The 57,671-nt window shown below is 66.9% G+C and carries 44 protein-coding genes and 8 pseudogenes; 29 read left to right on the top strand and 23 right to left on the bottom strand.

Annotation, left to right across the window (positions count from 1 at the left end; genetic code table 11):
• Positions 1-527: 527 nt before the first annotated feature.
• Positions 528-1,109, bottom strand: coding sequence for a P-loop nucleotide/nucleoside kinase family protein (locus ON29_RS28275; RefSeq protein ID WP_245549189.1), 582 nt, complete (start codon positions 1,107-1,109; stop codon positions 528-530).
• 133 nt (positions 1,110-1,242) lie between these two features.
• On the opposite strand from ON29_RS28275, the gene ON29_RS28270 reads away from it, so the two are divergent.
• Together ON29_RS28270 and ON29_RS28265 are read left to right on the top strand one after the other, a co-directional pair.
• On the top strand, positions 1,243-2,127 hold the full coding sequence (locus ON29_RS28270) for a hypothetical protein (RefSeq protein ID WP_040870992.1): 885 nt from the start codon (positions 1,243-1,245) through the stop codon (positions 2,125-2,127).
• Positions 2,128-2,600: 473 nt separating this feature from the next.
• Positions 2,601-3,215, top strand: coding sequence for a class I SAM-dependent methyltransferase (locus ON29_RS28265; protein ID WP_040871030.1), 615 nt, complete (start codon positions 2,601-2,603; stop codon positions 3,213-3,215).
• Between the two features lie 284 nt (positions 3,216-3,499).
• On the opposite strand, the gene ON29_RS28260 is transcribed toward ON29_RS28265, so the two are convergent.
• Together ON29_RS28260 and ON29_RS28255 are read right to left on the bottom strand one after the other, a co-directional pair.
• Positions 3,500-4,876 carry a DEAD/DEAH box helicase gene (locus tag ON29_RS28260; protein WP_040870991.1) on the bottom strand — a complete coding sequence of 459 codons (1,377 nt, stop codon included), beginning with the start codon at positions 4,874-4,876 and terminating at the stop codon, positions 3,500-3,502.
• Positions 4,877-5,431: 555 nt separating this feature from the next.
• Positions 5,432-5,992 carry a TetR family transcriptional regulator gene (locus tag ON29_RS28255; protein ID WP_217999316.1) on the bottom strand — a complete coding sequence of 187 codons (561 nt, stop codon included), beginning with the start codon at positions 5,990-5,992 and terminating at the stop codon, positions 5,432-5,434.
• A 181-nt stretch (positions 5,993-6,173) separates the two neighbouring features.
• On the opposite strand from ON29_RS28255, the gene ON29_RS28250 reads away from it, so the two are divergent.
• Positions 6,174-7,403 (top strand): alpha/beta fold hydrolase, encoded by a 1,230-nt coding sequence (locus ON29_RS28250; protein WP_040870989.1) that lies wholly within the window; start codon positions 6,174-6,176, stop codon positions 7,401-7,403.
• Positions 7,404-7,432: 29 nt separating this feature from the next.
• Here ON29_RS28250 and ON29_RS28245 read toward each other — a convergent pair whose 3' ends face one another.
• The 4 genes and pseudogenes from ON29_RS28245 to ON29_RS28235 all read right to left on the bottom strand — a co-directional run bounded on the left by ON29_RS28245 (position 7,433) and on the right by ON29_RS28235 (position 11,503).
• Positions 7,433-8,737, bottom strand: a complete 1,305-nt coding sequence (locus tag ON29_RS28245) for a cytochrome P450 (protein ID WP_040870987.1) — start codon at positions 8,735-8,737, stop codon at positions 7,433-7,435.
• A gap of 614 nt (positions 8,738-9,351) precedes the next feature.
• Positions 9,352-9,807 (bottom strand): annotated as a pseudogene (locus ON29_RS37870) (IPT/TIG domain-containing protein); the annotation flags it as partial.
• The gene (locus ON29_RS37865) at positions 9,762-10,004 is read right to left on the bottom strand and encodes an IPT/TIG domain-containing protein (RefSeq protein WP_217999321.1); all 243 of its coding nucleotides are present in this window, start codon (positions 10,002-10,004) and stop codon (positions 9,762-9,764) included. The pseudogene ON29_RS37870 and the gene ON29_RS37865, both read right to left, overlap by 46 nt.
• Positions 10,005-10,477: 473 nt before the next feature.
• Positions 10,478-11,503, bottom strand: coding sequence for a hypothetical protein (locus ON29_RS28235; protein WP_157172926.1), 1,026 nt, complete (start codon positions 11,501-11,503; stop codon positions 10,478-10,480).
• Positions 11,504-12,055: 552 nt separating this feature from the next.
• Here ON29_RS28235 and ON29_RS28230 point away from each other — a divergent pair.
• The gene (locus tag ON29_RS28230; protein ID WP_040870985.1) at positions 12,056-12,625 is read left to right on the top strand and encodes a hemerythrin domain-containing protein; all 570 of its coding nucleotides are present in this window, start codon (positions 12,056-12,058) and stop codon (positions 12,623-12,625) included.
• A gap of 112 nt (positions 12,626-12,737) precedes the next feature.
• Here the strand turns inward: ON29_RS28230 and ON29_RS28225 are convergent, their stop codons facing one another.
• The 5 genes from ON29_RS28225 to ON29_RS28200 all read right to left on the bottom strand — a co-directional run bounded on the left by ON29_RS28225 (position 12,738) and on the right by ON29_RS28200 (position 18,393).
• Complete coding sequence (locus tag ON29_RS28225; RefSeq protein ID WP_157172925.1) at positions 12,738-13,763, bottom strand: FAD-dependent oxidoreductase; 1,026 nt, start codon at positions 13,761-13,763, stop codon at positions 12,738-12,740.
• Positions 13,764-13,964: 201 nt separating this feature from the next.
• Positions 13,965-14,909 (bottom strand): alpha/beta fold hydrolase, encoded by a 945-nt coding sequence (locus ON29_RS34060; protein ID WP_051175652.1) that lies wholly within the window; start codon positions 14,907-14,909, stop codon positions 13,965-13,967.
• 489 nt (positions 14,910-15,398) lie between these two features.
• Positions 15,399-16,025 (bottom strand): HD domain-containing protein, encoded by a 627-nt coding sequence (locus ON29_RS28210; protein ID WP_040870981.1) that lies wholly within the window; start codon positions 16,023-16,025, stop codon positions 15,399-15,401.
• A 29-nt stretch (positions 16,026-16,054) separates the two neighbouring features.
• Positions 16,055-17,269, bottom strand: a complete 1,215-nt coding sequence (locus ON29_RS28205; protein ID WP_174371872.1) for an MFS transporter — start codon at positions 17,267-17,269, stop codon at positions 16,055-16,057.
• Positions 17,270-17,607: 338 nt separating this feature from the next.
• A complete protein-coding gene (locus tag ON29_RS28200) occupies positions 17,608-18,393 on the bottom strand; it encodes an SDR family oxidoreductase (RefSeq protein WP_245549181.1) in 786 nt (261 codons plus the stop codon).
• A gap of 63 nt (positions 18,394-18,456) precedes the next feature.
• On the opposite strand from ON29_RS28200, the gene ON29_RS28195 reads away from it, so the two are divergent.
• Positions 18,457-19,422, top strand: coding sequence for a helix-turn-helix transcriptional regulator (locus tag ON29_RS28195; RefSeq protein ID WP_040870978.1), 966 nt, complete (start codon positions 18,457-18,459; stop codon positions 19,420-19,422).
• Positions 19,423-19,496: 74 nt separating this feature from the next.
• Here the strand turns inward: ON29_RS28195 and ON29_RS28190 are convergent, their stop codons facing one another.
• Together ON29_RS28190 and ON29_RS37860 are read right to left on the bottom strand one after the other, a co-directional pair.
• Positions 19,497-21,140, bottom strand: a complete 1,644-nt coding sequence (locus ON29_RS28190) for a phosphatase PAP2 family protein (protein WP_051175651.1) — start codon at positions 21,138-21,140, stop codon at positions 19,497-19,499.
• A gap of 150 nt (positions 21,141-21,290) precedes the next feature.
• Positions 21,291-21,505 (bottom strand): annotated as a pseudogene (locus ON29_RS37860) (HNH endonuclease); the annotation flags it as partial.
• Between the two features lie 101 nt (positions 21,506-21,606).
• On the opposite strand from ON29_RS37860, the gene ON29_RS37855 reads away from it, so the two are divergent.
• Positions 21,607-22,008 (top strand): WD40 repeat domain-containing protein, encoded by a 402-nt coding sequence (locus tag ON29_RS37855; RefSeq protein WP_083864119.1) that lies wholly within the window; start codon positions 21,607-21,609, stop codon positions 22,006-22,008.
• Between the two features lie 52 nt (positions 22,009-22,060).
• On the opposite strand, the gene ON29_RS37540 is transcribed toward ON29_RS37855, so the two are convergent.
• Complete coding sequence (locus ON29_RS37540) at positions 22,061-22,249, bottom strand: globin domain-containing protein (protein ID WP_373283933.1); 189 nt, start codon at positions 22,247-22,249, stop codon at positions 22,061-22,063.
• 730 nt (positions 22,250-22,979) lie between these two features.
• On the opposite strand from ON29_RS37540, the gene ON29_RS28180 reads away from it, so the two are divergent.
• The 16 genes and pseudogenes from ON29_RS28180 to ON29_RS28110 all read left to right on the top strand — a co-directional run bounded on the left by ON29_RS28180 (position 22,980) and on the right by ON29_RS28110 (position 37,855).
• Positions 22,980-23,249 (top strand): acyl carrier protein, encoded by a 270-nt coding sequence (locus tag ON29_RS28180; RefSeq protein WP_040870976.1) that lies wholly within the window; start codon positions 22,980-22,982, stop codon positions 23,247-23,249.
• Positions 23,246-24,139 (top strand): aminotransferase class III-fold pyridoxal phosphate-dependent enzyme, encoded by an 894-nt coding sequence (locus ON29_RS28175; RefSeq protein WP_040870974.1) that lies wholly within the window; start codon positions 23,246-23,248, stop codon positions 24,137-24,139. The genes ON29_RS28180 and ON29_RS28175 overlap by 4 nt, the downstream gene beginning before the upstream one ends.
• Complete coding sequence (locus tag ON29_RS28170; RefSeq protein ID WP_040870972.1) at positions 24,124-25,065, top strand: diacylglycerol/lipid kinase family protein; 942 nt, start codon at positions 24,124-24,126, stop codon at positions 25,063-25,065. Before ON29_RS28175 ends, ON29_RS28170 begins: the two co-directional genes overlap by 16 nt.
• Positions 25,062-25,859: an SDR family NAD(P)-dependent oxidoreductase gene (locus tag ON29_RS34055; protein ID WP_157172923.1), complete on the top strand. Its 798-nt coding sequence runs from the start codon at positions 25,062-25,064 to the stop codon at positions 25,857-25,859. Before ON29_RS28170 ends, ON29_RS34055 begins: the two co-directional genes overlap by 4 nt.
• A gap of 80 nt (positions 25,860-25,939) precedes the next feature.
• Positions 25,940-26,152 (top strand): hypothetical protein, encoded by a 213-nt coding sequence (locus tag ON29_RS28160; protein WP_040870971.1) that lies wholly within the window; start codon positions 25,940-25,942, stop codon positions 26,150-26,152.
• Positions 26,153-26,308: 156 nt separating this feature from the next.
• On the top strand, positions 26,309-27,514 hold the full coding sequence (locus tag ON29_RS28155) for a hypothetical protein (RefSeq protein ID WP_157172922.1): 1,206 nt from the start codon (positions 26,309-26,311) through the stop codon (positions 27,512-27,514).
• 753 nt (positions 27,515-28,267) lie between these two features.
• Positions 28,268-28,691, top strand: a pseudogene (locus tag ON29_RS28150) (general stress protein).
• Between the two features lie 3 nt (positions 28,692-28,694).
• Positions 28,695-30,593 (top strand): molecular chaperone DnaK, encoded by a 1,899-nt coding sequence (dnaK, locus tag ON29_RS28145; RefSeq protein WP_040870967.1) that lies wholly within the window; start codon positions 28,695-28,697, stop codon positions 30,591-30,593.
• Positions 30,594-30,601: 8 nt separating this feature from the next.
• Positions 30,602-31,117 (top strand): nucleotide exchange factor GrpE, encoded by a 516-nt coding sequence (locus ON29_RS28140; RefSeq protein WP_040870965.1) that lies wholly within the window; start codon positions 30,602-30,604, stop codon positions 31,115-31,117.
• Between the two features lie 6 nt (positions 31,118-31,123).
• The gene (locus ON29_RS28135; protein WP_040870964.1) at positions 31,124-32,029 is read left to right on the top strand and encodes a DnaJ C-terminal domain-containing protein; all 906 of its coding nucleotides are present in this window, start codon (positions 31,124-31,126) and stop codon (positions 32,027-32,029) included.
• Positions 32,026-32,354 (top strand): annotated as a pseudogene (locus ON29_RS28130) (chaperone modulator CbpM). Before ON29_RS28135 ends, ON29_RS28130 begins: the two are co-directional and overlap by 4 nt.
• Positions 32,336-34,969: an ATP-dependent chaperone ClpB gene (clpB, locus tag ON29_RS28125; RefSeq protein WP_040870961.1), complete on the top strand. Its 2,634-nt coding sequence runs from the start codon at positions 32,336-32,338 to the stop codon at positions 34,967-34,969. Before ON29_RS28130 ends, clpB begins: the two are co-directional and overlap by 19 nt.
• 14 nt (positions 34,970-34,983) lie before the next feature.
• Entirely contained in the window at positions 34,984-35,436 is a 453-nt protein-coding gene (gene trxA, locus ON29_RS28120; RefSeq protein ID WP_040870960.1) for a thioredoxin, read from the top strand.
• On the top strand, positions 35,433-35,699 hold the full coding sequence (locus ON29_RS35100) for a UBP-type zinc finger domain-containing protein (RefSeq protein WP_083864115.1): 267 nt from the start codon (positions 35,433-35,435) through the stop codon (positions 35,697-35,699). The genes trxA and ON29_RS35100 overlap by 4 nt, the downstream gene beginning before the upstream one ends.
• Complete coding sequence (locus tag ON29_RS28115; RefSeq protein ID WP_040870958.1) at positions 35,677-37,401, top strand: FAD-dependent oxidoreductase; 1,725 nt, start codon at positions 35,677-35,679, stop codon at positions 37,399-37,401. Before ON29_RS35100 ends, ON29_RS28115 begins: the two co-directional genes overlap by 23 nt.
• Positions 37,402-37,414: 13 nt before the next feature.
• Entirely contained in the window at positions 37,415-37,855 is a 441-nt protein-coding gene (locus tag ON29_RS28110; RefSeq protein ID WP_174371871.1) for a DUF1931 family protein, read from the top strand.
• A 594-nt stretch (positions 37,856-38,449) separates the two neighbouring features.
• Here the strand turns inward: ON29_RS28110 and ON29_RS28100 are convergent.
• Positions 38,450-39,283, bottom strand: a complete 834-nt coding sequence (locus tag ON29_RS28100; protein ID WP_040870954.1) for a hypothetical protein — start codon at positions 39,281-39,283, stop codon at positions 38,450-38,452.
• Positions 39,280-39,756 (bottom strand): hypothetical protein, encoded by a 477-nt coding sequence (locus ON29_RS28095; protein ID WP_157172921.1) that lies wholly within the window; start codon positions 39,754-39,756, stop codon positions 39,280-39,282. The genes ON29_RS28100 and ON29_RS28095 overlap by 4 nt, the downstream gene beginning before the upstream one ends.
• A gap of 1,816 nt (positions 39,757-41,572) precedes the next feature.
• Between ON29_RS28095 and ON29_RS28090 the strand changes: the two are divergent.
• Positions 41,573-45,205, top strand: a pseudogene (locus ON29_RS28090) (type I polyketide synthase); the annotation flags it as partial.
• Between the two features lie 48 nt (positions 45,206-45,253).
• Here ON29_RS28090 and ON29_RS35465 read toward each other — a convergent pair.
• The 3 genes and pseudogenes from ON29_RS35465 to ON29_RS28080 form a co-directional block, all read right to left on the bottom strand.
• Positions 45,254-45,643: pseudogene (locus tag ON29_RS35465) on the bottom strand (oxidoreductase); the annotation flags it as partial.
• Positions 45,644-45,867: 224 nt separating this feature from the next.
• Complete coding sequence (locus tag ON29_RS28085) at positions 45,868-46,767, bottom strand: serine hydrolase (RefSeq protein ID WP_040870950.1); 900 nt, start codon at positions 46,765-46,767, stop codon at positions 45,868-45,870.
• Positions 46,764-47,639 carry a LysR family transcriptional regulator gene (locus tag ON29_RS28080; protein WP_040870948.1) on the bottom strand — a complete coding sequence of 292 codons (876 nt, stop codon included), beginning with the start codon at positions 47,637-47,639 and terminating at the stop codon, positions 46,764-46,766. Before ON29_RS28080 ends, ON29_RS28085 begins: the two co-directional genes overlap by 4 nt.
• Positions 47,640-47,806: 167 nt before the next feature.
• Here ON29_RS28080 and bla point away from each other — a divergent pair, with 167 nt between their 5' ends.
• Positions 47,807-48,733, top strand: coding sequence for a class A beta-lactamase (gene bla / locus ON29_RS28075; protein ID WP_040871020.1), 927 nt, complete (start codon positions 47,807-47,809; stop codon positions 48,731-48,733).
• 150 nt (positions 48,734-48,883) lie between these two features.
• Here the strand turns inward: bla and ON29_RS35090 are convergent.
• Positions 48,884-49,168 (bottom strand): annotated as a pseudogene (locus tag ON29_RS35090) (CGNR zinc finger domain-containing protein); the annotation flags it as partial.
• Between the two features lie 372 nt (positions 49,169-49,540).
• Between ON29_RS35090 and ON29_RS28070 the strand changes: the two are divergent.
• The 4 genes from ON29_RS28070 (at position 49,541) to ON29_RS28055 (ending at position 55,622) form a co-directional block, all read left to right on the top strand.
• The gene (locus ON29_RS28070) at positions 49,541-50,773 is read left to right on the top strand and encodes a PucR family transcriptional regulator (RefSeq protein WP_040870947.1); all 1,233 of its coding nucleotides are present in this window, start codon (positions 49,541-49,543) and stop codon (positions 50,771-50,773) included.
• Between the two features lie 128 nt (positions 50,774-50,901).
• On the top strand, positions 50,902-52,380 hold the full coding sequence (locus ON29_RS28065; RefSeq protein WP_040870946.1) for a class I adenylate-forming enzyme family protein: 1,479 nt from the start codon (positions 50,902-50,904) through the stop codon (positions 52,378-52,380).
• A gap of 33 nt (positions 52,381-52,413) precedes the next feature.
• Entirely contained in the window at positions 52,414-54,174 is a 1,761-nt protein-coding gene (locus ON29_RS28060) for a DUF3556 domain-containing protein (protein WP_040870944.1), read from the top strand.
• Positions 54,171-55,622: a phytoene desaturase family protein gene (locus ON29_RS28055; RefSeq protein WP_051175648.1), complete on the top strand. Its 1,452-nt coding sequence runs from the start codon at positions 54,171-54,173 to the stop codon at positions 55,620-55,622. The genes ON29_RS28060 and ON29_RS28055 overlap by 4 nt, the downstream gene beginning before the upstream one ends.
• Positions 55,623-55,661: 39 nt before the next feature.
• Here ON29_RS28055 and ON29_RS28050 read toward each other — a convergent pair whose 3' ends face one another.
• Positions 55,662-56,048 (bottom strand): hypothetical protein, encoded by a 387-nt coding sequence (locus tag ON29_RS28050; protein WP_040870942.1) that lies wholly within the window; start codon positions 56,046-56,048, stop codon positions 55,662-55,664.
• Positions 56,049-56,118: 70 nt separating this feature from the next.
• Positions 56,119-56,206, bottom strand: a pseudogene (locus ON29_RS37850) (phosphate transport system regulatory protein PhoU); the annotation flags it as partial.
• Between the two features lie 292 nt (positions 56,207-56,498).
• Between ON29_RS37850 and ON29_RS28045 the strand changes: the two are divergent.
• Positions 56,499-57,671 (top strand): IPT/TIG domain-containing protein (locus ON29_RS28045; protein WP_040870940.1); only part of this gene is annotated, 1,173 nt, incomplete at its 3' end.

The raw sequence follows: 57,671 nt of genomic DNA, 5'->3' as shown, positions 1-57,671 counted from the left end.
CGCAGTCCGTTGCACCTCAGGTTGGTGCGGATGATTGCTGGTCGCTGATCATGTCTGACATGAATGCGTGCAGTACAGATCATTCGACTGCCGGCAGAGCAGTCTCGGAATCTCCCACCCTGCCATCGTTCAGGCGCGCGCGAAGTGTGATTTGCGGTTCGATAGCGGAACGAGGATCGATGTGCCTGCCTGGCACGCGAGAGCGTGAACGTACGTTCGAGAAAGGGGTTCGATGATCGCGTGGCGGGTCGAGGGTGAGCCGGCCGGTCGCGCGCGCCGGTCGCAGGCATGATGCGGCCGAGAACCTCGCGGAGTTCCTCGGCACGCTGCACGCCCCGGTCGACCCGGCTATCTCGCCTATCGGGGACTGCGACGATTTCCACCGGCGGATCCGCGCCATCGAAGTCGGGTCCCGAACTCCGACGAGCCTCGCTGACACACGAAACCACCGGAGGGGTAGCGAACCCACTACTGGGCCGGTTGTGCCCTCCAAGGACTTGGTGGACTTGCTCAGGCCGCTGATTTCTCTACATCGCGGCGCGGGGTGAGGTGGCGAATTGTGTGATCGCGTCGAGGCCGGGCTGGTAGCCGTCGCTGGTGTCGACGGTCAGTGCCGGTACGTCGAGCCGGACCGAATCGAAGGCTTCGATGGGTGATTGGCCTGCGGCGGTGATCGAGGCGAGGAGGTCGCTGTCGTTGTGGGCGTGCCGGTGCGGGTCGGCGGCGGCGCGGTCGGTGATGCGCTGGTGGATCAGTGCTGTGGGGGCGGTGCAGTGGATGATGCGGATGTCGGCGATCTCGGCCAGTGGCAGCAGGTTCGGCCGCCAGAGTTTGTCCTGGAACGCGGCCTCGGCGACCACGGTGACCCCGGCGCGGGCGAGGGCGGACAGGACGGCGAAGAACACCTCCAGGGCGGGGAAGTTGAGATCGTCGTACCCATCGGCGGGGTCGCGGTGTCCGGAAAGCACCATGCCTTGTTTGATCTCGTCACGGATTATGGCTGGGACACCGATGCGGGTGGCCAGGGCGTGGGCGAGGGTCGACTTTCCGCTGCCCGGGGGACCGCTGACGATGACGACGGTGGATTGCGCCATGCCGCATTCTGGCATCTCGTTCACCGGTGATGTCCGCTGCTGTCGTCTGAGGTGGTTTTGCCTGCCAATGCCCGCAGGCGGCTCGACGCTTGCGAGAACGCGTTGGCGGGCGGGGCACTCGACAGGTGTGGCTCATTAGGCTGGCTGGGTGGAGTTCACAACGGATTTGGAGCGTGGTGGGTGGCTGTTGGCGCGTGTCGGCGAACACGGGGTCGGCGGCGTCGCTGGTACCGGCTTCGAGGCTTATGCGCGGATCCTGCACCCGGTCGATGCGACCCGCCGCGACGTCACGGTCACCGACGAGTGGGGCAGTCCCGAGATCGTAGAGGAGGCGATGTGGCCGTGGGCAGAGGTCGCCAAGCGCAACGGCAGAGTGATGCATCCGCTGGTGCAGTGGCGCAACCTCACCGATGGTGAGGACGAAGCGGCGATGTCGTTCGATGACGGCTGGCGAGTCGGCCAGACTGTCGAGGGGTGGTTCGACCCGAGCCTGCTGGCCGCGCTCACTGTCCACCTTCGCGCGGCCACCGAGGCGCCGGAAGAGGTGACGGCTGGAGTTTGGAATGGATTCGGCGAGCTGAACACATCCTCGGGTGCGGTGTTCGTCGCGTCCACCGACGGCGATCCGCAGTACGTCGAGCGCGCGCGAGCTCGAATCGACGCCGAGCTGACCGCCTCTGTCGCCCCGCAGGTCAGACAGGCAGTCGAGGCGGGGCCTTTCCTGCGGTGGCCGGGACGCGACTTCATGCTGTTCGACACCGGTCTCTCCGAACTCGCCGACCCCGGCTGGGTGCATGCCGCGGGCCTGGGATGGACGACCGACTTCCCCGGAGTGATGCCCCAGCTGCTGTGGCCCGCCGACCACGTATGGGTCGTGGCCAGCGAGATCGACTTCGACTCCACGATCGTCGCCGGCTCGCGGGCTTTGATCGACGCGGTGGTGGCCGACGATCGTTTCGAGGCCTTCGAGATCACCGAGAAATCGGATCTGAGCTGGGACGGCGACACAATCAACCCCGCGCCGAAGAACTGAGGTGGCGCCGAGAACTCGACCGGGGCGTGCAACCGAGGTCCACGACGATCTCACGAACAGGGCGGCAGTACTCATGGAGTCGGCGGCCGCACGCCCCGAGACGGCTCAGTAGTCCGCACGAGGAGCAGTGACCGGACGGAGACCGCTGAGTACACCTACGCCGACGCCCGCGGTCCACTTGCCGAGCACACGATCTCCGCGCGCCCGGCGGCGGATCGGAAGGTGTCCGTGGGCCGGAATATTCTGTTGCGCACGCGAACCAACCCGGTAAGCCCGGCGATCCGACGTGGATCGAATCGCCGAGCGCGGCACCGGAATCCAACTCGATTCCGCGAGCGGCGGATGTCATGTGGTCGAGGCTGTGTAGGGCCGGCTGAGGGCTGCGGCGGCGGGCGCGTCGGGGCGCGCGCCGAGGATCGGCGCGGCGGTGGCACAGTGGAGCGGAGGTGGGCCCCGGTGAGGAGGAACAGAGCATGAGCGGACGTACGCCCAGCCAGTGGGAGGAGATCACTGCCGCTGACCCTGCGCATTCGACGTGGTACGTGGAGCGGTTCCGGGCAATGGCGGCTGAGGGCAGGGATATCGCCGGGGAGGCGCGTATGGTCGACGCGATGCTCGACCGTGGGGGGCGAGTCCTGGATGCGGGGTGTGGGCCGGGACGTGTGGGTGGCTACTTGCATCGAGCTGGTCACGCGGTGGTCGGGGTCGACGTCGATCCGGTGTTGATCGCCGCGGCGGAGCAGGACCATCCCGGTCCGACCTGGGTAGTCGGTGATCTCGCCGAGTTGGACTTGCCGGGCCGTGGGATCGCCGCCGACTTCGATGTGATCGTGTGCGCGGGGAACGTGATGACATTTCTGGCGCCGTCCACCCGGGAGGCGGTGCTGGCCGGGTTCGCCCGCCATCTCGCCCCGGCCGGTCGGGTGGTTGTGGGCTTCGGTGCCGATCGCGGTTACGAGTTCGCGCAGTTCCTGGCCGACACCGAGAATGCCGGACTCACAATGGATTTGCGGCTTTCGACGTGGGATCTACGCCCATTCACCGACGAGTCCGACTTTCTGGTGGCGGTGTTCTCGCGCGCAAGCTGAAAGCCTGCGCACCTCTACCTCCACCCAGGTCAGGCCAGGCCGAGACCGATGCCCGGGACGCGTTCATCATCGCCGACGCCGCCCCGCACTGCGCCAGGTCGGCATCGGCCACCAACGAAACGATAGAGGCAGCGCAGGGCGTCGCTCAGACCGCCCGCGCCACCGCCCCCGTTGCGTCTGATCTCGGAGCAGCACCGTTCTGGTGTGTTTCACCAGTTCGGTGCTTCGGCCGTTGTGGACCTCGTTGAGGCGTCAGTTGCCCCTTGCTTGTTCGACTGCGGGCACTATCCGGCCGTCCGGCGCGCGGAGTGGGCGCGCGGCTTGGCGCGCGACTGACCTTGCGCCGCACTGCCGTTGCGACGGCCGCTGCCCTGGCGCGGCCCGCCGCTGCCCCTGCGTGGTCCGCCACTGCTGCGGTACGGTCCGCTGCTGCGGCGGTCGTCTTCACGTGCCGCCCGCTCGCTGTAGGAAGGCGCGACGAATGGGGCAACCGTGCCCACGAGCTCGGCCACCACGGGCGAATCGGCGGTGACCCGTTGCGGGGTCACAGTGATCTTCGCCTTGCGCATGAGGTCGGCCAGGTCGCGTCGTTCGCCGGGCAGCACCAGGGTGATCACTTCACCGGCGTTGCCGGCCCGCGCGGTACGGCCCGAGCGGTGCAGGTACGCCTTGTGTTCGGCGGGCGGATCGACGTGCACGACCAGCTCGACACCGTCGACGTGCACGCCGCGCGCGGCCACATCGGTCGCCACCAGCACCAGGGCCTCACCGGCGGCGAAGACCGCGAGGTTGCGGTCGCGGGCGCCCTGCGAGAGGTTGCCGTGCAGATCGACGGCCGGAATCCCGGCGAGGGTCAGCTGCTTGGCCAGTTTGCGAGCCTGATGTTTGGTGCGCATGAACAGGATCCGCCGCCCCGAGCCCGAGGCGAGCCGGTGTATGACCTCGCGCTTGGCTTCGACGCTCGCGGTTTCGAAAACGTGATGGGTCATGGCGGCGACCGGGGAGTTCGCCTCATCGACGGAATGCAGCTCGGCATCCGGCAGGAACCGGCTGACCAGCTTGTTGACACCGTTATCCAGGGTGGCCGAGAACAGCAGGCGCTGACCGTCATTCGGGGTGGCCGCGAGAATGCGGGTCACGCCGGGCAGGAACCCGAGGTCGGCCATGTGGTCGGCCTCGTCGATCACGGTGACCTCGACGGCATCCAGGGAGATCAGACGTTGGTTCATCAGATCCTCGAGCCGACCGGGGCAGGCGACTACAATGTCGACACCGGCGCGCAGCGCCCGGACCTGCCGGTTCTGCGGGACTCCACCGAAAATCGTGGTGACCGTCATGCGATAGGCCGCGGCGAGGGGTTCCAGTGCGGCCGTGATCTGGGTGGCCAACTCCCGAGTCGGCGCGAGCACCAGGCCGGTCGGGCGGCTCGGTGCGCGCCTACCGGCGAGACCGCCGCCGAGACGGTTGACCATCGGGATGGCGAAGGCGAGCGTCTTGCCGCTGCCGGTCCGTCCACGGCCCAGCACGTCGCGTCCGGCCAGCGAATGGGGCAAGGTCTCGGTCTGGATCGGAAAAGGTTCGGTGATCCCGGCGCGAGTCAACGCCTTCACCAGCGGTGCGCTCACGCCGAGCGCGGCGAAAGAGATGTCAGCAGAACTCATGGATGTTGCGGTGCCTTTCGGACATCAGGTGGTGCCCGAGCCGTCTGTGGACCTTTCCGGGTCCGCGCCGGGGGCACGAATGGCGAGATTGCCAATGGGCAAAATCGATCGCCGTAAGAAGAGCGGATGCTGCAAGCGCTAGTTGCGAAGCGAATGCGATCTACGACGCTTGGCGTGACTTGTCACGCGCTTGATCAACAATAGCCTGTGATGGGCGGTTCGTACTCATCGGGTGAGCTTTCTCGCTTCTGGCCAGGGCTGGGCCGCCGGGCGAGACATCGAGTTGTCGGCTACTCGGGACATTCTCAGGTGGTCTCACCATCCGCGTCGAACACCCTCCGACCGGCGAGAACCTGCCAAGTCCTTGACGCAAGACGCGATGCTCGACCTCGGAGGACGGCCGCTTCGTGATGTTCGATCCCATCGGCAAGATGAAGATTGCGGTGTGTGCTCGTCGCGAATGTACGTGGATGGCTTCCCGTCGCAGGTCATCACTCGGAAACGCCGGATTCGGAGTGCACTGCTGATACCGAGGGGTGCTGAGCGCCGCTCGGGTCAATGGCGCGCCGGTTCGATGTCGAGCGCGCGTTGGAGCTGGCTTGCCCACCAGCGCAGCTGAGCGGTGGAGTCTTGTGCCGCGGCGTCGGTGAGGCCGGCGCTCCGACGGAAGTCGCTGCCGTAGAGGGGCTCGGTTGCCATCGCCTGGTGAAGGGCCGCGACCGCGAGTCGTGTCTCGTCGAGGGAGCTTCCGGGAGGCCGACTCCGATGCAGGGCGTCGACGACCGGGTCGAGCATGCCGCCACCACGGTCGCGCCAACCCGCCGCGTGCAGCGCCACCGCGAGTTCGCCATAGCCGCCCCGATACACGGACCCGAGCGACTCGACGAGTTCGAGGACATCGGTGCCGTGCTCCAGCCATGCGGCGATGACGTCGTGGAGCGCGGTTCGAAGCCGGCGTCCGCCATGGCGAAGGAGTTCGGCGAGCAGCTTCTCGCGATTGCCGAAGTGATGCGTGACGCCGGCGTCGGTCATGCCGACCCGCGCTGCCACCGCGCGCACCTGTACAGCGGCGACGCCTCCCTCGGCCAGCAGCGAAGCCGCGGCATCGAGGATCAACCGGCGGGCTTCGTCCGGTGGTCTGCGCGTTCTCGAATTGGTCACCTCGGAATCTTACCTTGACTAGCCAAGGTTCCCCTGCGTACCGTTACCTCGACAGCTCAAGGTAAATCGGAGAGGGTATGTCGATGGTCGAAATCATGGGACTGAGAAGCAGATTCGGCACGGAGGTGAATCAGCGATGACAGACATGACCCTCACGCTGCGCGACGTCACACTTCGAGCCACGGTGACCGGCGCGGGGCCAACGGTCCTGTTGCTTCACGCGGGCGAAGAGCGGCGCGACGTCTGGGCACCGGTCACGGAGGGGATGACCGAGTGCGGACTGCGGACGGTGGCCTTCGATCTGCGCGGGCACGGCGAGAGTTCCGGGCGGGCGACCACTTTGCGGGCGATCGCCGACGACGTGATCGAGATGGTGGCTCGCGAACCGGCGCCGGTCGTCGTGGTGGGCGCCTCCCTCGGCGGGTTCGCCGCCCTCGCCGCCCTCGCGGAGCGGCCCGTCGCGCAGCGCGTCGCCGGCCTCGTACTCGTGGACGTCGTTCCTGATATCGATGCGGATCGCGCCCGGCGCTGGCTCGACGACCACGGACTCCTCGCCCGCAACGCCCGGCTCGCCGACGACATTCTCGCGTCCCGCTCCGAACTCCACGCGATCATCGCGGCATCGGACCTGCCCATCCTGCTCGTGCGGGGAGGACCACGGTCTCCGCTCGGCGACGCCGACGTGGACCGGCTACGCATGGCCAACCGGCGCGTCACCGTTACCCGCGTACCGGACGCCGGGCATCTCGTCGCTCGCGACGCCCCGGCGGAACTCGCGCGCATCGTTTCGGCGCACGCCACCAAGTGGCTCGGGACCGACGACGTCGTCCGCCGCGCGTTCGAGCTGCAGCGCACGCTCGGCGCCGAACGGATCGATCACCCAGGCGGGACCTTGTTCCAGCACCTTCGCCGGGTGCACGCCCTCGCGGTCGAATGGAACGCCGCGCCACGAACCCGGCTGGCGTCGATCTGTCACGCGTCATACGGCACCGACGGGTTCCCGCACGCCCTGCTGTCGGCCACGGATGACCGGCAGCTGCGCCACGTCATCGGCCCTGAGGCGGCGGCGCTGGTGTACCTCTACGGCGCGTGCGATCGCTCGCGCACCTACCGCGAGCTCGGCCGACGGCCCTTGCCCGTGATCGATAGATTCACCGGCGGATCGAAGACGATCGAAGGAACCGAACTCCGTGATTTCGCCGTCCTGACCATCGCCAACGAGCTCGATATCGCCCGCCACGCCCAGCTGCCACCGTCGATTCGCTGCGATATCCGTGACCTCGTCGCCGCGCTGGCCGCCTACGCGCCGGACGAGGCGGCGGTAGCGCTCGCCGACGAAGCGCTCGCTCGAGCGGATGCCGAGTGAACCCGACCGACACATGCCGCAGGTTCCGGTCAGCCGATGGTCTGGTGGCTGCGGGCGCGAGGACCGGTGTGTGCGGGAAGGTGCTCGTAACCGTGCAGGGTGAACAACGGCCGCCGGGTGGGCGAATCGGTCGATCGCAGGTTCGGAAACGCCTCGAACAGTGCGCGCAGGGCGTGCGCCGCTTCCATACGAGCCAGAGCGGCGCCCAGGCATACATGGGTACCGGTGCTGAAGGACAGATGATTCTTGGCGTTGTCCCGGGTGATGTCGAAACGGGCCGGGTCGGTGAACATGGCGGGGTCGCGGTTCGCACCGGCCAGCGACAGCACCACGGTCGACCCCGCGCGCAACCGGACACCGCCGATCTCCAATGCGGTCCGGGTGGTGCGAGCGGTGGCTTGCACCGGCGGATCGATCCGCAGGATCTCTTCGACTGCATTGGGCCACAGTTGCGGCTCGGCGCGCAACCGGTCCAGCTGATCGGGGTGGCGCAGCAGCCAGATGATGCCCTTGCCGATCAGGTTGACCGTGGTCTCGAAGCCCGCGGCCATCAGCAGGGTCGCCGACGCGCACAGTTCGTAGGTGGAAAGATCGCCCGCGATCACCAGGCTGCTGAGAATATCGTCACCGGGTTCGGCGCGGAGGCGCTCCACGTGCTCGAGGAGATACCGGTACACCCGCTCCGAGGCTTCCATCGCCCGCTGGTGCGTTCGCCAGGAGATCCCGAGGTCGAGCAACGGACTGATGTCATCGCCCCAGCGCAGGAACATCTCGCGATCGGAGTCCGGGAAGCCGAGCATTTCGGAGATGATGGCGATGGGCACCTGTGCCGCGTACCGCGCCACCAGATCGGTGGGGCCGTCGTCGGGCAGCGCCGCGAGCAGTTCCTCGGTGACCGACTCGATCCTGTCGCGCAGCCGGGCGACGGCACGCGGGGTGAAGGCCGCGGTGACCGGTTTGCGCATCCGGGCGTGCTCGGCCTGGTCGAGCACCAGCATCGACGGCGGATCCACCGGATTCGGTGGGAGGGGCCGACGCTCCAGCGCGCGCAGCACGGGCTGCGGTATACCGAATACCGTCGGTATACCGACACCGAAACGGTTGTCGCGCAGAATCTCCCGAACCATATCGTGATCGAAGGTGATCCACACCGGCAGGGCGCGGTGCAATCCACCCTCTCCGCGCATTTCCTCGATCAGAGCGTACGGATTCTCGATCCCCTCCGCGGTACCGATCAACCGAGCGAACAGATCCTCACGACGGAGCAGTAACGTTGTGAACAGGCGGATCAGCCCGTGATTGTTGACCCATCGATACGCATAATGCGGATTCATCGAGCCCCTCCATCGTCGAGCCGTCGCATCCTTTGGGCGTAACGAATATCACAGGTATCGCGGCATTCGATGGAGTGACATCTCGAGACATGCCGCGGTAAGCGACGTGGCCGTCGCAACGTGCGGCTCATCCGTTCGGCCTCCACGCGTCAAAAGTGTCGCGCACGCGGGGCGCTGCGCCCGATACAGGCGCCGCCCGTACCAGCATGAGACAGGTGCTTGCGTCGGGTCGACCGATTCAAGTGATTGCTGAGCGCCGTCGCGACAGCAACGGTTCGGCGCGGCCACCGCGCGATTCGGTCAGAAGACGATCTTTCTGAATACCTGTCAGACCTCGGACTACCAGCACAAGATCGCCCGCTGGCTCGAGAAGAGCGAAATCTCAGCACGCTTCCGCCGCGACCTGCTGTTCGCCACGATGGCGATACCGGTTTTCGTCTGCGCTGGGCGGGATGGAGCCGCTGTAAATGGTTCGAAGGCTGCGTAGAGAAGAGCTCTCGCAACAACTTCGACGCCGCGTCCGTCAAGGGAACCTTCAACGGACAAGGCGGGAAGACCTTCGTACGAGACCGGGCCGCCGGCACAACGTACCGGCGGCCCAGCCGAATCAGCTGTCAGATGAAGGTGTAGGCGACGCCGTTGCTGGTCCCACCTCCTGTCGTGGCGGTGACCTGTACGGTGCCGGTTCCGGCGGGCGAGACTGCCGTGATCTGAGTCGCGGAGTCGACCGTGAACGAAGCCGCCGGTGTCGCATCGAAATCGACTGCGGTGGTTCCGGTCAGATCGGTTCCGGTGAGAACGACCGTCGTGCCGCCCGCTGCCGCCCCCGAATTCGGTGCGACCGTACTCAGGGTGGGAACCGGGATATAGGTGTAGGACACGCCGTTGCTGGTGCCATTCGGGCCGGTGGCGGTGACCTGCACGGCGCCCGTCCCCGCAGGGGCGAATGCCGTGATCAGCGTGTCGGAGTCGACCGTGAACGACGTTGCCGGTGTCGCGCCGAAGGTGACCGCGGTGACGCCGGTCAGGCCGTTCCCGGTGAGGAAGACCTGATTTCCGCCTGATTCCGGCCCTTGGAAGGGAACGCCGAACTCAGGGCCGGGACATAGGCATAGGAGACGCCGCTACTGGTACCACCCGCGGTGGTGACGGTGACCTGCGCCGTTCCCGTTCCGGTGGGAGTGACGGCCGTGATCTGTGTGGGGGAGTCCACGGTGAATGAGGTTGCCGGTGTCGCACCGAAGCTGACCGCGGTCGCTCCGGTCAGATCGGTTCCGGTGAGGACAACCGTCGTTCCACCCGCTGGTCAGGCCCGCGCTCGGCAGCGGCACCACCTCGGCGCGAGCGAGCAGGGCGTCGAGCGCCGCGCTGGTCGTGGCATCGATAGCCGCGGTGCTGTAAAGGATCTGGAGGTTGTCCACACCGAGAGCGCCAACCTCGGACAGGAACCCACCGATCAGTGGCAGCCTGCCGAGATCGATACCGGCCGACAGATCGAAACCTACCGCGAACACCGCAGGCCCGGCGGCCGGTTTCACCCGCACGAACTTGGCATCGGTCAACCCGACCCGCAAGCTCTCGGGAATATCCGCCGCCAGATCGGTGGATACGGCGGCCACCCACTCCCGCAACGCGACTGCGCCGCCCTCGGCATTGCGATAGGTGGCGACGAAGGCGTCCATGCCGCGCTCGGCATCGAAAACGAGGTCCAACTCCAGCTCGCCCACCGACAGCGTTCCCTCATACCGCGTACCGGTCTCGTCGCGAGTGATGGCGATGCCGACCGATGCCGTGATGCCGTCGGCGATCTCCAGTTCGGCCCGGCAACTGGCGGCGAATCGGCCGCTGCCGGTGGTGTAGGAAAACCGAAGACTGCTCAGCGCGAGCGATCGAAGCCGACACATCCTTCAGAGTGAAGTGGCCGATGGACCAATCGCCGGTGAGCGTCGTCGTGATCCGATAGGTGTCGCCGAGGCCGACGGCGATGTCCAACTCGGCCACGGTCAGGTCGGTCGGCACGTGGGTGACCGGGAGGCCGAAGGAGCCCAGCAACTGCGCGACGCCGATCGGTTCGTGCTCGTGCAGGCCGCCGGTGAGATACAGGTCGGGCAACCACAATTCGACGTCCAAGACGAAATCGCCCAACGTGAATGCGGTGGCCACCGCCACGGACGTCACCACATAGCCGACCGGGTCGGCCGACGGGTCCTTCCCGAGGCGATAGTCGAAACCTGTGACCTGTCCGAGTGCGCGCTCCAGCCCGAGGTCCGTCAGTCCGCTCTCGACCGCGCGCCGCGCGTCGTTCCCCGCCAGCGTCCCCACGAGCGTGTCCACCGTGAATGCGCCGGCATGCTGCGACCGCACCGCTGCGGTCAGCCCGCCGGACCTGTCCGTGCTCAGCGTCACCACCACGGCGACTCCCTCGAACCGACCGTCGAGTGTGACCGTCACTTCGCCCCGGCGAGAAACAGTCACAGTCGCGGCCTGCACAGTGGTGGCCACCGTGACGTCGGCAGGCCAGGCCCGCGCGGCGCAGGTGAGGGTCAGCGTCAACTCGGCACGGCCCTGGTGGATCTGCGGTCGCCCCGAGCCCGCGATGCCTTCCAGCTTGCGCCCGGGAAAAGTGGCGAGCGTATTCCGCAACCGGTCGGGCAACGCAGCGTCTGCCCAATCGAGAACCGGTGGGTCGCCGAGCCCGGCCAGATGGGCCGCGAGCACGTCCAGATCGGTCGAGCCCTGGTCGTCCGGCTCCGCCTCACTACTCACCACTTCTTCGCCCGACACTCGAGCCCGCGAGCCTGTCTTTCCCGAACCCGCGCGATCACGTTTTGACAGAGCATCGGGCCGCCGGAATCCGTCTCTCTAGGCCGAGGAAAGCGGACGCCCGGGTCGCGAGTGCCGGTGAGAGTCTGTTTGTCGCCGCTGCCCACAGGTAAGTCCTCCCCCCACGTGTGGTGTCGCCTGTCTTTCCGAGGCCTGGAGGCGACAGGGCTCGCGTCGATGTGGTGCACTCGGTTACCGTCGGCGCCGCGCTGACGGGGCAGGAGCCGCTACGAAATGAAAAACCTTGCCGGAGAGAGCATTACACCTCCGATGCCGATGTACTAACCAGTCTGCGTGGTCGTAGGCAGTCCGTCAAGCTGCCTGGAAGGCCGAGGTGTCCTACGCAGGTCGCTGGCGGCGCTCGGCGGTGCGTCAGCGGCGTCACGGCTCCCCGATGAATTATTCTCAGGCTCCCTGAGGAACGTGCCAGCCGCCTCGAGCGTCGGCCTGCCCAGGCGTTCAGTACTGACCTGAAGTACGTATCAGGGAGGAATTGTGGACATTACCGAGCTGATCCTCGATGACCACCATGAGCAACGGCGGCTGTTCGCGATCCTGGAGCAGATCGACCCCGCGGAGACCGGCGCGCTCTCCGCGGTCTGGAGCAGGCTGGCGGCCTTCCTCGAACTGCACGCGCAGGCGGAGGAGGAAATCTTCTACCCCGCACTGCTGCAGGCGGGCATCGCGGCCCGGCGCGCGGGCGGGGTGGAAGACGAGACACTCGACGCTATCGGCGACCACAACGAGATCAGGGACGCGATCGCCGAAGTGGCGCGTCATCAGGCCGGCACCGAGGACTGGTACGCGGCCGTCGCGGCAGCGAACTCGGCCAACAGTGATCACATGGCCGAGGAAGAACGCGAGGGACTCACCGACTTCCGCAGGCTGGCCGGATTGTCGCGCCGCCATCAATTGGCCGTCGCCTTCGCCGCTTACGAGGCGCGGAACTACGCAGGCGTCGAGCCCGTCGACAAAGATCCCGTCAGCTATGTCCGGGCGGCGGAGAGGAAGCTGCCGACTGCTGCGAGCGGGTCGCTGAATGTCGGCACCCTGAAGCGGAACTGACCCCGGCTGACCGGCCGCGGCAGTCGGTGGAGGCCGCGCCTCCAGCGCCGTGCCCCACGCCGAAGGGTGGTGTGAATCCGCCGTAGAACGCGTACTCGAGCGGCGAGGACGTCTAGTTCTCGGTGCGGCGATAGGGCGGAACGACCCGGTTCCGATCAGCGGCGATCTGCCGCCGCCGGGCCGCCATCGCATCCGCGGGGGAGGAGCCGGTGGACAGCGCGCGAAAGAGGGCTGCCGCGTCCTCGATCGCGTCCCGCGCCCCGACTCCTTCAGCGGGTGTGATGGCGTGATCCGCGTCGCCGCACAGAATCACCGGAAGCCGTGGAGCAGCGGCGGCGGCGAAGGGGACGTTGCGCGCATTGGAGACATGCACGGTCTCCGTCTCGGCCAACAGAAGATCTACCACGTCGGAGACGCCCGGGGCGACCGTTCGAATGAGTTCCGCCCACTCCGCTACCGGATGGAAGCCGATGTTCTCGACGGGAAGAGGCGGGCGGGTGACTCTGGCGAACCAGACGGAAAGTCCTTCGTCCCAGAAGTGGCCGAACGCCCCCGCCGGGCGGCCATCCGCATCGATCCGGCCGTCGAAATGCAGCACCGTGCTCTTGGTACGCAACGCTTGGGCACGCTCGGTACGGCCGTAGAACACAATTTGCCCGGCGTACTCGGGTGTTCGCTCCGGTTCGATCCGGCGGCGGGCGAGGGAGTCTATGCCGTCGGCAGCGATGACGACGTCGTCGGTGGGCAGCCGGGTAGCGCCGCTGTAGAGCACACCCTGGTCGACATCGGTGACCGCAGTGCCGTAATGGAATTCCGACGCTGTAGCGGCGGCGAATTCGGTCAGCACCGACATGAGTTCGGCGCGCAGGTACAGCCGATGACCGCGGCTCGGCCCGAAACGCGCTTCGTGCGGCTGGTATTCGACCCGGAGGGCGTCCACTGGATGAGCGACCTCGTCCAGCCGGTCGGCGGGCACGCCGAGGCCGGTCAGCGCGGCGTGCGCACGGTCGTCCAGCACCAGGAACGCACCGGCGCCGACCGATGGCTGAGATTCGTAAACCCGGGCCGGAATACCCTCGCCCCCAAGAGCTCCGGCGAGAGCCGTCCCTGCGATTCCTCCGCCGATGATGGTGACCATGCACTCAGCGTAGAGCGACATCTCCTGAGCCACGGCCGATCCCCGCATCGACAGCGCAGAGTCTCGGCAGGGACTGTGACTCTGCCGTCACTGAAGGGGTGGACATGGCGGTACCTTCGCGGAGCCCGGCTACATCCGCAGGGCGGGGTCGTGCGGCGCCGCGCCGTGAGCACGGTGCTCATGCCGCCCCTGTTCGGGCTGCTACCGAGCGAACCGGGCGATGTCATCCGCGACGCGCTCTGGTGCTTCGAAGGGGAACGCGTGACTGAGCCCGGGGTAGATCAGCAATTCCGAACCGTTGATGTAGCTATGTAGCACGCTGGAGTTGGCAGCGGGTTCTTGCTCGTCGTTTTCAGCGCCCAAGATGAGGGTGGGCAGCCGCAGGGCGGGCAGGCTGCTGACGACGTTGGTGGCGGGGTCGACGAGCCAGCCGGTCATCGCGGCGCGTTGACGGTTGAGGCCGGTCAGGTTCACCCCGACCCGATTGGGGCGCAGAGCTGTTCGTCGATTCCACGCAGCCAGAGCATCGGGGTGGCCGCTGAAGTACAGCGGGATGACTTGGTCGGCAGGCGCAAGCGGGTCGAATGCGGGCATGCCCCGGACCAGACCGGGCAGGTCGGGCAGCACCTGCTGTGATCCACCGGGGCCGGTACCCATCAGGATCAGCGCGCCGACGTCATCGGGATGGTCCACGGCCATGCGTTGCGCAACGAATCCTCCGAGGGAGTAGCCGACAACGGTGGGGCGGTTCAGATGGAGAGCCCGGATCAGGCCAGTGGCCTGGTCAGAGAGTTGCGGGACGGTCGAAACGGCCGAGGGCCCGGCTGGGGTCCGTCCCACGCCGTCGGAGTCGAAGATGACGACATGATTGGTCGCGGCCAATCGGTCGAGCAGCGCCGGGTCCCAGTCGTCCATGCTGAATCCGAGACATGGGGTCAGCAGGAGACTCGGTCCGTGTCCGAAGCTGCGGTAGGCGATCGGCAACCCGGCGACGGTGACGACCTGGGTGGGGGCGGTCGACGACGGTGACCGGTCGAGGTGATCAGCCGTTGTCGAGTCGATGTCGGTGTGGGCGGGCCGACCGGCCGTGGGGGCGGCGCCGGCGGCGGGAGCGATCAGGAGCATGCCGGTGGCCAGGGCCGTCACGACGGCCAGGGTCGGTGTCGGGTGTCGCCAGGCGAGCCGGCCTCGGCGGGGCGTCGGCCCGCGGTCGGCTGTTGCCGTTGTCGGCTGCGGCGGGTGAAAAGCGGACATGTCGGCTCCCTTATGGTTCCGGACGGGCGGGGTCGAGGCTGTGGTGGGACCAGCCGGATGCCCTGAACTGCGTTCTGCGTGCTGCTCACCCGGCTGAGTGGTCGTGCCGGCCATAAGAGATGCCAACGACCCGAAAGGATTCACTGCGCCTTTCCGCTGTCTGCTGCCATGAGGAAGCAATCCGACGCAGACAGTGATCATTTCGCCAGGACATATTGAGCGGCCGCCGTCGAGTTCCAGGAGACCGCCGGGCAGTACATCATCATCAAGCCCTGAACCCACCGAGTCTCTGAGTTCTCGAACCGCGCCGCGCGCAACCCGGCGATACGGCTGATCGAGACGTTTGCGCCACCAGTAGAAATGCGGGCGCGGCCCGGCACGCTAGCTTTGGTCGGGCGTGTGCTCGTAATCGGTGCCGAGGGGGTTCGCGGCCATCCTGGTGGCGAGGCCGGACCGCATCGCGCGTGCGGCGGAGCTGCCGGTCTTCCGGTCGGCCTGCGCCTGGAAGCAGGTAAGGAACTCGTCGGCGAACTCGCCCCGGGGGTACTGCCGGAGTACTTCGGTACGGAAGGCGTGGCTGAAATCGTCGATGTTCTGTCCCACGACGTCCAACGCCGCCGCTCGCGACAGCAAGTGGCTTTCAGGATCGTCGCGCACATCCACCTCAGGCCCCATATGCCGGGCGATGACTTCGCCGAGGGTTTCGCGGCGCTCGCTCGGCCAACCGGCGCCGGCGGCGAACACGCGGGCGACATGGCCGCCTGCCTCCTCGAAGGAGACGGTGTGGCTGTCGAACTCCGGCACCAGACCGATGTCGTGGAACATCGCAGCCGTGAACAGCAGCTCAGCGTCGTACCGGATGCCCTGCTGTCTGCCGTAGGCAGTCGCCCAGACGTAGACGCGGCGCGAGTGGTTCAGCAAGGCGGCGGACAGGTAAGCGGAGGCCACCTCCGAGGCAGCCGACGACGCGGCCGTGTCAGGACTCCAGAGGTGGTCCGAATCGCTCATCCTTCGACAGTACGGCGGGGCATGAATAGTCACTTCGGCCCGGATGTCGGGATACTCGCGGTCGACAGAACGGCGCCCGCGGCGGCGAGGGCGGCCAGGAGCAGGAAGGTGGTGGCGTAGCCGAAGAGGGATGCCAGGGCGGTGGCGGCGAACGGCGCCGAGGCCATGGTGATCATCAGCGGTGCGGCAAGCAGGCCGGTGAGGCGCCCGTAATGCCCGGTTCCCCAGCGGTCGCTGACGGCGGTGGCTTGCAACAAGGTGAACACCCCGCGCGACATGCCGGCGGCGACCGCAGCTGGGATCAACGTCCACGCGGTGGTGAAGACCCCCAGCAGGGCGGTGGTCGCGGCGATGGCGAGCAGTATCACCACGGTGCGGGTGCGGATGCTGGTGCGCGCGGCGAACGTGGAGTAACCGATACGGCTGGCGACCTGCCCGGCGCCGCCGAGCCCGAGCGCGACCGCCGCCAGGCCGTTGTCCAGACCGCGTTCGGTCAGCAGCGGAACCAGGGTGACCACCACCGCGAACGACGCGAACCCCGCCGCGCTCAACGCGACCGCCAGCGCCAGGAAGGAGCGGCTGCGCGCGATCGGCCCGGGGTCGGTGAGATGGGCGTGCCCGGGTTCCGCGACCGGGCGGGGCGGCCACGGCAGCCGCAGCCCGAACCAGTGCCCCGGCACGGTCACCACGGCCAGAATCACCGCGAGCACCAAATACGTTGCCCGCCAATCCAAGTGCGTGGAGATCGCGGCGGTCAACGGGGCGAATACCGTCGAAGCCATGCCCGCGGCCAACGTGAGCACCGTGAGAGCGCGGACCCGGTTGGGGCCGTGCCAGCGGGTCAGCGCGGCGAAGGCGGGGGGATACAGCATCGCTGCCATGGCGATCCCGGTCAACAACCATCCGGCGAAGAACCAGACCGGGTGCGATGCGGTCGCGACCAGGATCAGCGCCGGGATCGTCAGTATCGACCCCGCGCTCATCACTCCACGGGGGCCGTGGCGGTCGATCCAGCGCCCGATCGGGATCCCAGCGAGGGCGGCCACGAGTTGTCCGGCGGAGAAGGCGGCGGTGAGCGTGGTGGCCGACCAGCCGGTGTCGGTGGTGATGTGCCCGAGCAGCACGGGGAAGGCGTAGAACAGGATTCCCCAGCTGGTGATCTCGGTGACGCACAGCACCACCAACACCCGGCGCAGCGCGGCCGAGGTGACCACTGGCTGTGGTGGGGCGGAAACAGCCTCCATCACGACGGCCGCTCAGCGCGCGGGCACGATCAACAGCAACCGCTTCATCGCGGTCGGCGCCCTCAGCGGCACCTCCGGCGCCGCTGCCACACAGCAGCTACCACCACCATCGGCGGTCTGCTGAGCTTCGAGCCGAAGCGGAAGACCGATTGAACGAGACTTTTCCCCGGCTCGCGCGCAGCCGAGAGCGATGCGGTGTTCGGGTATTCCATGTGGGTGCGTCACGGCACGCCTCTCGATCCGAGAACTCCAGTGATTGCGCCCCGCCGGTCGCACGGCACGAGTCGCTTGCCGTCGCCTCTCAGCGGATCGTGGGATCGCGACTTTCGGATGGTCTGTCAAGTCAGTCCGCCATCCGCACGGATGTTCTGACCGGTGACCCATCGGTTGTCCGGATGGACCAGCAGGGCCACGAGGTCTGCGACGTCGGCGGGTCGGCCGATGCGTCCGAGTGCTGTCATGGCCGCGGCTCCCTCGGCAGCGCCCGGTTGAGCGCTGGAACGGAGTAGGTCGGTGTCGGTCGGACCGAGAGAGATGGTGTTGGCCGTAATGCCTCGGGGTCCGAATTCGCGTGAGGCGACGCGGGTGAGCTGTTCGACTGCCGCCTTGCTCGCCGCGTAGATCGCTTCCCCGGGGCTGGGCCAATGGGTGCCGACCGTGGAGAGGGTGACGACCCGTGCACCGTCGCGCAGTCGCGGCGCTGCCTGCTGCAGGGTGAGGAACGTACCGCGGGCGTTCACGGCCATCACTCGATCCCACTCCTCGATGCGTGCCTCGGCCAAGGGCGCACTGGCGAACACACCGGCGTTCGCCACCAGGATGTCGAGCCCGACACCGGCCTGCTGGAACACGGTGTCCGCGGCGGCGAACGCTGCGGTGACCTGGTCGGGATCACCGAGATCCAGCCGCACCGCCGACGCGTGTCCGTCGCGTTCGGCGATCTCGGCGACCAACGTCTCGGCAGCTTCCGACCGCGTGTGATAGGTGAACACCACAGTGGCACCCGAGGCCGCCAACCTGGCGGTGATGGCGCGACCGATACCGCGCGAACCCCCGGTGATCAGGGCGCCGCGACCGGCCAGCGACCGGGAGGGTGGGGCAGCGGGACTCATCGAAATGGTCATGCCGGTAACAGTGGCAGCTATCGCGGCACGAACCGCTCCTCGATAGATGAGAGGCTGATCGGCATGGTCGATACCAGTGTCCGGCTTTTGCGGCTGCTCGGTTTGCTGCAGACCCAGCGTTGCTGGACCGGGGCCGAGTTGGCTACTCGTCTGGGCGTGAACACCCGCACGATCCGTGTCGATATCGCCCGGCTGCGTCGGCTGGACTACGAGATCGACGCTGCGCCCGGTGTGGCCGGCGGGTACCGACTCCGTGCCGGCGCCACGCTGCCGCCCCTTCGATTCGACGACGACGAGGCCGTCGCAGTCGCGGTGGCGCTACGCACCGCGGCGCGGGCAGGCGTGGCCGGTATCGGTGACGCCGCCGCCCGGGCGGCCGCCAAACTGGAACAACTGCTCCCACCTCGGCTGCGTCACCGTCTGCATACGGTGCATTCGGCAACCGAACCAGTTCCTGATGGCGGGAACTCGGTGGACGCCAGCGTTTTTCGTGCTGTCGCCACCGCGATCGAGCGCAACGAGATACTCCGATTCGACTACTGCGATCGCCACGCGACGACCAGTTGTCGTCGCGTCGAACCACACCGGATGGTGCACAGCAGCGGACGCTGGTACCTCGTCGGCTTCGACCTCGATCGCCACGACTGGCGTAGCTATCGCGTCGATCGCATCGACCCGAAGACACCGACCGGGCCCGGCTTCACGATCAGAGAACTTCCCGGACCGGATCTGGCGACCTTCGTGACCCGCGGGCGGATGGCAGCCCTGTGGAACTACACCGCACGAGTGACAGTTCACGCGCCCGCCGACACCGTCGCGGCCCGCATTCCCACCGGCATCTGGACCGTCGAACCGATCGATGCACACACCAGCACGCTGGACGCTGGAGCGCAAAGCCCCCAGCTGCTCGCGGCATACCTCGCCGCAATGGACCTCGACTTCCACCTCGACACCGAACGAGCACCGGAACTCGCAGCCGCCGTCACCAGGATCGCCGCCCGTTACGCAACAGCGACGCGCGAGACCTGAGCGACCTTCCGTCGGCTCGGTCCGAAATCACGAAATCCGGCGCGAAGAAGAGTTACCGCATGAACGAGCTGCGGTCAGGTCGTCTCAGGTTGCGACTGCTCGGCATGCTCGTTCTTCTTCGCTGCGCCTGTGGTGGTGAGCGCGTGTTCGCAGCCGGAACTCGATGTCGCAGAGCAGTTCCGGTCGGTGGATCCGTGCGGATTCCTCGATCGAGCCCGGGCATGGCGAACGTGCGCCTGCGTCGACCGACCAGCGGTCTCGACGGGTTGGACGACCCACCAGGCGATCGCTGTCCATATCGATGCCAGTAGGGCCGCGCCGATGATGTCGGTGGGGTAGTGCGCACCGGCGTAGATTCGCTGCACGCCCACCAGTGCGGGGATCAGGATGATGGCGGCGGACAGAAGCCGATGCCGTCGTCGGCGGGTGGCGGCCCACAGGAGTGCGGCGGTGGCCGAGTAAAGCGTCAGCGAGGCGGCGACGTGGCCGGAAGGGAAGCTGGCGGTGGGTGGCAGGTCGGGATTGAGGTGCGGAACCCGGGGGCGGTCGCGGTCGACGATCGCGGCGGTGGTGAGAAACAGCGTGATCTCACCCAGCAGCGCGCTGCCGAGGAACAACACCGGGCGCCAGCTGCGCAGGACGCCCACCGCCAGCGCGGCGACGATCAGGGCGACCGTGATGACCGCGGTGGTATTGCCGAGTTCGCCGAACACGCCGAGGACGGAGGTGAGCGTCGGGTTACGGTGCTCGGCAAACGTTGCCGCGACGCTGTGATCCCAGCGCAGGACGGGGTTTTCGGCCTCCGGGGCGCGCACCAGCATGCCGATTCCGACGAGCGCTCCGACGAGCAGCACCCACGCGACCGCGAGTTCGCCGATTCCTCGCCATGGGTGGGGAAGGGTGGGCGCATGCCGGAGCGGGACCGGCCGCAAGTCGTCTTCGTCGGCCGGTGGTACGTCACCGGGCAGCGGGCCCGCGTTGCCGACTCGGGCGTCGCCCCGCCATCGGTGGAAGGCGACGGTGACCAGCACGAGCCACAGCGACCCGAGCAGCCAGCCCGCGAGGACGTCGGTGAGGTAATGCGCGCCCAACGCTATCCGGCTGAGGCCGACGGCCGCCACGATCAGGACCGCGAACACGGCCACCGCGCGGCGTGGGCCCGCCGGTAGGATCGGTGCGAAAACCAGCAGGACACCGCCGTAGCACACCAGTGAACCCATCGCGTGTCCGCTGGGGAAGCTCCACCCGTCGGCGCTGTAGACGGGAGTCTCCACCACCGGACGTAGCCGGGCGACAAGCTCTTTGACGATCGGGTTGAGGATCAATCCACCGGTGCCTGTGATCACCACGTAGACAGCAAGGCGTGGTAGACGACGAATGAGCAGCCAGAGCGCGCAGACGGCGAGCACCAGGACCAGCGTGCCGGTCCCGCCGAGATCGGTGATGCCGGTGAGGATGTTCCGCAGAATCCTGTGCTCCGCCACCACGGAGACCAGGTTGTCGGTGACCGCCTGATCCGCTGTCTGCATCGGTTCCCACCGCGCCCGGACCAGCGCTGTGAGCACACCGAACCCGATACCGACGGCCACAGCGCCCACCAACGCCGCGGCGCTGCGGACAGCGAATCGTTCGGCGGCCGCGGCCTCACTCCGAGGGACCGGGCCGCCAGGGCGGTCGGCACCCGTCGCGGCATCCTCGTCGTGGCGGTCGGCAGACAACGCAACACCTCCTGCGATCGTGCGAGACCCCGCCGTGCGGCGAAGACCCGCGACAGGTCACCAAAGAACGTCCGGGTCCGGATCGTTCGTTGTCCACGGTTTCCCGAAACGAGCGGCCGCAATCAATCCGGACCTCGGCTGACATCCTCGGAGTTTCATCCTCCGCATCCAGCCAGTCACCTCGGCATTGCGTTTGCTGGCGTTGCACGATCCGCAGGCGGGCACGACGTTGTCGAGGGTGTAGCGGCCGCCGCGCGCGATGGCCTGCACGCAGTCCTTCTAGGTGGCGGGGGAGCGGTCCCGCCGCAGGACGTCTCGAGTGCGTCCCACCGCGCGTCGGTGAGGTCGTGGGCGAGGCGCACAATCCGATACTTGCGCTTGCGCGCGTCGGCCGGAGCAGAACCGGCATCGCGCCAAGGCGACGCTCGCCTACCTCGCCACCGGCAGCGCCGACCGCGCGGCCCGGCTGTGGGATACCACCACCCACCAGCAGATCGGCGGACCGCTCACTCGCCACGCCGACCAGGTCCGCTCGGTGGGTTTCAGCCTCGACGGCAGAAACCTCGCCACCGGTGGCGACGATGCTACGGTTCGGTTGTGGGACATCGGCTTCACGATCGACCCCGCGTCCGCTCAGCGCGTGAGCGATTCAGCCGCCGGGTGCGAGATCGGGGCGCAGCAGGGCTGCGGATTCCACGTAGACGCGGGGTGTTCCGGCCACAGCACCTGTGCCCGTTCGACGGTGCTGGGGAAGGGTTCTGCGTCGAGGTCTACGCGGTGCTCGCCGATTCCAGCGGATGGCCAGGCAACGACTATCGACAGAGGTCCTGGTGGCGGGAGGGTGTCAGATAGTAGGTGTAGCTGCTGAAGTCGGGGCTGCCACCACACCCACCCGCATCAACACCGCGGTGGTGCTGCTGTCATCCGAGGGAGGGTCGTCGATGTTCGTCGCGGTGCGGCCGTCGGCGAACTCGACACAACAATCGCGCGACGATCTCGGCCGTGAGAGCGGGTTGTACGCCAGCCGCATGGAGAGCCTGCGTCAGATGTCCGACGACACGGTCGAAATGATGCCGGGCTATCCCTCGACCGGGGTGGACCTGGTACATGTCCCGGCGCCTGTGCAGGGTCGATTGTGGTCGGTCACAGCATTTACGCATACTACCGACTGGTAATGAGAGGCGTCACATGCCGGCGGCGGTCCAGAAGTCAGCTGGTCTCCGGACAAGTGAAATGCGTTGGCGCACAGCGAAAAAACGCCGTTACGTGACTTCATATTCTTGCCGGGATGGGGTAGGACGAGAGTGCATGATAAATACCGATGGGTCGGTATTTATTATTGCTTGGTCAGTGGATTAATGCCGCATGAACAGCACAGTTTCCGACGGCGGAGAGTTTATTGTGTCGCGCGGTGGCAGTTGAAGTAGATCTACCGCGGACGCGGATCTGTCAAATCGTCTCAGACGGCGTGTTTCTCGCCATGTCTTCCGTGATGCGCGGCTTTGTTTCCGGAAACATAGTCGACAAAATTAGCCGAAAAATTGCCTTCTGGCGAAACCGCTTGTTCGGCAGTGGGTTTCGAATTGCAGCCCGCATAGGGCGCGTGTGCAGATGTGAGAACGCGGGGCGGTGTAGTGGCACGCCGCACGCGGATGGCGGGACAGCGAGATCCGACAGTCCCGTTCGCTGATATCGGAGGATGAGTGAACGCGGACTCGGCAGGTGTAAAAACCTGCGCTGAACTGTGCATATATGGTTCGAAACGGCCGGGTGGGCGTCGATCGGCGCAGATGTTCCGCGCCGGTGCAAAGGTTCGTCGCGCGGTGGAGGAGGCGCTGAATGAATGAATTCGATGCCGTGACCGAGCGAGTTCTCGCGATGTTCTCGCGCGGTCTGCATGCAGTCGAAATAGACCAGGACACACCGTTGCTGGATTATGGCTTGGACTCGGTGCGGTCGGTGGAGTTGGTGATCGAGCTCGAGCGCGAGTTCGGCATCGCGATCTCCGACGAGGAGGCAGCGACGCTGCATACCGCGCGCGCGGTGATCGCATGCGTGACGTCGAAGACGATCCGTACCGGCCCCACCCGGGCCGAGGCGCGGGCGTGACCGCGCGTGCCGGGTGGCGTGAACAGCCGCTGCCCCCCGATTCCGACTCGTTCGGTGACTTCACCGACTACAACCGACCCGGCCTGGCCGGACTGCTGCGAGCCTGTCACCTGGACGTGGTGTACACCGCCGCGGACGGCGACCATCTCTTCCGCGCGGACGGCACCCGGGTGCTGGATCTCGTCGGCGGTTTCGGCGCCGCGCTCTTCGGTCACAATCATCCGGCGCTGGTACGGGCCGCTACCGCGACGCTGAACCAGCAGGTGCCATTCGTTGCGCAGGGCAGTGTCCGGCCCGGCGCCGCGCGGTTGGCCCGGCGGCCGTCCGAGTCGGTCGGTGCGTGCACCGGCCGGGAGTACGTGGTGACATTCGGTTCCACCGGAGCCGATGCGGTCGAAGCGGCGATCCGGCACGCCACGGTCGCGCACGCGCGCGCCCTGTCCGAACTGGACGCCGAGCTACGGCGGACGCTGCGCCGCCTCCGCCGCGACCACCTGCACGATGTGCGCCCGTCCGCGCCCGCCGGGGACGCCGAAGCGCGGACCGCCGCGGCCGTGGTCACCGAATCGCTGGACCGGATCGCGCGGCTGCGTGCCTCGTTCACCTTCGTCACCAGCGGTGACACCATGCACCGCGCCAAGCCGCGGCTCGAGTTCTATCGCGAACTGCTCGACCAGCTGGGCGCGGTCGCTGCTGACTGCGTCATGGTCGGCAACGACCCGGCCCACGATGGCCCCGCCGCGCAGCTGGGCATCCCGGTCTTCCTGGTCGGCGCGCCCGCCACCGACATACCACCGGCCGTGGCCCGGACCGGGCTGGTCACCACGGGAGACCATCGCGCACTACGCCGATGGCTCGGCATCGAGGAGGATCCGTGCTCGTCGTCCTGAACCCGCGCGCGAACGCGGGCACCGCGCTGCGACGCTGGGAGCCGGTGGAATCCGCGCTGCGCGCCGGTCACTCGGATCTGTCGGTCGAACTGCCCGCCGACGCACGGCACGCCACCGATCTCGTGCGCGCGGCCGTCACCCGGCCGGATCCGCCGTCTGTGCTCGTCGCCGCGGGCGGCGACGGCATGGTGAACCTGGTGCTCAACGCGCTCATGGACCCGGCAACCGACCGCCCGCACGCCCCCGGCTCCGCATTGGGTGCGGTGGGACTGGGCAGCTCGAACGACTTCCACAAACCGGTGCCCGACAGCGGGCGTATCGGGGCCGTTCCGGTGCGAATCGACGCCGCGCGCACCGAACTCGTCGACGTGGGCAAGGCCTGCGTACTGCTGGTCGACGGCACCCGCGCGGTGCGCTACTTCCTGCTCAACGCGAGTATGGGACTGGTCGCCGCGGGCAATCATTCGTTCAACCAGGCCACCGGGGTGGTCGGTCGGCTCAAGGCGCGCAGTGTGGAGGCGGCCATCATCGCCACCGCGCTGACCACCATCGCCACCCATCGGCCGTTGCCGGTCGCGGTGCGTGGCCGCGACTGGAGCCATGCGGCCCCGATCACCAACATCGGCGTGCTCAAGAGCGTGCACTTCGCGGGCGGCATGCGTTACGACACGGCGGTCACGCGCGCCGACGGCCGGTTCGACGTGAACATCTGGGCCGAGGCGGGGAGACTCCGGACGCTCGGCTTGGTCGCGGGCCTGTACGCGGGCCGGTTCCGGCGGTCGCGGCTGGCGGTATGCCATCGGGATTCGGTCGTGGAGCTGCGGCCGGATCGTCCGGCGCCGCTGGAACTGGACGGCGAGATCACGATGGTGGAGTCGGCGCGGCTGGAGGTTCTGCCGCGCGTACTGAAGGTGTGTGCCGCGTGACGGTCGTGCTCGTCACCGGAGCCGCCAACGGCATGGGCGCGGCCACCATGCAACATCTCGCGGCGCTGGGGTACACGGTCGAAGGATGCGACCGGGTCGCCGCGTCCGGAATCGCTCGGGTCGACGTGCGCGACGAAGAGGCGGTGAACCGCTGGGTTCGCGACGTGCATGCCAGGCACGGCAGCATCCAGGCAGTCGTCACGTTCGCGGCATACGGCGTCGTCGGCGCGGTCGAGGAGACCACACCCGACGAGGCCGCGGCGCTCTACGACACCAATGTCCTCGGCGCCCACCGCGTACTGCGCGCGGTGCTGCCGTTGTTCCGCGCCCGAGGGGCGGGCCGCGTGATCGTCGTAAGTTCGGGTGCGGGCGCTGTCGCCGAGCCCTACGGTGGCTGGTACTCGGCCACGAAGGCCGCTGTGGAGCGCATCGGCGAAGCCGCGCGCACGGAGGCCGCCGGGACGGGCGTCCATGTGTCGGTACTCATCCCGGGGTGGACCGTCACCCCGATCATCGACACGGCGGAACACGTGTCGCGGCCGATCGCCGCCTACGACCACGACCGTGCCGCCGTGCTGAACCTCGTACGCGGCTACCTCGCCGCGGGCCAGCCCGCCTCCGCCGTGGCCCGCAAGGTCGTGACGATCCTGGCCTCGGACCGGCCACGGCAGAGCTACCTGTGCGGCCGTGACGTCCGCTTGTCCTTCTGGGCCCGAAGGCTGCTTCCGGGCCGCCTATACGAGCGAATGGTGCGGCGATACTACGGTTTTCGACCGCAGCCTGTCCCTCGGTGATTCGCCCGCCTTCTTGTGCGGCCAGGCCGGTTTTCCGCGGGTGAGCCGCCGACCATCCGCACGCCCGTGACCCCCAAGATGTGAGTGACCGGCGGGCCTTCCTGGCCCGAGAGCCATCTGCTCGCATCGCGCAATACCGCGTTGACCCGGTCGAGCTCGGCGATCCGCTCCCGCAGCTGCTTGTTCTCGGCGGCCACGTCGGTCGTCGGCCTGTCATGACGTTCACCGGCATCGGCCTCGGCCTGACGGATCCGGTTCCGCAACGCCTCGTGATGCACCCCCAACCGATCTGATCGGTCGTGTCGGCGAGTTCTAGCAGCCAGTGTGGCCAGCCCGTGGGGCGACCACTGCACCGTCGTGTTCAGTGACCCAGTTTCGGTTCGAGACGGCCGTCCGCCTCCTGCGTCGTGCGGGTGCCCTCGTGGTGTCAGCGGTGGGGATGCTGTTCGATGGGTGTCGTGGACAGTGTCGACTTCGCGCGGGTCGTAGCGGAGTTCGGTTCCGGCTCGGCGCTGCTGGTCGAGCCGGGGTCGTCGGCCGCGGCTCATGTCCCGGCGCGGTGGGCCGGGATCGCAGCGGGTGGGGATGCGAGCGCCCGGTGCGCGGCCGCGGTGGCTTTGTGGAATCTCGACTTGTTCGTCGAGGTGTTGCCACGGTTCGGGGCTGTGTTGGCCGAATGCCTCGACGATGTGCGGGTCTGCCTGCTGCGTGGTGACTGGGTGCTGCTGTATGCGCTGCGAAAGCCGTTTCAGCCACACGAGTTCCGTATCGGATGGGATCCGGAGACGTTCGGCGCCGACCGGCCACCATACTGGGATGCGCTGCCCGATGCGCTACGGGTTTTCCTCACCACGGTGCACGCGGGTTTCACCGATCTCGACGGGATCTCTTTCGGTCCCACCCGACCCCGGGACATGCGGAACTATTCCGTGCTGAACTTGCCCGAGGTCGTGCGCAATTGGGACACGGGCGAGGACATTCCGGGTGGCCGGGCGATGCTCATCGCCAAGGGCTTGGGCGATACGCGTTACTTCGTCTCTCCTGACCTGCCCGGCGGCGCCATCGGCTGGGAGGCAGACGGCCATATGGAGCGGCCCCTTCAGTTCGCGCGCACCTTCGACGAACTGATGAGCTACGGCTTCCAGCTCGAGCGTGACCACCCACCCGAGACCGCCGCGCCCGCGACACCGCCGACACCGGATGAACTGCGGCAAGCGAGCATGTCCCTGCCCCGGGCGGCGCGGGCGATCGTCTGGACCCGCGAACTCACCGAGGACACAGCGCGCGAGCGTATCCGCGACCTCGTCGCCGAGCTGCTCGACGCGCTGGGCGGCCACATGCGCATCCGCCCGCAGGAGGGCCTCGACGGCGAGACGATACTGCCGTTCGACGACGACGCGGGCAACATCTACCAGGTCGACCGGCTCGAGACCCGCTACTTCCTCGACCCACCGGCCCCCGACCGCGCCGACGTCTACCCACCTGTGATCGTCCGGATCTGGGAGCAGCACGGCTGGCGGGTGACGCTGTCGGCCGACACCGACGGAATCATCGCCAACGCACGCACCTCCGACTGGTACGAACTCACCCTGACCCACCGTGACGACACATTGCGCCTGTCTGTCGCATCGCCCGGTTTCCACCGACCACACTGATAGCCGGACGAAGGCGACGACCTGCAACACGAGCCGGCGGAGCGGCTCGGACGCCGCCGAACTTCGCCTCTTCCGTCCGCACCCGTACCGATATCCGTATTACAAACTCCCGAGACTGCTTGCAGTGTCAAGCCGAGGCAACTGGACACGCTGTCGGCGGTCAGGTATGCGGCGTTGTACACCTCGATGTCGCGACCGAGACGGCGGGCGAAAACCGACGACGGTGTGCCGTTGTCAGCGCGGCCCCAGATCACCAGGGATACCAGCCCGGTCGCCGGGTCGGCAGCCGATCGTAGCCAGACGCAGGATGACGATGCCTCGTCGGGGAAGTCCTCGCGCAGGTGGCCGCTGTTCCTCGCGCGAGCGGGTATGAATCTATGACTCCGGTGCTCCCGTGACTATACTGTGTGGCGTAATCGGCTTCCTCTTTTCGACTCGCTGGAACCTTGTCATAGCGCCCAGATCCTTCGAATCGGAAGTTCTACTCGTGGAAGCCCGGAGTAGTGGCTGATGCCCGGAGTGTGCGCACCGGCCGCCTCGAGCGGATTCCGGCAGGTATTTGCGCCCCGGGGTGTGAACGCCACCGTCTCCCGTTCTGTCGACGCCCACAGGCGGATGAAGACTGAGCCGTCCGTGAGTTCAAGCGGTTGACCGACCGGCAGGATGCCGAACCGGTACGCGCCGGCTCGGCGAACACCGAATCATCAGCGCCCAGAGGGCGTGATGTGAGGGCCCGGTCGTGAAACCTCCGCGATACGTCGGAACCAACCTGCCCGCCAGGTAATAGCAACGTTCGACAACTACGCCAACACCGAAAGCGCCGTCGACTACCTCTCCGACCAGCATTTCACGGTCGACAAATCGGCCACCCTCGGACGCGACATCGAGCTGGTCGAGCAGGTCGTCGGTCGATTGAACTACGGCCGGGCCGCTCTGCGAGGCGCTGACGTGCGCCAGCCGATGCTTCACAGGTCTCGTGCTCGCCTGCTACGGGCTGGTGTTCGGCGCTGTTGTCGGCGCCCTGCTCGGCCTGCTCATGTTCGCGCTGCAGGGCGGTCGGCCCGACTTCACCTCAATCCAGCCGTTACAACCACGTCACTACGAAGTTCTCGCCGATGCCGAGGTCGCGGACGAAACCGTGCGCCTGCTCACCGGCCGGATCAATCGAAAGGAATGAGCCATGGCGACCGCTGTAGGTATCGACCTGGGCACCACGAACTCGGTCATCGCAAGCTGGCAAGGCGGCGAGCCGGTGGTGATCTCCAACGCCGAGGGAGCGCGGACGACGCCGTCGGTAGTGGCGTTCACCGAGAGCGGGGAGCGGCTGGTGGGTCAGCTCGCCCGACGGCAGGCGATCTTGAATCCGAAGGGCACAATATACTCGGCGAAACGCTTCATCGGACGTCATTACGACGAGGTCTCCGAGGAGGCCAAAGCGGTCAGTTTCGACGTCGTACCGGGTGACAACGGTGAGGCTCGATTCGACGTGCGGGGCAAGAAGTACGCGCCGGAGGAGATCAGTGCCCTCGTGCTGCGCAAGCTCGTCGACGACGCGAGCAAGTTCCTTGGTGAGAAGGTCAAGGAAGCGGTCATCACCGTTCCCGCGTACTTCAACGACGCGCAGCGCAACGCCACCAAGGACGCCGGCCGGATCGCAGGGCTCGAGGTCTTGCGGATCATCAACGAGCCGACCGCCGCGGCACTGGCGTACGGCATGGACAAGCAGACCCACGAGACCGTACTGGTCTTCGACCTCGGCGGCGGCACCTTCGACGTAAGCCTGCTCGACGTCGGCGAGGGAGTGGTCGAGGTTCGTTCCACGGCCGGCGACTCCCACCTCGGCGGCGACGACTTCGACCGACGTCTGGTGGACTACCTCGCCGACGAATTCCAGCGTGCGGAGAACATCGATCTGCGCAAGGACCCGCAAGCGTTGCAGCGCCTCTTCGAGGCAGCAGAGAAAGCCAAGGTCGAGTTGTCCTCGGTGACACAGGCCCAGGTCAACTTGCCCTTCATCACCGCCGACGCGAACGGTCCCAAGCATCTCACCACCACGATCATGCGCTCGAAGTTCGAGGATCTGACCGCGGATCTGGTGGAACGCTGCCTCGGCCCGGTGAAGCAGGCGATGAGTGACGCGAAGGTCAGCGCCAACGACATCGACGAGGTGATTCTGGTCGGTGGTTCGACACGTATTCCGGCGGTACAGGCGCTGGTTCGCCGGCTCACCGGCGGCAAGGACCCCAACATGAGCGTCAACCCGGACGAGGTCGTGGCGCTCGGTGCCGCAGTCCAGGCGGGCGTGCTCAAGGGCGAGGTCTCCGATGTCCTGCTGCTCGATGTCACCCCGCTGTCCCTGGGCGTCGAGACCCAGGGCGGGGTGATGACCAAGCTCATCGAGCGCAACACGACGATTCCGGTCCGGCGCAGTGAAGTGTTCGCCACCGCGGAAGACAATCAGTCCGCAGTGGATATCGTCGTCCTGCAGGGCGAACGCGAGCGGGCCGCCGACAACCGGGTGCTCGGTCGGTTCCGGCTGGAAGACATCCGCCCCGCGCCCCGTGGCGAGGCCCAAGTCGAAGTCACGTTCGACATCGACGCCAACGGCATCCTCCATGTCACCGCCCGCGACAAGGACACCGGTAAGGAGCAGAGCATCACGATCAGTGAGCAGGGCAATCTCGACAAGAGTGAGGTCGAGCGCATGCTCGCGGAGGCCGAGCGGAACCGGGCCGAGGACGAGGAACTGCGAAAGGCGGTCGACGCGCGCAACGCGCTCGATTCGATTGCCTATCAAGTGGAACGGCGACTCGCCGAACTCGGCGACAGTGCCCCACCGCACGAGAGGGCACGCGCCGAGATGCTGATCGCCGACGCCAGGAAAGCCGTGAAAGACAATGCTCCCCCTTCGGAGACAGAGCCACTCACGTCCGAGCTCCAGCAGCTGCTCTACGCGCTCGCACCGGTCGAGTCCGGCGGCGGCGACGGACACCAGGCAGGCGACGGACACCAGGCTGGCAGCGGAGACGCTGCGTCGTCGGATGACGACGTGATCGACGCCGAATTCGATCGAAGCTGAGGCACACGATGGAAAGATCTGCAGATCATTCGACGACCGAGTCGGCTACCGACGGGGATCAGACCGAGACGGCGCCTGATCGCACCGACACTGGGGCCGAATTGGCTCAACTCGAGGACCGCTGGCGTAGGGCTCTTGCAGATCTGGACAACCTGCGCAAGCGGTTTGCCAAGGATCTGGACCGTGCCCGCGCCGCGGAGGCCACGAAGGTTTCCGCTGCGTGGCTGCCGGTTCTGGACAATTTGGAGCTCGCTCTGGCCCATGCGGGCAGCGATCCCCAAGCCATTGTCGAGGGCGTTAAGGCGACCCGGGACCAGGCGGTGCAGGTGCTGGCCCAGCTCGGCTTCGAGCGCCACGACGAGGTCGGTGTGCCGTTCTCCCCGGAGCTACACGAAGTGGTCAGCGTGGTGTCCCAACCCGACGTTCCGTCCGGGACCGTGGTCGAGGTCTTGCGCCCGGGCTATGGAGAGGACGGTCGGCAGTTGCGTCCCGCCGCGGTGGTCGTCAGCCGACCCGAGGGGTGAGCACCGATGGCGCGTGACTACTACGAAGCGCTCGGTGTCCCGCGCGACGCCGGCGGCGACGAAATCCAGCAGGCGTACCGCAAGCTGGCGCGCAAATATCACCCCGACGTGAACAAGGACCCCACTGCGGAGGACAGGTTCAAGGAGGCCAACGAGGCCTACCAGGTGTTATCCGACCCGGACACCCGGAAACGCTACGACCGATTCGGTGACGACTTCCGGCGCGTGCCCGAGGACTACGACGAACGGGTCCGGGCAAGCGCCGGGCGGTACGGCGGCGGGGGCAGAAGAGTGCACTTCGGTCAGGGTTTCGGTGGCGGGGGCGCGGTCGACTTCGAGGACCTCTTCGGGCAGATGTTCGGCGGCGCCGGCGGGTACGGGCCCATTCCCGGCGCCGATCAGGAAGCGGAACTGGAACTGACTCTGGAACAGGCGTATCGGGGCGGCAAACACACACTCAGACTGGATGGACGCCAGTACGACGTCGACATTCCCGCTGGTGTCCTGGACGGCCAGAGAATCCGGCTGGCCGGGCAAGGCGGGCGGAGCAACGGTGACGCGCCGCCCGGGGATCTGTACCTGGTGGTGCGGATCAAGCCGCATCCCCGGTTCCGGGTGGAGGGCCGGGACATCTATGTGGACCTGCCCGTATCGCCATGGGAGGCGGTGCTCGGGTCGACCGTCGTCGTTCCCACCCCGGGTGGCGAGGCGAAAGTCAAAGTGGCGCCGGGCTCGTCGACGGGAAGGAAGCTGCGGCTGCGCGGAGAAGGAATGCCCAATCCGCGTGGCCCCAACGGCAACCTCTACGCCGAGATCAAGGTGATGGTGCCGCCGAAACCGACAGCACGCGAGCGCGAGCTGTTCGAGCAGTTGGCTACCGAATCGAACTTCGATCCGAGGAAAGAGACATGAGCATCCCGAGCCCGGTCACCCGGTACGTATTGGTTCGCCGTCCCGGATTGTCGCCAGATGCCTTCGCCGAACGGACCGGGCTGCACCCGGACCTGGCACGAAGGCTTGTGGCTCTCGGCCTGCTCGACGCACACCGAGGCGCCGGCGGCGAGATGTCGTTCCAACCATCCGCAGTGGCCCATGCCGCCCGCATCCAACGGCTGCGGACCGGTCTGGGCCTGAACTACTCGGCAATCGGGCTCGTGCTCGATCTGCTGGATCGAATCGAGAAACTCGAAGCAGCTTCCCGCGGAAGGAGGGCACCCTATGGATACCGGCAGCCTGACTGAAAAGTCACGAGAAGCCCTGCAGGAAGCCCAAAATGTAGCGACCAGAATGGGCCACACCGAGGTCGACGGAGAGCACCTGCTGCTCGCGTTGATCGATCAGCAGGAAGGGCTGGTACCTCGGCTGCTCGAGCAGACCGGCGCCAACGTCGATGCCCTGCGATCCGATCTGGAACGTGAACTCTCGCGTAGGCCGAAGGTCAGCGGCCCCGGCGCGACGCCCGGTCAGGTGATGATCACCCAGCGCCTGGCCAAGTTGCTCGACGCCGCGGAACGGGAGGCGAAGCGACTCAAGGATTCCTACGTGTCCGTGGAGCATCTCGTGATGGCCCTCTCCGAGGAGGGGTCGGCCACTGCGGCAGGCCGGGTCCTCGCCCGTCATGGGGTCACGCGAGAATCCTTCCTCGCCGTCCTGACCAAAGTGCGCGGCCATCAGCGCGTCACATCGGCGACCCCGGAGGCGGCCTACGAGGCGCTGGAGAAGTACGGACGCGATCTCGTCTCCGAGGCCCGGACAGGCGCACTCGATCCGGTTATCGGCCGAGATGCCGAGATCCGTAGGGTAACGCAGATCCTGAGCCGGAAGACGAAGAACAATCCGGTGCTGATCGGCGACCCCGGCGTCGGTAAGACCGCGATCGTCGAGGGCCTCGCCCAGCGGATCGTCCGCGGCGACGTGCCGGAGGGCCTGCGCGACAAGACGATCTTCTCGCTCGACATGGGCTCCCTGGTGGCCGGCGCGAAGTACCGCGGCGAGTTCGAGGAGCGACTGCAGGCGGTGCTGTCGGAGGTGAAGGCGGCCGAGGGGCGCATCCTGTTGTTCGTCGACGAGTTACATACCGTGGTGGGCGCGGGATCAGTCGGCGGCGAAGGGTCTCTCGACGCAGGCAACATGCTCAAGCCGATGCTCGCCCGCGGCGAACTACACATGATCGGTGCCACCACTCTCGACGAGTATCGCAAACACATCGAATCCGATGCGGCACTGGAGCGTCGCTTCCAGACCGTTCTCGTCGACGAGCCCAGCATCGAGGATGCGATCTCGATTCTGCGCGGACTTCGGGAACGACTCGAGGTGTTTCACGGCGTGAAGATCAAGGACGGCGCCCTGGTTGCCGCCGTGACCCTCTCGCACCGGTACATCACCGACCGCTTCCTTCCGGACAAGGCGATCGACCTGGTCGATGAGGCATGCGCTCGGCAACGCACCGAAATCGACTCGATGCCCGCCGAACTCGATGAGCTCACCCGAAAGGTGACCCGGCTGGAGATCGAAGAGGCCGCGCTGTCCAAAGAAACGGACCCGGCCAGCAAGGCGCGCCTCGAAGAGTTGCGCAAGGAGCTGGCCGACCTCCGGGCCGAGGCCGACGCCAAGCGCGCTCAGTGGGAGGCCGAGCGGCAGGCGATCCGGCGGGTGCAGGAGCTGCGCGGAGAGCTGGAACGGTTGCGCCACGAGGCCGAGGAGGCCGAGCGCAACTACGACCTCAACCGGGCCGCCGAGTTGCGATACGGCGAGATCACCGAGCTGGAGCGCAGACTCAGGGCGGCGGAGGAGCAACTGGCCGCCAGGCAGGGCCGGAATCCGTTGCTGCGCGAAGTGGTCACCGAAGACGAGATCGCAGAGATCGTGGCCGCATGGACGGGTATCCCGGTCGCCCGGCTGCAGGAAGGCGAGCGGGAGAAGCTGTTGAAGCTCGACGAGATTCTGCACGAGAGGGTCGTCGGCCAGGACGAGGCGGTGCAACTGGTCGCAGACGCGGTGATCCGGGCCAGGTCGGGTATCCGTGACCCGCGCCGGCCGATCGGTTCGTTCATCTTCCTTGGCCCTACGGGCGTGGGAAAGACCGAACTCGCAAAGACACTGGCCACTGCCCTCTTCGACAGCGAAGACAACATGGTGCGCCTGGACATGAGCGAGTACCAGGAGCGGCACACGGTGAGCAGGCTCATCGGTGCGCCCCCCGGGTACGTCGGATACGACGAGGGCGGCCAGCTCACCGAGGCGGTGCGCCGCAAGCCGTACTCCGTGGTGCTCTTCGATGAGATCGAGAAGGCCCACGCCGACGTCTTCAATACCCTGCTGCAGGTGCTCGACGACGGCCGGATCACCGATTCTCAAGGCAGGCAGGTCGATTTCCGGAACACGGTGATCATCATGACCTCCAACATCGGATCCCAGTATCTCCTCGACGGAGTCACAGCCGATGGCGAGATCAAACCGGATGCCCGGACGCGGGTGCTGGCGGAACTGCGCGGGCATTTCCGGCCGGAGTTCCTCAACCGGGTCGACGACATCGTGCTGTTCACCCCGCTCACGCTGCCCCAGATCGAGCACATCGTCGAGCTACAGCTCACCGAACTTCGGAACAGGTTGGCGGAGCGGCAGATACACCTGGATATCACCCCGGAAGCGCGCCGGCTCATCGCCGAACACGGTTTCGACCCGGTCTACGGTGCGCGGCCGCTGCGACGGTACATCGCCCACGAGGTCGAGACCAAGATAGGTCGTGCGCTGTTGCGCGGCGAGATCGAACCGGGTGGCACCATCCGTGTCACCGTGGACGGCGGCGAGCTCGTCGTCGCGCATGCGGAACCCGCCGTCGCGGCGGCCTGAGAAGAGGTGTCGTCATGGGATCCGAAAAGGTGAAGTGCCCGAACTGCGGCAAGGTCAACAAGGTAGCGGCGGCCGGCGAAGGAAAACCGCGCTGCGGGAACTGCCACGAACCGCTGCCCTGGATCGCCTCGGCGGGCGACGACGACTTCGCGGAGGTCGCCGAGAAATCCTCGGTGCCTGTGCTCGTCGACCTCTGGGCGACGTGGTGCGGTCCGTGCCGCATGGTCAGTCCGGCGCTCGAGCAGCTCGCCAGGGAACGCGCAGGTCAGATCAAGCTGGTGAAGATCGACGTGGATGCTGCGCCCAAAACGGCCGAACGGTTCACCGTCCGCGCCGTACCGACTCTGCTGGTGATGGATCGGGGCGAGGTCCTGGCTCGTCAGGCGGGCGCAGCTCCGGTACCACAACTGCGCACATGGCTCGATCAGGCGCTCTCGGAAAACGCAGGCAAGGAGACGAAGCCATGACTTCCATCCCTGTAGACCCACACGTGACCGCGATCCGGCCCGTCGCACCCCGGACTCCGCAGGGCTGCGAGGAATGTCTTCGCCTCGGCACCCCGTGGGTACATCTGAGGCTCTGCCTGACGTGCGGACACGTCGGTTGCTGCGACTCCTCGCCGGGCAAGCACGCGAGCGCGCATGCTCACGTCATCGGCCATCCGATCGTCCAGTCGATGGAGCCAGGTGAAGATTGGCGCTGGTGTTATGTCGACCAGAACTTCGTCTGAGGACGCCGCTCCCGTACGCGACATTCCGCCGCTCGGTGAGACTCCGGACGAGCTCGGAGCATACCCGCGGCTGACGGAAGACCAGGTCGCGACGCTCGAGGTCGGTGGCACGCGTCGATCGGTTCGCGCCGGTGAGGTGCTGGTCCGAGAGGGTGAACCCAGCAACGACTTCTTCGTCATCCTCTCGGGCAAGGTCGCGATCATCGACGAGGGCGACGGAGACGGCAAACGCCGGATACTGCGCGTGCACGGTCCCGGCCGATTCCTGGGCGAGCTCGGACTGCTGGAAGGCCAGGTGGCGTTCTTCACGGCCGAGGTGATCGAGGACGGCGAGTTACTCGTCGTGCCGGCCGACCGGGTGCGCGAGCTGGTTTCCCACGATCCCGTGCTCAGCGATCTGATCCTGCGCGCCTACCTGGTGCGGCGGCACCTGCTGATCGGGCTCGGTTCGGGGTTCCGGATCATCGGCTCCTGCTATTCACCGGATACGTTGCGGCTTCGGCAGTTCGCCATGCGAAACCGATTGCCCCACAGATGGATCGATCTGGAGCAAGACGAACGGGCGGAGCAGCTGCTGCGCAGCCTGAACGTCGCCCCCGAGGACACTCCCGTCGTGATCTGGCACGGCGAGAAGGTGCTGCGCAATCCGACGAATGCGGAACTCGCCCGCATCGTCGGGCTTCCGGTCCCGGACTCGGTCCGGGACGCAGCCCGGGACGTGTGCGACCTCGTGGTGGTGGGTGCGGGACCGGCCGGTCTGGCCGCGTCCGTGTACGGCGCCTCGGACGGGTTGAACACGGTGACACTGGAGTCGGTCGCCGCAGGCGGCCAGGCCAGTACCTCCTCCCGGATCGAGAACTACCTCGGCTTCCCGGCAGGGATCTCCGGCGCCGAATTGGCGGAGCGGGCCGTGATCCAGGCCGGGAAGTTCGGCGCCCGCCTCCTGGTGTCGGCGGAGGTGGCCGGTCTCGGGTTCGAGGACGGCCACCATGTGCTCCGGCTGGCGGACGGCGGCACGGTTCGCGGCCGGGCCGTCGTGCTCGCCACCGGGGCGCGATATCGCAAGTTGGCGGTTCCAGGGATCGAGGTACTGGAAGGGACGAGCGTGTACTACGCCGCAACCCATCAGGAAGCGCGGATGTGCGGCACCGACCCTGTGGCCATCGTCGGCGGCGGCAACTCCGCCGGACAGGCCACCGTTTTTCTCGCGGACCGTGTCGCCCACGTTCACCTGCTCATCCGCAGTGGTGACCTCGGAAAGAGCATGTCCCGATACCTCGTGGACCAGATCGAGCGCCATCCGCGCGTGACCGTCCACCGGCATACCGAGATTCGCGAGGTCCATGGTGAGAAGTACCTCGACGAGATTGTGGTCGAGAACAATCACACGGGGGAACAGGACACTCTCCGGGTACACGCCCTGTTCGTCTTCATCGGGGCGGTGCCGCACACCGGGTGGCTGGCCGACTCGATCGCACTCGACGACCACGGCTTCGTCCTCACGGGCGTGGACGCGGCCAACGCCCGTGAGGACGGCAACCGGCGGATCGGCGACCGGCCGTTGAGGACGCTCGAAACAAGCTCGCCCGGCCTGTTCGCTGCGGGCGACGTCCGCAACGGCTCCGTGAAACGGGTCGCATCTGCTGTCGGTGAGGGAGCGATGGCGGTTCGCCAAATCCATGAATACTTCGACAGGAGCTGACGACATGCCAGTGATGGGTACCGTGAAATTCCAGCAATTCTTCCGGTCAGCGGCCGGTCTGCAAGTCGACCGGAACGACCTCAAGCGCTATACGGATTTCATCGACGACAAGATCTACGATCTGGTCCTCATCGGCAAGGCCTCGGCGAAGGCAAACCTGAGGGACGTGATCGAACCGTGGGACCTGCCGATCACCAAGGGACTGCAGGAGAGCATCCACCGGTTCGAGAAACTCGACGAGGAGATCGAACTACAGTCTGTGCTCGATCAACTGACGGCCCGGCCGCCGTTGGACATAGCCCTCTCCGAGGCGACCGAGCAGCGACTGCCGCTGATTGCCGGGGGCTTGAGCGTGGCGCTGGCGCACACATTCGTCACGATCGAACCGGACCGTAAGAACCCCGGGACCGCCGAATGGAGCATCGCCTTCGACATCTTCCATCTCCTGCTCTGACCGCCGCCCGGGGTGCGTGCTCGTGCGTGTTTCGGATCCAGGCCAGGGTCGGTTCGCGCCGCGGGAACGGTGATCACGCCGCGAACTATCTCGGAGGGCACTGCCACAGCCCCACCCCCAAGGGCGCGGAGTACTGCAACACCGTCGCCGTGCTGCCCGAGTCGCTGACCACGCCGCTGCGCGAGGACCTGACCACCGTTGCGATGACGGCTGTCCCGTCGAGCGTTCTCTTGCTCGCCTGGCCCGCACACAGCACGTCACAGTCGGTCGCGGCCCTCACCCGCGCAGCCGCGACCGCTGCGGCTGCGCGAAGCACATCGGAAGCGTGCAGGCACGCAACGGCAGCCATTGACACAATCGACCGACCCGAGATCCTCGGTCGGCCTTCCTCTTCGGGTGCTTCGGGGTCACGCAACGGCCGATGAACTCCGCCGAGGTCGGGCGGGTGGAAGCGGTTGGTCGGATGAGCGAAAGCAATTCTCCTCGTGAAACGCAGCGACGGGGAACGAGGTAATGCTCCGTCGGTGGGCCGTGGAGTGGTCGTTCGGCCGCCTGGTCGAACGTTCCCTGTCGCCGGGCGGCTCGCCACAGTCCTCACGCACGAGGTGTCTGAACCGTCTGCGCGATCCACGTGTCCCAATAATCTTCGTACCATTCCCGGAGGTTCTGGCCGTACGACATCTTGCTATGACTGCCCGACTCGAAGCGGTAGTGAGCTGCTACTCGCCGCTCCGCCTCGTCGCGGGAGAACTCTCCATTACGATATCTTTCATAGATTCTGAGATATTTTCCGGCGACGCTGTGGTTTATATCCGGTCCACCGTTCTGGAGTATTTGATGCCGTACGGTGAGCTGCGCCATCACGGCATGCCCTTCGTTCAGCAGCGATCGGTCCACATGATCGGCAACCCATTCCGCCCTGGCTCGGCCCATCGGCGGCGATGGAGCGTCGTTGTGGAGATTGCTCGGGTGGGCATGGTCGATCTCATGCGCAAGCGCATCGGCGGAGGCCAGGGCGTCGCCCCGCATATCGCCGTCCAGAACGACGGCCTTCTCGTCGTAGTCGGCGTATGTTCCGTGTCCCCTTTTCCCATAGCGTATGGACCAGCCACCCTGCTGTGCGTCCTGGACTTTGCGGATGAGGTCCTCGGACATTTCGGCGATTTCATCGACTTCCCGGCCGAGCCCGGACTCGACGGTTATCGGATACCCGAGCCTCTGCAGGCGTTTCAGGTACTCCGGAACCTCCGTGACCGCCTGGCGGATATCGTTCCGTCCGGCGATGTCGGCATCAACCAAGTCGGCGACGGAAGTATCGATGGCTCCGCGAAAATCGCGGTAATTGCGATGCATGCGTTCCGCGGTTCTCGAGAAGTCGCGGCGCAGACCAGCTGCGAGTTCCTCGAAAAGCTGGCGGAGAAGCTTCACGTGAGGCCGCCGGCGCCGGGGTGCCGAGATCGTCCGAGGTTCTCGTGTACCGACATGTCCCGAAGCAGCTGTGAGCGGGCATCGAACCTGATGTGCAGGGCTCTCGCCCCCCGCTCCGAGATGAACGATACCGTTCCTTCGGGCGGAATTCTCGGGTCGGTCCGTACTCTCTCGATCGGCAATTCGAACCTTGCGGCCACATCTGCTCGGGTGATTCGGATATCCCTCGCGATGCGCATGATCACCAGGGCATTCACCTCGCTTGCCAGCCCGAGGGGGCTACGAAACACGATCGAGGCCAACGGTCCGCAGTCCGGGTATGCCATGAATTCGCGGACATGAGGATTGCCGGAACGTACCTCTTTGAACTCCGTAGCGCATGCCGCGGATACCCGCTCCGGCGTGAACCGGTTCGGCACTGCCAGTACGCAATCGGCAATCAGGCGCAGCTCGCGAACATGGGGCGATGTCATGCTGGGTAGTCCTTGGGTTACATCCTCATTACGTCGACGTTCGAGCGACCCTTCACGGCGAACTGGATGCCGAACTGCCCCACCACGGACGGCGGTGGGAGCTGTCACGAAGCATGGCAAACCTGGGGCACTGCACATATTCCCAGTGATGGGGGCACAGAGTGGCGGGTCCTAGATGGTAGCGATGAAGTTACCGACAGCTGAACAAAGCGACCTTCCGGGTGACTGATCGGCGAGAGCGGGCGACTGGGGTCGCGGCCTCCTGCCTCCGCCGACACGTGAGTCGCGTCGAGTTCGGTGGTGGCGGTGGCGACGAACGCTGGACACGGGGTCATGCCGGATCGGGACTCGGTCGGCGGTGCGGCCGAAGCCGATCAGGTGACCGTTCGACCCGGCTCGTACACGCCGCGGCATGGCCATGGGCGATGACGACCACACCCCCGGCGTGCAGCCGCGGCGCTGCAGTGGCAACGAACCGCCGTACGGTCCGACGAAGACGGGAACGATCGCCGACCTGCCTGCGGGCAGGAGCAAGCGCACGTGCACCGAGCCGATCACTGCCGCGCGGTCACCGGAAGGTCGTCCTCGGTCGCCGAATTCCAGTGTCGCCGTCGTTCGCCCTCGGGCGAACATTCGCACACGAGATGCCGGACTTTTGTTCACAACGCTGAACAGTATTTCGACGTCCGGTAAGTGTGCCGGCGAAGCGGTAAGCGCTGCGCGCAACCTGGCACTTCTCCGGACGTGGTCGCAAAAGCGTCTTCGTCGCACCGAAAACGATTCGTGCCTCGGCCGTACATTTTGTTCACCGGTAGTTTCCGCCGACGGGCGTACACGGCTTGCCGTGCTGTCGCGCCGCGATTCGATGGGAAGTGGTTTCAGGGGGGCATGAAGCCTTTCGTCGGAAAGGGTGGTCTGCGTCGATTGTCAGCAACGTCGTTGTTACACCACTTGGCCTGTGCGGTTCGGGGTCTGCCTCGTGCGCTCCGGGCGGTTGCGGCGGGGGTGGAGGCGGGATCCGCAGCGCCACCGATGGTCTCGGGCGACGTTTGCTGATCAGGTCTATCAGCATACTTAAGTAGGTATTAGCGCATGACATCGCGGGTAGCCGTTCGGTGCCGAGCGTTCGCACCGTTCGTTCCCGCACTGCGATACCGAGCCGATTCCCCTTCCAGTGGCCGACGGAGTCGCTCCGATCCGCCGAACAAAGAACGGTCCACGTATCACTTGCGGGAAGCAGGAACGGCTGGCAGGCTAACCCTCAGCACGCGACTGGACGATCGTCCTGTCGCTTTGCTCGCGGAAGAAAGAATGCGCATGGGCTTTGATTTCATCTTCCCATCATTGGGAAACTGCATGCTCGCCACTGATAAAAGATTGTGGTATGTCAGAGCGCTCTGATGTGTCGGCCTTTCCGACAGTGAAGGTAGCGTCGAGATGTCCGTCTCGATAACCGCAGAGAAACACTCTCCTGCGGAATTACACGGTCGGCTCGCTATCCACCGGAGGCGGCCGCGGTCCGGGATCGCCGTATTCGAGCGACCTCCTACACCTGGTCTCCGGCGGCGCCGGATCGCCGGTGACTTCGTCCGATACGGCCTTCTTCCGAGCCGATGCGCGGAGCCCCGACCCCGGCGTGTATGGGATCGAACCGCACGCCTGCGCCCCGAGCGGGCACTTCGTCACTGATACCTGACCGACGACTCGGTAGTTCTCGCCAACCCGCGCCGCTGTTCGCGCGCCGGGTTTCTTTGCCGACCCTGCGATACCCGGGATGTGAAACGTGGACTCAAGCGCTGGTGACTCGTCCGACCGCATGTTGGAGTACTTGAAGAAGGTCACCGTCGAGCTCATGACGACTCGTGACGACCTGACCCGGTTGCGGGAGAAGATCGACGAGCCGATCGCGATCGTCGGGATGAGCTGCCGTTATCCGGGCGGTGTCGAGTCGCCGGAGCTGTTGTGGAAGCTGGTCGCGGCGGAAGTGGACGCCGTCGGCGAGTTCCCGTCGGACCGGGGCTGGGACCTCGAGGGGCTGTTCGACCCGGACCCGGACCGGTTCGGAAAGGTGTACACGCGAGAGGGCGGCTTCCTGCGAAATGCCGGTGACTTCGACGCGGGCTTCTTCGGCATCGGACCTCGGGAGGCGGCGGCGACGGACCCGCAGCAGCGGCTGCTGCTCGAAGCTTCCTGGGAGGCCCTGGAGAACGCCGGTATCGCCCCGACCTCGCTGCGTGGCAGTGATACCGGCGTGTTCGCCGGTGTGATGTACGAGGACTACGAGCACACCGCCAGGGCAGCCGGACCCACCGCGGAGGGCTATGCGGGTATCGGTTCGACGGGCAGCGTGGTGTCCGGCCGGGTGGCCTACACGCTGGGGCTGGAAGGCCCCGCCGTGTCGGTCGACACGGCGTGCTCGTCGTCGCTGGTGGCCATCCACCTGGCCTGCCAGGCGTTGCGTCGCGGTGAGACGTCGCTCGTGCTGGCCGGCGGTGTCACGGTGATGTCGACGCCGTTCCTGTTCATCGAGTTCTCCCGGCAGCGGGGGTTGTCGCGAGACGGCCGGTGTAAGGCGTTCGCGGCGTCGGCCGACGGGGTGGGGTGGGCCGAGGGCGTGGGTGTGCTGGTGCTGGAGCGTTTGTCGGATGCGCGACGTTCGGGGCACGAGGTGCTGGCGGTGATCCGGGGCTCGGCACTGAATCAGGATGGGGCGAGCAATGGTTTGACCGCCCCGAACGGTCCGTCGCAGGAACGCGTGATCGCGGCGGCACTGGCGGCGGCGGGGTTGACCGCGGCGGATGTGGACGTGGTCGAGGCGCACGGTACGGGGACGTCGCTGGGAGATCCGATCGAGGCGCAGGCACTCATCGCCGCTTACGGACAGCAGCGGGACGAACCCCTGCGGATCGGTTCCCTGAAATCGAACATCGGCCATTCGCAGGCGGCGGCGGGTGTGGGCGGTGTGATCAAGATGGTGCAGGCGTTGCGGCATGAGATGTTGCCGAAGACGTTGCATGTGGATGCTCCCTCGCCGCATGTGGATTGGTCGGCGGGGTCGGTGCGGTTGTTGACCGAGGCGGAGCCCTGGCCTGCGGGGGAGCGGGTGCGTCGGGCGGGTGTGTCGTCGTTCGGTATCAGTGGGACGAACGCGCACGTCATCGTCGAGGAAGCACCCGGCCCGGCGGTATCCGACGACGGCACGGCCGACAACGACGCCGGTCCGGTCGGTGCCGCGACCGTCGTGCCGCTACTGGTGTCGGCGAAGACCGACGAGGCGCTTCGTGCCCAGGCGCAGCGGTTGCACGGGTGGCTGCTCGAGCATCCGGAGCCCGACCTGTGGAGCGTGGCGGCCGCGCTGATCGAGACGAGGGCGCAGTGGAACCGGCGCGCCGTCGTCGTCGGCCACGATCGCGAACAGTTGCTGGCCGGGTTGGCGGACCTGGCGGCCGGTGCCTCCGGCGGCGTGCTCGAAGGTGTGGCCGGGTCGGGGAAGACGGCGTTCTTGTTCACCGGTCAGGGTGCGCAGCGTGTCGGTATGGGGGCGGGGTTGTATGCCGCGTTCCCCGTGTTCGCGGCGGCGTTCGACGAATTGTGTGCCGAGTTCGATCGCGCGCTGGGGTCCGGGGTTGCGCTGAAAGACGTCGTTTTCGGGGCGGCGGGTGAGGATCTGTTGCACCGCACCGAGTACACCCAGCCTGGGCTGTTCGCCTACGAGGTGGCGCTGTTCCGGCTCATGGAGTCGTTCGGGATCGTCCCGGATGTGCTGATCGGCCATTCGATCGGTGAGTTGGTCGCGGCGTATGTGGCGGGCGTGTGGTCGACGGCCGACGCGTGCGCGTTGGTGGCGGCGCGGGGGCGACTGATGGGGGCGCTGCCCGAAGGTGGCGCCATGCTCGCCGCGGCGGTGACCGAACAGCGAGCCGTCGAGATCACGGCTGACTTCGGGGACCGGGTGTCGTTGGCGGCCGTGAACGGTCCGTTGTCGATGGTGTTCTCCGGCGACGAGGACGCCGTCGGGCAGGTCGAGCGCCGGCTGTCCGACGAAGGGGTCAAGACCTCGCGGCTGCGCGTCAGCCATGCGTTCCATTCCGCGCGGATGGATCCGATGCTGGCCGAATTCCGCACGATCGCGCAGCGGTTGACGTACCGGACGCTCACGGTGGGGGTGGTGTCCAATGTCTCCGGCGGTTTCGCCGACGGCGCGCTCGTCGACCCGGATTACTGGGTCGAGCAGCTGCGCGGCTGTGTGCGGTTCGCGCCGGGTGTGGACACTCTGGTGGCCGCCGGGGTCCGCCGCTTCATCGAGGTCGGCCCGGACGCGGTGCTGGCGGCGACGACACGGCGTTGCCTGGCCGAACACCCCGAGGCCGAGGCCGATTCGATCGTGGTCGCCGCGTCCCGTCGTTCGGCCGACGAGGTCGCGCAGTACGTCACCACGCTCGCGCAAGCACACATCGCCGGTGTCGAGGTCGATTGGCGCCCGCTGTTGGCGGGCCGGACACCGGCCCGCGTGTCGTTGCCGACGTACGCGTTCCAACGTCGGCGGTACTGGTTGGAACCACTCGGGATCGAGGCGTCGCTGCGGTCATCGGATCATCCGATGCTCACCGGCGCCGTGCCGTTGGCGGGGCGGGACGAATGGCTGTTCACCGGCCGCCTGTCGTTGCGGACGCACCCGTGGCTGGCTGACCACGCCGCCTTCGGGTCGGTGCTGCTACCGGGTACCGCCTTCGTGGAAATGGCGCTGACCGCGGGCGCCCGGCTGGGCACCGAGGTCGTCGATGAACTGGTGCTGGCAGCGCCGCTGTCGTTCACCGACGACGCCGCGATCGATATCCAGCTGACCGCCGAACCCGCCGACGAGGCGGGCGCGCGCCGGTTCGTGATCTATTCACGCGCGGTCCGGAACGGAGAAGCGGATACGGGGGAGTGGGTGCCGCATGCCGACGGAGTTCTCGCCCCCGCCGCGGAGCGTGTGCCTGCGTGGGTCGAATCGGCACGGCAGATCTCGGCGGAAGGTGCGCAATGGCCGCCGACCGAGGCCGAACCGGTGCCGGTCGACAGCCTGTACGACCAGTTGGCGCACCTGGGATTCGATTTTGGTCCGATGTTCCAGGGCGTGACGTCGGCTTGGCGCGACGGCGACGACGTATTCGCCGAAGTGGCGCTCGCGACCGGGTCCGACGAGCACGCACCGGGTTTCGGGATCCATCCCGCCCTGCTGGACGCCTCCTTCCATGCCGCGATCGCCGAGCTCGCGCAGGATATGCCCGCGGGCAGGCTGCCGCTGCCGTTCTCGTTCGCCGGGGTGCGGCTGTACCGCCGCGGTGTGGGCGCCCTGCGGGTGCGTCTGGAACGGACTGGAGCCGGACGTATTCGGGTGGCCGCCCTCGACGACACCGGTGCGCCCGTGCTCGGCATCGAAGCGCTCACCGCTCGCCCGGTGGATGCCAAGGCACTCGACCGTGGAACCCGTCGTCGTGCGTCCCTGTCGGATCTCGAACGCGGTGAGCGGCGACGCCACCGCCGAGGGCGCCAGATTGGTGGGAATGTTCGAATCGCGTCCACCGTGCAGGATCTGCAGCGCGATTTTGCCGCCCGCTTCGTGGACCGCCTCGGTGATCACCCGGTGCCGCTCGGCGTCGGTCTCGTCGAGCATCGCGCACGCGAACGGCCAGAGCCATCCCTCGCGACTGGGGGAGTAACCACCGGTGACGATCAGCCCCACTCCGCCGCGTGCGCGTTCGGCGAAGAACGCTGCCAGCCGGTCGATGTGCCAGGCCCGGTCTTCCAGGCCAGTGTGCATGGAGCCCATCACAACTCGGTTTCGGAGCCTGACCCTCCCCAGCTCGATCGGCGACAGCAAATGAGGAAAGGTGCAGCTCATGGGATGAACCTAACGGCATCGACGTGCCTCCGCAATCGCTGGGCGTTTACACCATGTCCGACCGTCCGGCGTTCGCTCGGCGCGCTGTCTTCGGAGCGCGAACGACGTCCCACGGCACGCCGCCACCTCCGTGAGCTGACGCTGCGGGTCACCTGGCGCGGTCGTGACCCAGCCGCTGTACCCGGCGGGAAACATCGGAAAGATGTGCGCGCGCAGTCCTGACGTCACCCTCCCGGTAAGGGAAGGCGGAGTTCGGTGACGGCGATGCGGGCGGTTTCGGCGATGGCGGCGTCGACGACGGGCAGGTGCGGGTCCGCGCGGGCCGCCCGGGTGAATATCGCGACCGCGACGGGGTGCTCGCCGGGAAATTCGACGACCGCTACCTCGTTGCGGATGACCCCGATGGTTCCGGTTTTGCCTGCGACCGACACACTGCGGTAGGGGAATCCGGCAGTGACGCGGTGCGGCCAGACTTGGTGGCGCATGACGGTTCGGACGAACTCGGTCTGCTCGTCGGACAGCACCGCGCCGCTCCACAGCGCGCGCAGGAGACGGGTCATTTCCTCCGGTGTCGTCGCGCTCGTGTACGACGGGTCGTACGCCGACACCGACCACGCTTCGTCGTTCTCGGCGAGCACGGCGAACGCCTCGGCGGTGGTGTGGGTGTCGGTGTCGCGGACGAGGCTGCGGTGCAGGTCGGCGGTGCCGCCCACGATCCGGGTGCGGGTGAGGCCGAGATCGTCCAGCAGGCCCTCCACCGCACCGAGGCCCGTCGCGCCGAGCAGGACATCGGCCGCGGCGTTGTCGGAGACGGTCATCATCGACGTCGCGAGGTCGCGCAGGCTCATGGTCACCGGATCGCGCATGACGGCGATGCCGGTGGGCCCCGGCGTGCACTCGGACGGTGCCACCGTCAGCCGGGCAGCAGGATCGATGCGCCCCGCGTCGACGAGGCGGCAGAACGCGACGAACAGCGGCAATTTGTACACCGACGCGAGCACCACCCGTTCGTCGCCGCCCACGGAGATCTCGGTCGCGGAACCGTCGCACCGGCGGGCGTGCAGCCGGCCGCTGCATCCCGCGTCGGCGAACACGGCGCGGATCCTGTCCTCGGTGGTGCTCATCGCAGCCGCTCCCGATACAGCACCCGGTCGACGGCATCGGCATGGGTATCAGCGCCCGGACGGTAGACGACGCGGACTCGCAGCGCGACCGCCTGCGGCGCGATGCGCAGCCAGGTCACGCCAGGCGTGGACGACGGAGGCATGGCGGTGAGCCCGAAGCTCGTTCCCGCCGCCACCGCCGCGAACACGGTCCGATCGTCGGGCGCGGGCACGGTCGCTGCGTCCAGGCCCCGCTCGCGCAACAGATCCACAACGGTGTCGAAGGCAGGGGGATTGGTGGCGCGCGGTGGGCAGGCGAAACTCAGTCCGGCGAGCATGGGGAAGGTGGGGCGTTCGGCCCCGGCGCTGCGATGATCCGACGGCACCACGAGCCACCGCGGAATTTTGACGACCGGGCGGACCTCGACACCGTCGACCAGCGCGGGATGCTCGACCACGGCGACGTCGCACAGTCCCGAGCGCACGTCGGCGACCAAGTCGACGCTGGCGCCCACCGTCGTGGACACCGCGGTATCCGGGACGACCGCAGTGCGCAGCGCGCCCACGCACGCCGTGACCACCCGGTCGGGCAACGCCGCGGTCGCGCCCCAGTGCACCGCGCCGTGGGCACTCGCGATGCGGTGCGACTCGGCGAGCAGGCGCTCGGCATCGTCCACGAGCAGCCGAGCACGCGGGAGCAGCTGTAGACCCGCCGATGTGAGCACGGCCCCCTGCCGGGTGCGGTGGATGAGGTCGACGCCGAGATGCCGTTCGAGCCGCCGAAGTCCCTGCGACAGCGGTGGCTGGGTCATGTCCAGCACGGCGGCCGCCCTGCCGAAGTGTCCTTCCTCCGCGACGGAGACGAAGAACCGAAGGTGGCGGATCAGGTCCATGCGGTCATTGAACCAGCGGATTCGAAGACATCGGTTCCGCTGTTCCACCGGGCACTCCGACCGGCGCCGAACCGCAGGCGAGCCTGCGACGATATCCAAGTCGACTCGCCCACGCCGGGACCGGATATTGGCGTCGAAGGCGGCGTCGATGATGTGGTGCGGCAGTGATCCTTTCTGACTTTGCTCACCGTGCCCCGCTCGGCAGTCGCAGGCTCCTCGCCGCTGTGGCGGTGTCCGCGCTGTCCCTCGCCACCGCCGGTTGCGGGTCCGGCGCTGGTGCGCCAGTGGCCTCGCACACCACATCCGCGGCGACGATTCCGTCGTTCGCCGAGATGGAGACGACACACTCCGCACGGCTGGGTGTGTACGCGATCGATACCGGCACCGGCCGCACCGTTGTCCATCGAGACGGGGAGAGATTCCCGATCGCCTCCACGTTCAAAGGTCTCGCGTGCGGGGCCCTCCTGCGCGAGCATCCGCTGGCAACGGGTTACTTCGATCAGGTGATCCATTACTCCCGGCCTGAACTCGTCGCCAACTCGCCGGTGACCGAGAAGCACGTCGACACCGGCATGACCGTCGCCGAGCTGTGCGATGCCACGATCACCCTGTCCGACAACACCGCGGGCAACCAGCTGCTGAAGCTTCTCGGCGGCCCGGAAGGCTTCACCGCGTTCCTGCGGTCCATCGGCGACACCGCCTCCCGCCTGGACCGCTGGGAGCCCGAGTTGAACACCGCCGTTCCGGGCGACGAGCGGGACACCACCACAGCCGCCGCCCTCGCCACCGACTACCGTAATCTCGTCCTCGGCGACATTCTCGCCGAACCCGAGCGCGCGCGATTGAAGTCCTGGCTGGTCGCCGCCAAGACGGGGGGCGCACGCATTCGTGCCGCGGTGCCCGCCGACTGGACCGTCGGCGACAAGACCGGCAGCCCCGCTTACGGCGGCGCGCTCGACGTCGCGATCGCTTGGCCGCCCGGACGCGCCCCGCTCGTCATCGCCGTGCTGTCCACGAAATTCGAGCAGAACGCCGAAGCCGACAACTCTCTCGTCGCCGAGGCCGCCCGGGCCGCGGTTGGTGCGCTGGGGTAGATCACACGCTTGGACCTGCCCGGTGTCGACCCGGAGTCGATGGATCTGGACGTCGAACGCAGTGCCGCTGATCGTCTTGGCGGTCCGGGTGGCCGACGCCTGTCCGCGCCGTGCGCTGCCGCCGCGCCGCGCCCTCCCTGGCAAGCCAGATCAGATGACACCCTTCCGTGCGGCAGTCCTGTTCTTGCGCTGGTTGGCATTGAAGCGCGCCTTCTTCTGACGGTTCCCACACGTGTTCATGTCACACCATCTGCGGGTGCGACTTCGGCTGGTATCGAAGAAGGCGGCTCGGCAGGTCGGCGATGCGCACAAGGCCAATTTTCCGTCTCGTTCGCCTGCGATGATGCTGATCGCGTCGGCGGCGATTACGCCTAGGGCGTCTTCCACGCTGGAAGCCGAGCTGAGTCGCCATTGACGACTGCCTTCGGGCGTCAGATGGCCGCTGCCCGAGAGGTTGCCGGGCTACCTCGATCGAGACGCCAGGGTTGATCGGCTCGGTGGCGTGGGAGTGCCGGAGCTGGTGGGTAGCCAGTGCGGGTCCAACCTCACCCTGCCTCCGCCGCCTTGGCCCGGGCGAGCGGGTCGTCGCCCGCAGCGACTTCGATGGCGCCGAAGCAGCGGCCGCAGCGCTCGCCCACGCCCTTCGTCAGCAAAATCTGCTGGTGTTGGAGTGGATCGTGGAGCTCGCTGGATAGAGCCATACTGTCCAGATGACCGATACGGAGTACCGCTCGCGCGCGGACCAGACCCGAGCGCGGCTGCTCGACGCGGCGGTGTTGCCGCCTGTGAAAATCACAGGGTGATCGCATGCAGAGCGACGCCGCACAACTGCTCGCGCGGATCGCGGGACGACTGACTCGGCACGCGCTGGCCTTGTCCGAACGTTTGACGGAGCAGATGCTCCAGATCGAGCCGGAGCTGCGCGGCGACAGCCGGGTGGAGTCGTTGCTGCGCGCCAGTGTCACCGGCAACGTCGTGATCGCGTTGCATATCTATGAACTGGGGCTGGACATCGACGAGGTCGATGCGCCGGCGGAGGCGTTGGAGTACGCCCGTCGCATGGCCCAGCGCGGTACCTCGATCACCGCGCTGTTGCGGGCGTACCGCATCGGGCAGCGACTGTTCAACGACCACATGCTCGGTGAGATCACCGCCGCGACGAAGGACCTCGACCTGGTCACAGCGGCGGTGGCCGAAATGACCGACCGCTCGTTCACCTATATCGATCGGGTCTCCCAACAAGTCGTGACCGCCTACCAAGACGAGCGGGACCGGTGGCTGCAGAATCAGATGGCCGTCCGCACCGCTAGGGTGCGCTCGATCCTGTCCGGACAGCGTGTCGATCCGGGTGACAGTGAGCGTGCGCTGGGATACCGGCTCGACCGAACCCACTTGGGCCTGGTTGTCTGGTCCGACGCGGGCTCCGATCAACTGCGTACGGCCAAACAAGCGGTGACGATCATCGCCGATCAGTTGTCCTGCCAAGGACAACCCCTGCTGATCCCGGCCGACGAATCGACCCTGTGGGCGTGGCTCCCGCAACCGGAACTGGAAACGGATCCCGCCGCGGTGAGCATTCCGGGGGCGACATGGGTGGCGGTGGGCAGACCTGCCGCCGGGCTGGAGGGCTTCCGGCTGACCCATCGTCAGGCGACGCAAGCGCAGGTGGTCGCGATGTCCGTGCCGGCACCGCAGCGTGCGTCGGTGTCTTGTTCGGCGCAGGTCGGGCCGATCGCGCTGATGTGCTCGGACCTGGCCGCCACGCGAGCATGGATCAGCGAAGTCTTAGGGTCGCTGGCGCGTGACGACGATGCCACGGCACAGCTGCGCGAGACGGCGCGTGTCTTCCTGGACACCAACGGTAGCTTCCAGACAACGGCCGAGCGGCTGGTACTGCACCGCAATACCGTCCAGTACCGGATCCGCAAGGCGGAGGCGGTACTGGGGCATTCGCTGCGGGAGGGACGGCTGGACGTCGAGGTCGCCCTGCTGGCCTGCCGATGGCTGGGGTCGACAGTGCTACAGCCCGTGGGTGACTGAGTCATCCGTCGTGCGGTGCGCACGATCACTCCGGCTATGTTCGTGCGCTCGCGATATGGTCCAGGTCACATCACCTTCCTAACGTGGCGTTCACGCAAGTGAGCTGCTGCGTTAGCAAGGAGATCGACATGCACTTCGCCGCCCTTCCGGATGTACGCGCCGGGATCTTCCCCACCAACCCCTGTCTTGCGGACGACGACCGGGGGCGGATCACCAACGCCGAGTTCCTCGACCTCGTGCAGAAGTACGCCGATCGATTGTCGAAGGCAGGGATCGGTGTCGGCGATGTTGTCGCCGTGATGCTGCCCAACCGGCTGGAACTGATCGTGGCATTGTTCGCAGCTTGGCGGCTGGGTGCCGCCGCAACGCCGATCGACCCGTCGCTGACCCCGGCCGAGGTGGAATATCAGCTGACCGATTCCCGCGCTCGCGTACTGGTCCGCGCGGACGGCATCGAGTCCGGCGAGGTCGATGCCCCTCAGCGGCTTTCGGTGTCAGAGCTGGATCGGCACGAAGGCCGCGCCGGTGGCGCGGAGGCGACCGAGTTCTCGAACGAAGCGCTGGCGTTGGTCATCTACACCAGCGGTACCACCGGACGCCCCAAGGGCGTCGAGCTGACGCAGGCGAACATCATGGCGATGGCCGAGACCATGGTCGCGGGCATGCGGCTGACCGCTGAGGACCATAGTCTGCTGATTCTGCCGCTGTTCCACGTCAACGGCATCGTGGTCAGCGTGCTGTCGGCGCTGCTCGCCGGCGGCCACACCACTGTCGCGGGGCGGTTCTCGCCGCGGACCTTTTTCGACAGGGTCGAGGCGGCGCGGCCGACCTATTTCTCTGCGGTGCCGGCCATCTACGCCATGCTGTCGGCGCTGCCCCACGAGGTCCGGCCCGACACTTCCTCGGTCCGCTTCGCCCTCTGCGGCGCGGCTCCGATGCCTGTCGAGTTGCTCACCCGATTCGAGGAGCGCTACGGCATCCCGATCTATGAAGGCTATGGCCTGTCGGAGGGGACATGTGCGAGCACGGGCAATCCGCTCGACGGTGTCCGTAAACCCGGCACCGTCGGTAAAGCGCTGCCGGGGCAGGAGATCGCCGTCGTCGACAGCGACGGCAATTTCCTCAGCGACGGATCGGCGGGCGAGGTCGTGATCAAAGGCCCGACCGTGATGCGGGGATATTTGGGCCGGCCCGAGGAGACGGCGAAAGTGATCGTCGATGGCTGGCTGCACACGGGAGACGTCGGTCGCATCGACGCGGACGGCTACCTCACCCTGGTGGACCGCATCAAGGACATGATCATCCGCGGCGGAGAGAACATCTATCCCAAGGAGATCGAGTCCGCGATCTACGCCCATCCACAGGTACTCGAGGCCGCCGTGATCGGGCGACCACACCCTGTCCACGGCGAAGTACCCATCGCGTTCGTGTCCTATCGCGATGGTGTCGCGGTCGAGCCGGAACAGATGCTCGATCTTCTCCGGAAGTCCTTGGCCCGCTACAAGCTTCCCGAACTGATCGTGACCGTCGACGAGATCCCGAAAAACCCCGTCGGGAAGATCGACAAGCGGGCACTGCGCACCCTCTCGGCCGAAGCACGCCTCTGATCACCTACCGTTCCCTCTCGAAAGACATCTGCCATGGGATTCACGAAACCGGATCTTCCGGACATCGACTACGCCGAATGGAAGACCCGCCCGCGCGGTGAACGGCTCCGCACCGTCGCCGAACACTGGGTCGAGCACGGCTTCGGCACCCCTTATGCCGTCTACCTGCTCTATATCGTCAAATGCGCCCTGTACGTCGTCGGCGCGGCCGCGGTGATCTCCCTGACCCCCGGTCTCGGAGCGCTCACCGATATCGCCTCCTGGTGGACCGAGCCGATCGTCTACCAGAAACTCGTCGTCTGGACTCTGCTCTTCGAAATCCTGGGATTCGGTTGCGGATTCGGACCGCTCACCATGCGATTCCTGCCGCCGGTCGGCGGGCTGCTGTACTTCCTGCGTCCCGGCACCCTGCGGCTGCCGCCGTGGCCGGGCAAGGTGCCGTTCACCCGCGGGGACGAACGCGGGGTCGTCGACGTAGCTTTGTACGCGGTCGTCCTCGGCTCCGGAATCCGGGCGTTGCTCGCCCCCGGTCATGGCGCTCCACCGGTGGACGGCAGTCACGTAGGTCTGCTCGATCCCTTGGTCGTCGTCGCTCTGATCGTCGCCCTCGGTGCGCTGGGGTTGCGGGACAAGACGGTGTTTCTGGCCGCCCGTCCCGAGCACTACCTGTTGATGCTGCTGATGTTCTTCGTCCCGTTCGCCGACATGATCATCGGATTCAAGCTGGTCATGCTGGCACTGTGGTGGGGTGCGGCCACGTCCAAGCTCAACCATCACTTCGGGCACGTGGTAGCGGTCATGATGAGCAACAGCCCGGTCATGCGGATCAAATGGCTGAAGCGCAAGATGTACCGCAACCCGCCGCAGGACCTGCGCCCGTCACGCATTCCGACTCTGCTGGCTCACGGCGGCACCGTCGTGGAATACCTGGTCCCCGCCTACCTGGTCTTCCTCGGCCACGGCGGCCCGCTGACCTGGGCGGCGATCATCTTCATGGCCGTCTTCCACCTGCACATCATCTCCACCGTGCCGATGGGCGTGCCGCTGGAATGGAACATCTTCTTCATCTTCAGCCTGTTCTACCTGTTCGGACACTACGGCTACATCCATGTCTCGGGGCTTCGATCACCGCTGGTCCTCGCGCTGATCCTGTTCTCCACACTCGTCGTCATCCTCGGACATATTCGGCCGCAATGGGTTTCGTTCCTGACGTCGATGCGCTACTACGCAGGCAACTGGGCCACCAGCGCCTGGTGTTTCCGCGGGGACGCCGAGCTGAAACTCGAGCAGCATGTCACCATGAGCGCCGGGCTGCCGGTCAGCCAGTTGACCAAGCTGTACGGCCCCGAGATCGCCGACATCCTCATCCAGAGCGGTCTCGGCTGGCGATCGATGCACACCCACGGCCGGGCGCTCAACGGTCTTATCACCCGGGCCGTCGACAACGAAGACGACTACGCCGTCCGCGACGGAGAGATCGTCGCAGGCCCGCTGCTGGGCTGGAACTTCGGTGAAGGGCACCTGCACAACGAGCAGTTGCTGGCAGCGCTGCAGCGACGCTGCCGATTCGAGGAAGGGGAGCTGCGCATCGTCGTGCTCGAATCCCAGCCGATCCACCGGGCACGGCAGGCATATCGCATCGTCGATGCCGCGACCGGAGTCATCGAGGAGGGCTACGTGCTGGTCGAGGACATGCTCGCCCGTCAGCCGTGGCCGGAGCCGGGCGATCGGTTCCCGGTTCACCCGCTCCGCCGCGACGACACCCCGGTGCTGCCCCCGGCGAGGGTGGAATGACCACGGCGATCGTGGTCGGCTCCGGGCCGAACGGGCTGGCCGCTGCCGTGACGCTGGCCCGCCACGGGGTCGAGGTCACCGTGCTCGAGGGTGCCGCCACCATCGGCGGCGGCACCCGCTCCGGCGAGCTAACCCTCCCCGGCCTGCTGCACGACCACTGCGCTATGGCCCACCCCATGGCCGTCGGGTCACCGTTCTTGACCGGAATCGACGCGGCTCGATACGGATTGGAATGGGCGTGGCCGGAAATCGACTGCGTGCACCCGCTCGACGACGGCACAGCAGCAGTGCTGTACCGGTCCGTCGAAGACACCGCCGCGGGCCTCGGGCACGACGGCTCGATCTGGCGCCGCCTGTTCGCAGGCCCCTCCGCTGCATACGAGTTGCTGGTGACCGACTTTATGCAACCGCTCCTGCGGATACCGTCACATCCGCTGCGGTTGGCAAGATTCGGCATTCCGACCCTGATCCCCGCCGCGGTGCTCGGACGACTGTTCCGAACGGAACAGGGAAGGGCGCTGTTCGCCGGGAACATGGCCCACGGCTGGCAACCACAGCACCGGATGCTGTCCGCGGCGATCGGTCTCGGCATCACCACCGCGGGCCACCGCTACGGGTGGCCGGTCGCGGTGGGCGGCTCACGGGCGATCGCGGACGCCATGGCGGCCGCACTGCGAGAGCTGGGCGGAAAGATCGAGACCGGCCTCTGGGTCGAGTCGCTCGACCAACTGCCGCCGGCCGACCTCGTCATGTTCGACCTCGCCCCGGCCGCGATCGCCGACATCGCCGGTGACCGGCTGCCGTCGCGGGTCTCGCGCGCGTACCGGCGATTCCGGCACGGGCCCGCCGCCTACAAGGTCAGCCTGGCCGTCGAAGGCGGCATCCCGTGGACCCATCCCCACGCACACAAGGCGGGAAGTCTGCACATCTGCGGCAGCGCGGCCGACGTGGTCCGCGCCGAACACGCAATCCATCGAGGCCGGCTTCCCGACCGGCCCTTTATCGTGGTCGGACAGCAGTACCTCGCGGACCCCACACGATCACGCGGGAATGTACATCCCATTGACCTGTACGCACATGTACCACAGGGATATTCGGGGAACGCCACCGATGTACTGCTCGACGCGGTCGAGCGGTACGCACCCGGGTTCCGGGATCGCATCGTCGCCATCACCGTGGTCGGCCCCGCCGCCATGCAGGGCTACAACCCCAACTATGTGGCCGGCGACATCCTCACTGGCGACAAGAACATACGCCAACTGCTCTTAGGTGGACCACGCATCACCCTGCGCCCCTACCATATAGCCGACCGGATGTTCATCTGCTCGGCCGCCGTCCCGCCAGGGCCAGGGGCGCACGGGATGAGCGGATACAACGCAGCATCGGCGGCCATCCGAAAGTTCGCCGCCCCCACTGCGGCACATACTGCTTTCGGATCTGCACGTTGATGCACTGTCGGCCACATCGGCCAGCAGTCGACTCGACAATCACAAGAAGAGCCCGGTGGCGATACCGCCTGGAGTGGTGACCGTGATCGGCGCCGCACCGAACGCCAGCGGGGTGACCGCGGTGATCTGCGCATCGGAGTTCACCGTGAACGAAACCGCCGGAAGGAACCGAAGAACACACCAGTAGGGCCGGTGAAGCCGCTGCCGGTGATCGTGACCACGGGTGCCGGTCACCGGCCGGTACTCGGGGTGACCGAAAAAGTTCACCGCGGTGACTCCGCTGAAGCCGGTACCGATCAGCGCACCGGTCGCGGGACCGAAACTGGGAATGATCGAAGCGACCACCGGAGGCGTCAGCTGCCGACTGAGCTGTGGGGTGGTGGCCTTTCTGGTCTCTTCGACGCGTTCGAGCTGATTGCCGAGCACGACGGTCGCGGGCGGATGGGCTGTGCCCGCGCGCCGGGGGTGCCTGCTGGCCGCGCCTATTCTCTATCAGGCCGGGCACGGTTGCATCGTCAGGGGGATCGACCGGTGGCCATGAAGATGGTGGGTCGTGCGACCTGCACGGCGTGGTCGGCGAACCGATGCGAGCTTCAGGTGCAGTAGGTCCCGGCCCTCGAACCGACGTCTCCGGCGCACTTGCGCCCGTTCCGCCGGGGCGTGGGCCGCCGTCGAAAACTCCGCTGCTTCAACCCTGACGCACCGTTTCTCGGTCACCATGCGTCAGATATCCAAAACGGACTAAAACAGATCGAAGATACGTTGCCCCGCAACTGGTCCTGGGGTGTTAATGGAGACAGCGGGCCGCCAATCGAGTCGTGCACCGATCCGGTGCAGAGCAACCGAGCACCACCACGACAACGAGGAGGCTGTGCCATGCCTACGATCACTTCCATTTCGCCCACGTCCGGACCAACGACGGGCGGTACCAGCGTCACCATCACCGGCACCGGGTTCACAGGTCCCACGACCGTACGATTCGGCAGCACGGCAACAACATTCACTATCAACTCCTCCACCCAGATCACGGCCATCGCGCCCGCCGGGTCAGCCGGTACCGTCCAGGTCACCGTCACCACCGCGGCCGGGACCAGCAACGGGGTCTCATATACCTATCTTCCGGTCCCGTCGCTGAGCAGCGTCAGCCCCAGCCAGGGGTCCACCTCCGGCGGGACGACGGTCACCCTCACCGGTTCGGGCCTGAGCGGAGTCACCGCGGTCAATTTCGGTAGCACACCGGCCACTTCGTTCACGGTCAACTCCAACACTCAGATCACCGCCGTCGCCCCGGCCGGGACCGGCATCGTGTCGATCACCGTGACCGGGCCGGGCGGTACCAGTAACCCGGTCACCTTCGTCTACGTCATCGTCCCGACCATCACGTCCATCTCGCCGACCGCGGGACCCGCGTCGGGTGGCAATAGTGTCGTGATCACCGGCACCAACTTCACCGGCCCGCTGACGGTACGGTTCGGTAGCACCGCAACACTTTTCACCGTCAACTCTCCCACCCAGATCACCGCAACCGCTCCCGGCGGGTCGCCCGGTACCGTCCAGGTCACGGTCACCGGCTCGGGTGGAACCAGCAACGGCGTCTCCTACACCTATGCCGGAGTTCCCAGCCTTACGTCGCTCAACCCGAGTTCGGGGCCGGTCACCGGCGGCACAACCGTCGTGCTCACCGGCACGGGTCTGGCCACTACCAGCGCGGTCACTTTCGGTGGTACACCGGCAACCTCGTTCACGGTCAACTCCAACACGCAGGTCACGGCGGTCGCTCCCGCGGGGACGGGGACGGTGCAGGTCACCGTCACCACCGCTGGTGGCACCAGCAACGGGGTGTCCTACACCTACGTCGCGGTGCCCACTCTGAGCTCGGTGGTGCCGAATTCCGGGCCGGCGGCGGGCGGAACGACGGTGGTGCTGACCGGAACAGGATTCACCGGAGCCACCGCGGTCACTTTCGGTGGCACACCCGCTACTTCGTTCACGGTCAACTCCTCGACCCAGATCACCGCGGTCGCACCCGCTGGAACAGGAACCGTTCAG

Source organism: Nocardia exalbida NBRC 100660 (assembly GCF_000308575.1).
Taxonomy (GTDB): domain Bacteria; phylum Actinomycetota; class Actinomycetes; order Mycobacteriales; family Mycobacteriaceae; genus Nocardia; species Nocardia exalbida.
The sequence above is the reverse complement of the archived record's forward strand: the minus strand, read 5'-3'. Positions and strand labels throughout refer to the sequence as shown.

What these genes read in the sequence shown, in the direction of transcription:
- ON29_RS28275 (WP_245549189.1), bottom strand. Translation starts at nt 1,109, where the DNA reads ATGCCAGAATGCGGCATGGCGCAATCCACCGTCGTCATCGTCAGCGGT.
- ON29_RS28265 (WP_040871030.1), top strand. Translation starts at nt 2,601, where the DNA reads ATGAGCGGACGTACGCCCAGCCAGTGGGAGGAGATCACTGCCGCTGAC.
- ON29_RS28260 (WP_040870991.1), bottom strand. Translation starts at nt 4,876, where the DNA reads ATGAGTTCTGCTGACATCTCTTTCGCCGCGCTCGGCGTGAGCGCACCG.
- ON29_RS28250 (WP_040870989.1), top strand. Translation starts at nt 6,174, where the DNA reads ATGACAGACATGACCCTCACGCTGCGCGACGTCACACTTCGAGCCACG.
- ON29_RS28245 (WP_040870987.1), bottom strand. Translation starts at nt 8,737, where the DNA reads ATGAATCCGCATTATGCGTATCGATGGGTCAACAATCACGGGCTGATC.
- ON29_RS28225 (WP_157172925.1), bottom strand. Translation starts at nt 13,763, where the DNA reads ATGGTCACCATCATCGGCGGAGGAATCGCAGGGACGGCTCTCGCCGGA.
- ON29_RS28210 (WP_040870981.1), bottom strand. Translation starts at nt 16,025, where the DNA reads ATGAGCGATTCGGACCACCTCTGGAGTCCTGACACGGCCGCGTCGTCG.
- ON29_RS28205 (WP_174371872.1), bottom strand. Translation starts at nt 17,269, where the DNA reads ATGGAGGCTGTTTCCGCCCCACCACAGCCAGTGGTCACCTCGGCCGCG.
- ON29_RS28200 (WP_245549181.1), bottom strand. Translation starts at nt 18,393, where the DNA reads ATGACCATTTCGATGAGTCCCGCTGCCCCACCCTCCCGGTCGCTGGCC.
- ON29_RS28195 (WP_040870978.1), top strand. Translation starts at nt 18,457, where the DNA reads ATGGTCGATACCAGTGTCCGGCTTTTGCGGCTGCTCGGTTTGCTGCAG.
- ON29_RS37540 (WP_373283933.1), bottom strand. Translation starts at nt 22,249, where the DNA reads ATGTACCAGGTCCACCCCGGTCGAGGGATAGCCCGGCATCATTTCGAC.
- ON29_RS28180 (WP_040870976.1), top strand. Translation starts at nt 22,980, where the DNA reads ATGAATGAATTCGATGCCGTGACCGAGCGAGTTCTCGCGATGTTCTCG.
- ON29_RS28155 (WP_157172922.1), top strand. Translation starts at nt 26,309, where the DNA reads ATGGGTGTCGTGGACAGTGTCGACTTCGCGCGGGTCGTAGCGGAGTTC.
- dnaK (WP_040870967.1), top strand. Translation starts at nt 28,695, where the DNA reads ATGGCGACCGCTGTAGGTATCGACCTGGGCACCACGAACTCGGTCATC.
- ON29_RS28140 (WP_040870965.1), top strand. Translation starts at nt 30,602, where the DNA reads ATGGAAAGATCTGCAGATCATTCGACGACCGAGTCGGCTACCGACGGG.
- ON29_RS28135 (WP_040870964.1), top strand. Translation starts at nt 31,124, where the DNA reads ATGGCGCGTGACTACTACGAAGCGCTCGGTGTCCCGCGCGACGCCGGC.
- clpB (WP_040870961.1), top strand. Translation starts at nt 32,336, where the DNA reads ATGGATACCGGCAGCCTGACTGAAAAGTCACGAGAAGCCCTGCAGGAA.
- trxA (WP_040870960.1), top strand. Translation starts at nt 34,984, where the DNA reads ATGGGATCCGAAAAGGTGAAGTGCCCGAACTGCGGCAAGGTCAACAAG.
- ON29_RS35100 (WP_083864115.1), top strand. Translation starts at nt 35,433, where the DNA reads ATGACTTCCATCCCTGTAGACCCACACGTGACCGCGATCCGGCCCGTC.
- ON29_RS28115 (WP_040870958.1), top strand. Translation starts at nt 35,677, where the DNA reads ATGTCGACCAGAACTTCGTCTGAGGACGCCGCTCCCGTACGCGACATT.
- ON29_RS28110 (WP_174371871.1), top strand. Translation starts at nt 37,415, where the DNA reads ATGGGTACCGTGAAATTCCAGCAATTCTTCCGGTCAGCGGCCGGTCTG.
- ON29_RS28095 (WP_157172921.1), bottom strand. Translation starts at nt 39,756, where the DNA reads ATGACATCGCCCCATGTTCGCGAGCTGCGCCTGATTGCCGATTGCGTA.
- ON29_RS28085 (WP_040870950.1), bottom strand. Translation starts at nt 46,767, where the DNA reads ATGAGCACCACCGAGGACAGGATCCGCGCCGTGTTCGCCGACGCGGGA.
- ON29_RS28080 (WP_040870948.1), bottom strand. Translation starts at nt 47,639, where the DNA reads ATGGACCTGATCCGCCACCTTCGGTTCTTCGTCTCCGTCGCGGAGGAA.
- ON29_RS28070 (WP_040870947.1), top strand. Translation starts at nt 49,541, where the DNA reads ATGCAGAGCGACGCCGCACAACTGCTCGCGCGGATCGCGGGACGACTG.
- ON29_RS28065 (WP_040870946.1), top strand. Translation starts at nt 50,902, where the DNA reads ATGCACTTCGCCGCCCTTCCGGATGTACGCGCCGGGATCTTCCCCACC.
- ON29_RS28060 (WP_040870944.1), top strand. Translation starts at nt 52,414, where the DNA reads ATGGGATTCACGAAACCGGATCTTCCGGACATCGACTACGCCGAATGG.
- ON29_RS28055 (WP_051175648.1), top strand. Translation starts at nt 54,171, where the DNA reads ATGACCACGGCGATCGTGGTCGGCTCCGGGCCGAACGGGCTGGCCGCT.